Genomic DNA, 57,671 nt, shown 5'->3' with positions numbered 1-57,671 from the left:
TCCAAATGCAGACAACAAGGGTTGGAGCATTGAAGTGGCCATGCCTTGGAGCGCGCTGAAGGAATGTGCGCCAGAGGGACGCTTGCCGCGTCATGAGGAGTATTGGCGAATTAACTTCTCCCGTGTCGAGTGGCGTGCTGAAGTGCAGAACGGAAAGTACGTAAAGACAATCAATCCGGATACGAACGCCCCTTATCCAGAGTATAACTGGGTATGGAGCCCGCAAGGCATTATTAATATGCATTATCCAGAGCTATGGGGCTTCGTCGTCTTCGCCGAGGCGAATCAGCCAGAACCCTCCTTTAAACTTACGCAAGATGAGCTGATTAAGTGGGAACTGCGCAAGCTCTATTACCGGCAGCGCCAGCATTATGCAGCGCATGGACATTATGCACCAACCTTGTCTGCGTTAATGAACGAAGAGGTGTGCAGCATTGAACCTGTCATTGAGACAACAAGCGGAACCTTCCTCATGTCTGCCAAGTCACAGGACGGACTGCAGTGGATTCGCATTCAAGAGGATGGGAAGGTGTGGCGCGAATAGGTTTGCTGCGCAGCATGCATGCTCCAAGCCTTCGGCACATCCGTTCTCTGCATTTCTTGTGGTTATCGATAACATAACCAGTAACCAGTAACCAGTAACCAGTAACCAGTAACCAGTAACCAGTAACCAGTAGCAGTAACCGATGTTCCAATGACCAAGTTCGACCGGACTAACAATCATACATGAACCATCACTGCATCACAGACATTCCACACACGGAGTTGATGAACAAGATGACGAGTACAACTGGCTACGCAGATAGCACATTCCTTCAACAGATCGAAGATAAGTTTCATTATAAACAAGAATTAGCCAAGCACCGTTCAACAGAGCTGTTCGGTGTATTCAGTCAAGAGCTGACCGGGGAAGAACGCTTACTCTTGAAATACTTGTACGCCTACATGCCAATTCACGACTTGGCTGACTATAACGGGGATTTCTTCCTAGCTCATGTGCGCCGCACTCTAGCAACACGTCAGGCGCTTCCTTGGGGAAAAGACATTCCAGATTACATCTTCATGAACTTTGTCCTCCCCTACCGGGTCAACAATGAGAATATCGACGACAATCGCGAAGTGATTTATCACGAGCTCGTTAATCGTGTGAAGGATAAATCCATGATCGATGCGATTTTGGAAACGAACTATTGGTGTCATGAGAAAGCAACCTATGTCGGCACGAATCAGCGTACCGTATCTCCACTGACCCTGATGCGTACGGCTCTAGGCCGCTGCGGGGAACAATCGACACTAGCCGTCGCCGCACTGCGCAGTGTCGGCATTCCGGCGCGCCAATGCTACACGCCGCGCTGGGCGCATTGTGATTCGAACCACGCATGGGTGGAAGCTTGGGCGGATGGCACATGGTACTTCCTCGGTGCATGTGAGCCGGAGGGACGCCTGAACGAAGGCTGGTTCAAGGCTCCTTCACGCCGAGCCATGCTTGTGCATACGCGCGTTCCTGCTGATTATAACGGGCCCGAGGAAACGTGTTCCAGCCACCCTTGGTATACCGAGATCAACCTGCTCGGCAATTATGCGCCGCGCAAGACCATTACAATACAAGTCGTGAATGAGCAAGGAGAAGCAACGCCGGCCGAAGTTCATTTCCAAATGTACAATTTCGCTGAATTCTACTCTGTTACGACATTGCCAACCGACGCGGATGGACAAGTAGCATTCACAACGGGATATGGCGACCTCCTTATCCACGTACGCAACGAGCAAGGCTACGGCTTCCGCGATATTTCGGTCGGAGATGCGGATATTTTCACCGTAACGCTCCAGTCTGAGCCACCGGAGCACGAAGTATTAGAATTCAATATGGTGCCGCCGCCAGAGATTCCAGACAAGAGTGAAGATCGGATGACAGACGAGGAACGTCAGGCGAACGATAACCGTGTCCAGCACGGTACAGCAACACGTGCCGCATACGAAGCTACATTTATGAATGAAGAACAGGCTGGGGAATTGGCGCGCAAGCTCTCCCTGCCTGCAGATCGTGTATGGACGGTACTACGTCATGCACGTGGGAACAGTCATGAAATAGCGTCTTTCCTCGAATCCTGCACACCGGAACATGGCGAATGGCCGCTCCGACTGCTCGAATCGCTGCACGAGAAAGATACACAAGACACGATGATTGAGACACTGCGCGATCATTTGGAGGGTGCCCTTCCCTATCTGCAGCAGGTGAAGGATGAGGAGCTATTCGCAACCTATGTGCTCTGTCCGCGTGCCTATTATGAAATGATCAAGCCTTATCGCGCATTCTTCCAAGCCAATCTAACGGCTGAGGAGAAGGCGGCCTATACAGCCAATCCGCAGCAGCTGGTTGAGCGCTTGGCCAATGACATAACACTTGAAGGCCGTATCGATCGCTACAATGGCATGATTACGCCAGTCGGCGCATTCCAATTGAAGCTGGCTGATCGCGTAAGCCGGGATGTATGCTTCGTGGCAATCGCGCGCAGCATCGGAATCCCAGCGCGACTTGAGCCGCTGAATACACGTCCGCAATTCTGGATGGATGGCGCGTGGCAAGATGCCCTGTTCCATCAGGATGCCGTCGAGGCGCCTGTGGAAGCTGCCGCTACTGGTTCCGTCGTATTTACACGAGGAGAAGGAGATCAAGAAGCTGCCTATTACTTGAATTTCACCATTTCTCGATTCGAGAAGGGTAGTTACCGTACCTTGACCTTCCCATATGGTGAAAAAGATATGTACGACAAGCCTTACGAGGTGCTGAGCGGCGACTATCGAATGACAACGGGAACTCGCCTTAGCGACGGAACGGTGCTAGTTCGCCAAACCTTCTTCTCGGTGCAAGACGGGACAACAACATCGGTGCCTATCGTGTTCCGTAAGGAAGAGATTCATGTTCCGGTACTCGGTACAGTGACGGCCAATCAGTGGGAACTCATGACCGCGCAGGCGGATCTCAATATTCCCGAGCAAGGAATCGTCCTTGCATGGCTCGATCCAGAACGGGAGCCTTCCAAGCACCTCGCGCGAGAATTGCGCGAGCTCAAGGCAGAGCTCGATCAATGGGGAGGCCAGATTGCGCTTATGGTAGAAACGCAGCGCAATCGCGGCGAATTCAAGCTTGAGGGCATGCCGGAGCATACAACATACAGCGTGGATGAAGATGGAGGGGCTCTGCAAGCTCTGCTTCCTTCCTTGCCGGAATGGAACGGGCAAGAATACCCGCTCGTTGTTGTCGTGGATCATCAGCACCGCATCCGTTACCAGCTCCAAGGCTACAAGCTTGGCACGGGATCGGATATCGTGAAGACCGTAAACAATATGCAGTAATGTTACAGCGTTAGACCAAGTGACGGAGGCGCTATCACGTACATGGTTAGCTAGCGTTAGCTCTGTTACTTTGATAGCCTCCCTTGTAGAAATCGTAGATGGTATGATGTCAGATCGAGTTCGAGCAATGAAGCTGCTGAACTCGATCTGTTTGCTTTTATCGAAAAGGATAGCAAGGTTCGAGATTGAATCGATAATTGAATTGCAGCCAGTTCTTACAGTCAATCCTTACATTCTCGATCCTTACAGCCAGTCGTTGAAGCGGCGGATATACCATTTCTTGACGGACTGCGTCAAAATGCAGTAACCGAGCAGAATAGCAGCCAACCAAGGGAAATACGACAATGGTAGCGGCACTAGGCCAATCCCTTCTCCGAATTCGGAGAACGGAATCATAATGCCTGCCAGCATAATGAGCCCCGTCAGCAGCATGACAGGAAGGCTCGCCCGACTCTGGATAAACGGCACCTTCTCCGTACGGATCATATGCACGATCAAGGTCTGCGACAGCAGCCCCTCAATGAACCAACCGGAATGGAATAGGGCTTGATCTGCAGGTGAATTCGCAGCGAAGACGAACATCATCAATCCATAAGTGAGGAAGTCGAAGATTGAACTTGTTGGCCCAATGAACAGCATGAAGCGGCCAATCGACTTCGCGTCCCACGTACGCGGCTTCTTCAAGAACTCTTTATCCATGTTGTCCCACGGAATCGACAGCTGCGACACATCATAGAACAGGTTCTGCACGAGCAGATGCAGCGGCAGCATCGGCAGAAACGGCAGGAACAAGCTCGCGCCGAGTACACTGAACACGTTGCCGAAGTTCGAGCTGGCCGTCATCTTGATGTACTTGATCATGTTGCCGAACGTGCGGCGACCTTCGATGATCCCCTTCTCCAGCACCATAAGAGACTTTTCGAGCAGAATAATATCTGCCGACTCCTTCGCAATATCCACCGCAGTATCAACCGATATGCCAATATCCGCTTCCTTCAAAGAGATTGCATCGTTAATGCCGTCACCCATAAATCCGACCGTATGCCCCTTCGCCTGCAGGGCACGAACGATCCGCGCCTTCTGCATCGGATTCAGCTTCGCGAATACCGTCGTCTTGTCAGCCAGCTCCGCAAGCGCCGTATCGCTCAACTCATCAATTTCCTTGCCTAGCACAATACGACCTGTGTCGATGCCCACATCGCGGCACACCTTGCGCGTCACCGCATCGTTATCTCCAGTCAGCACCTTCACAGCTACCCCATGCTCAAGCAGCGCTGCAATTGCAGGGGCCGTACTATCCTTCGGCGGATCCAGGAAGCCGATATAGCCAGCGAATACAAGCCCTTGCTCATCAGCAGCACTGTAGGATTCACGGGAACTTCCATCATGCAGAACTTTCATCGCTACACCAATGACGCGAAGCCCATCTTCGTTCATTTCATTCGCTTTGCGCAGCAACTGCTGCTTCATATCCTGCTCCAAGCCAACGACCTGTTTGCCATCTAGCATGGAATCACTGATTGAGAGCATTTCCTCCATTGCGCCTTTGCAGATCAGAACATGTTCCCCTTGCTTTCTAGACAAGACCACAGACATCCGTCTGCGATTGAAGTCGAATGGAATCTCGTCAACCTTCGTATAATCCAGATCCAGACCTGCAAGGCCTTGCTCTTCTGCCCGCTCTACGACCGCATGGTCGAGCAGATTGCGGAGCCCTGTCTGATATCGGCTGTTCAAGTACGCGTACCGAAGCACTTGTTCACTTTCTTCCCCATGGATGTTCAAATGCTTCTCCAGTATAATTTTGTCCTGCGTCAAGGTTCCTGTCTTATCCGTGCACAGCACATTCATCGCGCCCAAATTCTGAATCGCATTGAGCCGCTTCACGACTACCTTCTGGCGCGACATCGCCATCGCACCCTTCGCCAGATTTGACGTCACAATGACGGGCAGCATTTCCGGCGTTAACCCTACTGCGACTGACAATCCGAAGAACAGCGCATCCCACCAGTCGCCCTTCGAGAATCCGTTGATGAAAAAGATAATCGGCACCATCACCAGCATAAAGCGAATAAGCACGAAGCTGACACTATTGATGCCGCGCTCGAAGCTCGTCATGGGCCGTGCTCCGACCAAGCTATGCGCCATAGCGCCAAAGTACGTTTGCGAGCCTGTCGCAATGACAACTGCTGTCGCGGATCCGCTGACAACCGTCGTCCCCATGTACGCCATATTATCTAGCTCCAACGCCTGCTTAGCTGTCTTAATCGCCTTAATGCGGCGCTGTTCAGGCAGGACCCCAATATCCCGCTTCTCTACCGGCATCGCTTCTCCCGTCAGCGCCGACTCCATAACAAGCAAGTCCTTGGCAGACAGAAGGCGGATATCTGCAGGAATGAGATCGCCTGCCGCGAGCCTTATCATATCCCCAGGAACGAGCTGCTCCATATCAATCTCACGGCTCTGCCCGCCGCGAATAACTGCGGCTGTCGTCTTCACCATCGCCTTCAGCTTCTCCGCTGTGCGCAAAGAGCGGAATTCCTGCGTGAACGTAATGATAATGCTGATCGTGACCATTGTCGAAATAATAATAACGGCCTCTGTATCATCCGTAAGCACCGAGAATACGTCCAGACCGAGCAGAACAAGAATGAATGGATTCTTGAAGCATCGTAGCAGCTGAATGTACCAAGCAGGCGGCTTCTCATACGCAACCTGATTAGGGCCGTACTCCTCCAAGCGGCGCATTGCCTCCATCTCGTCCAAGCCGTACGGCTTCGTCTTCAACTCTTCCAGCACATCATCGACATGAGACTCCGATGCCTCGATGAGACGCTGTTCCAGCCTCGCATTTTCCTTATCTGCATCTCTGCGCGACACATATTTAGGCCATTTACGTTTAGTTTGATTAACCTTCATTTCCATAGTGAATTCCTCCTTCTCATGCACCAAAGTACGCGCAAAAAGACCTCCCTGCCTACAGGGAGGTCTGCATGACCCGAACCTTCATTTCCTTGCTGTCTGCATGCGCATACTTCTTCCGCACAAGAGGGGAAATTCCTCATCTTTTCACGGATGTCACTCGCTTGTGGATATGGTTCATACCAGCAGACCTCGACTATCCAAAGTCTGAATACTCCATGTACAAACGCACATACGAGTACCCTGCTGCCGATATGACATGATCTTCGATCACCAATCAAAGCTGTCATTCTCCACAAGTATATAGCCGGTTACGGTCGGGCTGAACGAATTTCATCGCGGAGCAACGGAAGTGCAGTACTTCTGAACGACACTTCCATTTCCTTACATGACGAAATAAGCCATCCCATGTATCGGTGTCGGCAAGTGAATAACGCATAGGAAAGCAAGGAGAATCAAGGTTCTCCCGTTCCAAGGTTTCACAAAGCTATGCAATTGTGTCTTCGGACTCGGGCTTCCGTCCATGCGTAATCACCGCCTTTTCCTGTCTAATTGATTCATCATACGAAAAAAACCCTTCGGCTCGCCGAAGGGTTACGCATGCGCAAATAAAGAACTGGGATATTGCCTATCCCGTTCCAGCCCTCCTCGTCGAGCTTCAGCACTATACAACGTAAAGGGATTCATTCCCTTAGCCACCTTAAGAAGAGCCTTAATCCGACAATTCCTGTTCTACCCATGGGCATCTCTCGATATTTCTGGGCAGTGGCCTCTGTTCGTATAGGAGCCTCACCTAACAAAGCTTGTTTGTTTTTCCTCATACAATGTATTACGGCACTTCTCGTTTGTCAACCGCATAACTCAAAAATTTTTTTTACACCCAGGCTGTAGGATTCCGTCATTTTCAGTTGTTTTTCCATTACGCTGTGTGCTATACCGCATCCGAATCCATAGATCGGCGAAAGGAGGAGGCCCATGATACATTTCCATCAAATCAATAAGCATTACGGCAGCTTTCATGTGCTTAAGGACATTAATTTATCGATCAAGCAAGGGGAAGTCGTTGTCGTCATCGGCCCAAGCGGTTCGGGGAAAAGCACGATGGTTCGCTGCATTAACCGGCTCGAAACGATTACCGACGGCGAGCTCATTGTCGACGGGATACGCGTAAACGACAAGTCTACTGACATTAATCGACTGCGGCGCAATATCGGCATGGTCTTCCAGCACTTCAACCTGTATCCGCATAAAACGGTGCTGCAAAATATTACACTCGCCCCGATAAAGGTAGCAGGCATGTCTAAGCAAGAAGCAGAGGAAGCAGCAAGACTGTATTTGGACAAAGTTGGCATTGCTGATAAGGCGAACTCCTATCCTTCTCAGCTGTCTGGTGGTCAGCAGCAGCGTGTTGCCATTGCGCGAGGACTCGCGATGAAGCCCAAAATTATGCTGTTCGATGAGCCTACATCGGCACTCGATCCTGAGACTATCGGAGAAGTGCTCGACGTTATGAGGACGCTTGCGAAGGAAGGCATGACGATGGTCGTCGTTACCCATGAGATGGGCTTCGCCAAGGAAGTAGCAGATCGCATCGTGTTCATGGATCAGGGAAGGATTGTCGAAGAAGCAGAGCCTGTTTCCTTTTTTACAAAACCGCGCGAAGAGCGTGCCCAGCTATTCCTTAGCCGGATACTGAATCACTAAATGATAAGCGATGAAAAGGAGTGTATATCCCATGAAACGTTGGATGAAATTGATGAGCATGACAATTGTAGCCGCCTTTATTGTAAGCGCTTTATCCGCTTGCGGAAATCAAGCCTCTGAAGGAGAAAACGCCCTTGCAAAAATCAAAAATCGGGGCAAAATTATTGCCGGCGTGAAGTATGACCTGAACCTATTTGGACTGAAAGACCCTGCCACCGGAAAGGTGCAAGGCTTGGACATTGATATTGCGAAACAAATTGCCAAAAAAGTGCTGGGCAATGAGGATGCGATCGAGTTCATGGAGGTGACATCGAAGACACGGATTCCAATGCTCAAAAATGGCGACATAGACTTCATTATCGCAACCATGACGATAACCGACGAGCGCAAAAAAGAGATTGATTTCTCAGATGTATATTTTACAGCCGGCCAGTCCCTGCTTGTCCCTGCTGACAGCCCTATTAACTCCATTAAGGATTTGACCAATGATTCCAAGGTACTCACAGCCAAAGGCTCTACATCCGCCAAAAACATTCGCGAATCTGCACCTGACGCGCAAATTCTGGAGTTTGAAAATTATGCAGAAGCATTTACAGCCTTGAAGGCTAAGCAGGGCAATGCGTTGACGACTGACAACGCCCTGCTGTATGGAATGGCTCAGCAGGACAACAACTTCCGTGTCTTGGATGAGACATTTACAGAAGAGCCTTATGGCATCGGCATTCGCAAGGGAGAAGCAGAACTAGTTAAAGCCGTGAACGACACCTTGAAAGAGCTGAAGGAGAACGGTGAATACGACAAAATATACGAGAAATGGATCGGCAAAAAGCCAAACTAACAGACCGTCATGTCCGTACGGATTCCGGTGAGGGGATAAGCGCTGGCCGCTCATCCCCTCTTTCGGGTTCATCCAGCCTACCAACGAGGGAGGAACATTGATGTTTATCAACTTTTCGATTCTGAGCGAGCATCTGGATCGCTACTTGATCGGGCTGGGAGGCACGCTGGCTGCCAGCCTGATTTCACTCGTGGCAAGCTTTATTCTAGGTGCAATCATCGCGGTATTTCGCATCACACCCGTCAAGCCGCTTCAATGGCTTGGTACGATCTATGTTGAATTTATTCGCAACATCCCACTGATGCTCATTGCCTTTTTTACGCTGGTCGGGCTTCCGCTCGTAATTGGCACCGTCCTTATCCCATTTGTGGCGGGTCTTACTGCCTTGACCGTATATACTTCTGCTTTCATTGCGGAAGTGATCCGTGCTGGAATTCAGGCGATCCCTAAGGGACAGATGGAGGCTGCTCGCTCTTCCGGACTGACCTATACACAAGCGATGTGGCATATCATCCTGCCACAGGCCGTCAAGTTGGTTATTCCGCCGCTCGGCAACCAATTTTTGAACTTGGTCAAAAACTCATCCATCTTCACTGTTCTGTCCGCTACAGACATCATGTATCAAGCTGACTTAATCAATTCCGATACATTCGACACGTTTAGCACCTATATTTTTGCCGCGATGTTTTATTTGGTGCTGACGATTCCGCTCAGCTTCGGTATTCGTTATTTGGAACATAAATATCAAGGTGTGAAGGGAGTCGAAGCATAATGGATTTCATTGGAGCGTTGTCCCCCGTTAATATGCAGTTTTTGCTACAAGGCGCCCTCATCACCTTACAAGTCGCCATAGTGTCCATCATCATTAGCTTTATCATCAGCGTCATAGTCGGAACCGTTCGGTATGCCCAAGTCCCCATTCTAGGCAAGCTATTTGCCATCGTGGTGGAGATCATTCGTAACCTGCCCCTATTGTTGATCATCTTCTTTACGTATTTCGCCCTGCCGCAGATCGGGATTAAGCTGGATAAATTCACAGCGGCCATAGTCGCGCTTGTTATTTTTGAATCGGCCATGATTTCTGAAATCGTACGGGGTGGATTGAACTCAGTTGAAAAAGGACTCCTCGAAGCAGGACGCTCATCCGGGCTAACTATGACTCAGACGCTAAGACATATTGTTCTTCCCATCGCGCTTCGGCGAATGGTTCCGCCCATCGTCAGCCAATTTATCTCGCTATTGAAGGATACCTCACTCGCCGTCGTCATTGCCTTGCCGGAATTGATGAACCATGTGCAGATCATTAATGGGCAAAATATCAATTACGTCATTCCAACATTCTTGTTTGCCGCCCTGCTCTATTGCATAGTCAATTACTTGTTATCCCTCGCCTCACGCAGGCTGGAGCACAAACATTCCTGAATATGGATAATTCTACAAGACAACATACCCTCTTTTCCGGTACGATAAGAAGAGGCATCAGCATACACGTGCAGTATCGGAGCTTGCGGAAAGGAGTGTTCATATTCGATTGCGTGACCAGAGGCTGCTTATTTGGAGCATCATATTATTGTCCACAGGGCTGCTCGGTGAGATGAAAATCACCCCATTCGGCGGTGATTTTCGCTTTTCGCTCGGCATCATGGCCTTCTTTTTCGGGCTGCTGTGGTTCTCGGTTCCTGTGCTTGCCACGGGTATCTCAGTAGGGGCATTCGTTGTAGTATTCCGGATCGCGCTTGGATTGCTGCTCTATGATATCCCCATTCCTCTTGGATTTGCACAGCACATGCCTGTATTTTTTTACTACGTCACCTTCGCCGCCATCATCTCCCTGCTCAAATTGAAAGCGAATGTGGAATATCATGTGAAGGTCGCGATATACGGCGCACTTGCCGATATGGCATCCAATGGTGTGGAGCTGCTCGTTCGCATTGCCTCGGGCACTCCGTCCAACATTAGCTATCAGGAATACCTGCTCATCATTCTCGTTGGCCTGCTGCGCAGCTTCTTCGCCGTAGGTCTGTGCAATATGCTGGCCATTCGACAAGTTCGGGCACAGGCAGAACAGCGTCGTCTGGAATTGGAACGTCTCATGATGATCAATTCCGATCTGTTCGAAGAAGCGTTCTATTTACGCAAGTCCATGTCCCATATTGAAGAAATTACGCGCGAAAGCTATCGGCTGTATCAATCGCTCAAGCAGCGGCTCTATGCAGATGCAGCACAAGCATTGCAGATTGCCAAGCATGTACATGAGCTGAAGAAAGACTCCGAGCGCATTCTATCTGGCCTATTCAAAATCATTCATCAGGAACGCATGCTCTCCAAACGCATTCAGATTGCTGAATTATGCGCCATGGTCGTAAGGGCAAATACCAACTACGGCCTGCTGCTCGGAAAGCAGATCCATTTACATTCCAGCTGCAACATGAATCTCTCTACCACCGAGATCTATCCGCTTCTCTCTGTGTTGAACAACATTGCATCCAATGCTGTTGAAGCGATACCACAGGAAGGTCGAATCGATTTGCAGGTTGATTTGCATGACGGGCTCCTCTTGTTCTCTATCATCGATGACGGGCCTGGCATCTCGGCAGACGATCTTGAACTGATCTTCCATCCCGGATATACAACTAAATTCGATGCTGAGGGTAACTCTTCAACAGGCATTGGCTTATCGCATGCCACTGACATCGTCCAGCTATTCAAGGGCGACATTGACGTAACCAGCACTCCCGGACATACATGTTTTCAAATTCGGATTCCTGTAGAGCATTTAACTTGAGAGGAGGGTGTTCACTTGTTAAAATTCTATCTTGTCGAGGACGACCCTGCTATTCGTAAAATGCTTATGCGGATCGTTAGCGAAAGTGGCCTTGGCGAAGTCGTTGGCGAAGCCGGTGATGGCTCCTATGTATCGGCAGAGGTTGTCAGCCATGCAGACATTGTCATCATTGACTTGCTTATGCCGGGCCGCGATGGAATTGAGACGGTAAAGTCACTGCGGGAGCATGATTATAACGGCCGCTTTATCATGATCTCCCAAGTCGAAAACAAGGAAATGATCGGCGAGGCCTACCAACAAGGGGTGGACACATTCATCCAAAAGCCTATCAATCGCTTGGAGGTGTTGTCTGTTCTTCGGCGTGTATCCGACCATTTGCGATTGGAGAAATCCATGCAATCTATCCGAAATTCACTTCGCGTCTTCGAAGTATCTGGAACGGAAGCCCTGCATGCATGGCAGGGGCAAGCACCTGTGCAACAGGAGAAGAATATAGAACAGCAAGCCAGATCACTGCTCCTGCAACTAGGGGTTGTCGGGGAAGCTGGTGCCCCTGATATGATTCGGATTGTAAAATGGCTGAAGGGACAAGAACAGGAACAACGACTGCTTCAAGATTTGCCGCCACTTAAAACGATCTACGAACAAGTAACATCGCACGGTCAAGCTGCAGGAGATCATCTCAAGCGCGATGTGCGTGCAACAGAACAGCGAATTAGACGATTAACTTTGCAAGCGCTTACTAACTTGTCCTCTATCGGATTGAGCGATTACGGCAACCCCACCTTTGAATACTTCGCGGCGCGTTTGTTCGATTTTCAAGAAGTACGCCTGCGAATGCGAGAGCTGGAGGAATCCCGCAAGTCCACTTCCTGCAAACTAAATCTAAGAAAATTTCTATATGTATTTTATATCGAATGTGCCTCTACTCCGTGATCGATTCAGCGGGAAAAAGAGAGTACAGTTCAACCCTCTTCCCATACATACGTGCAGCCAGTACATCGATAATGCATTCAAATGAAATGTCGCACAAACTCTGGCTGCCGTCCTTTTTCCTCTTTATTCGACATCAACTGGAATCTATTATGTCCACTGTACGTGGACAAACAGGGTTTTCACCATATGCGTTCACAACATCTCCCTCCATCCTTCCCTCAGCAAGGAATCGCAGTAAAAAAATATTTTTTGCCCCCCGCTTACATCCCTCGGACAAGCCTGCTGGCAAGGAATTTTGCCAATGTAACACTCCAAAACCAGTGACATTTATCACCTTGCGCCTATTTACTTACCCTATATGTTGTAGTATATTTACAAAAGAATATCTACATGTTGTGATTGTTAAGGAATTACTACTACCAATACGCATAAAGTGCAAATGGCCTCGAGAACAGCAACAACGGATAACCCTTACGCTGTATTCGAGGTTCGTTTTTGGAGCTTGGTAACAATCGCTAGGTAGATGACAACTTGTATAAGCCATATCGGAATGTCGAGAATGATGAAGGTGTGCGTCCATGCATGGCGCACGCGCTGTTCTTATGCGCTTAGACAGAAGAGTGCTTCATTCAGGCCTATTATCAGCCCTTTATCTTGGATACATAACCAGCACTCAACTTGAAGTTTTATTTCTTCTGAACGACTCCGACATAGATAGCTAAGCTCCATCTCAATTCGATATTCGAGGAGGAATACTCACGAATGCAGACGACTACACCTATCGTCCACACCGTTCACAAACCTAACAATCGCTCCCTTGCGTTCGATGCGGATCGCATTAAGCGCTACGGAGAGCGAATGATGGCTCCCTACCCTCAGCTTGATCGTGAGCGCTGGTACCGCAGTTTGCTGTCGAAGCTGCGCAGCAGCAGCGTACAGGCTGCAGATATTACCCAAGCCAGCATGATGACTGCGTTGGAATTAGTGACGAAGGAAGAACCGGATTGGAAGTTCGTTGCCGCACATTCCTTATTAACGAAGCTATATAAGGAGGCCGCCCTCCATCGCAACTATAAGGCATATCCGGATAAGCCTTACGGAGATTTCTACAAGCTTATCTCTCGTCTATGCGATCTTGGGATTTACCGTCAAGAATTGCTGGAAGCTTACACACCTGAACAAATTCGAGAACTTGGACAATCCATTCAAGCGGAGCACGATCTTATCTTCGACTACATTGGACTTCTGACATTAGCAGAGCGGTATCTCGCCACTGACTTCGAAGGCCGCACGATGGAACTGCCGCAGGAACGTTATATGATCATTGCTATGTACTTGATGCACAAGGAGCCGGCAGAGCGCCGAGTAGAGCTGGCTAAAGAAGCATACTGGGCAATGGCTAATCTATACATGACCGCTGCTACACCGACGATGGCGAATGCAGGCAAGAAGGTGGCCGGACAATTATCCAGCTGCTTCATCGACACAGTAGATGACTCGCTGGAGGGTATCTTCGAGTCCAACACCGATGTAGCCCGCCTCAGCAAGATGGGCGGCGGTATCGGCGTATACCTCGGCAAGATCAGGGCACGCGGCTCCGATATTCGCGGACATAAAAATACAAGCTCAGGTGTTATCCCTTGGATTCGCCAGCTTAACAATACAGCCGTCAGCGTCGACCAATTGGGCACACGCAAAGGCGCGATCGCAGTGTACTTGGACGTGTTCCACAAGGATATTCTGTCCTTCCTCGATTTGAAGCTGAACAACGGGGATGAGCGCATGCGGGCGCATGATATTTTCCACGGGGTGAGCTTGCCGGATCTGTTCATGGAGGCGGTGGAGAACCGGGAGGATTGGCATCTGTTCTGCCCTCACGAAGTGAAGAAGATCATGGGCTGGAAGGATAACCATGGACGCCCACTTGGACTTGAGGATTTCTACGACGAGCAGCGTGGTCAAGGCCAGTTCCGCGATAAATACGCCGAGGCAGTTGCGAATTCAAACCTGCCGCGCATTACACTGCCTGCGATCGACATTATGAAGCGTATCTTGAAGTCGCAGCTAGAGACAGGAACACCGTACATGTTCTATAAGGATGCCGCGAACCGCGCGAATCCGAACAAGGCGCATGGCATGATCTACAGTTCCAACCTGTGTACGGAAATCATGCAGAATATGTCGCCTACCCTCGTTGAGCAAGAGGAGCTGACCACTCAGGATGGACAGTCTCGCATTATTATTAGCAAGATCCCTGGTGATTTTGTCGTATGCAATCTGAACTCAGTCCATCTAGCACGTGCTGTGCGTGCCGATATTCTGGAGCGACTTATTCCAATTCAGGTACGCATGCTCGACAATGTTATCGACATTAATCGCATTGAGGTGCTTCAGGCGCAGCATACGAACCGCCGCTATCGCGCAATTGGACTTGGAACCTTCGGCCTGCACCACCTGCTTGCCCTAGAAGGCATCGCGTGGGAGTCCGAAGAAGCCGTGCAATATAATGACGCGCTCTATGAGAAGATCAACTACCTAGCGATTCAGGCCAGCATGGAGCTTGCTAAGGAAAAAGGAGCATATCCGCTCTTCGCTCAATCGGAATGGGAGAACGGCCGCTATTTCTCCGATCGAGAATATACAACAGGCACCCACCAAGGCAAATTCGTGACGACCGAACAGTGGCAAGAACTTGCGGATAAGGTACAGGCGAACGGCATGCGCAATGCATGGCTGATGGCGGTAGCTCCGAACGGTTCTACTTCCATTATTGCGGGCTCAACGGCAAGCATTGATCCAGTCTATGACCTGCTTAGCTATGAGGAGAAGACGACGTACAAGATTGCCAATCCTGCTCCGGATCTATCGGAGAAGACAATGTGGTATTACAAGACAGCCTTCCGTCTCGACCAGAACTGGTCCATTCGTATGGCAGCGGCACGTCAGCGCCATATCGATCAAGCACAGAGCTTCAACTTATATGTACGTCCGGATATTCGCGCTGTAGACTTTCTTTCTCTCCATCTCCATGCATGGAAGGCTGGGCTGAAGTCAACGTATTACGTGCGCAGTCAAGCATTAACCGTGGAAGAATGCGAAGCGTGCAGCTCGTAACGCACCCATTGTCCAGCGACGGACTCGAATCACTGTTAGAGGTTGTTCAAAAAGTCCGCTTTTGATCACGAAGTAAATCATGAAGTGGCCTTTTTGAACACGCACTGTTACGGAAATCCGTTCATAAGATCGGGAAGGGCTACTGAACGTTACATACAGCAGCACAGCCCTTTCCTACTGGTTGACTTTGACAGCAACCAATTTGTGCATGATTGTGCACGGGGAATAAGGTGTATAGAGAGGAAGAGTTCTATGACATTGTTAGATCGTGAGCTGAATCGGCAGCTCATCTTCAATACAGAAGCACCGAATCAATCGACACGAATTATTCTAGGCGAATGCTCCGGCATATTGAATTGGAACGACATTCGTATGCCGCATATGTATAAATTGTACAAAGTACTCCTTCAAAATCATTGGATTGCGGATGAAATTCCGATGGCGAAGGATGCGCAGCAATTCCCGCTGTTAGACGAAGAAGAGAAGCATGCATTTAAAATCAATATCTCGCTGCTTGCTGTGCTCGATTCCATGCAGACGATGTTTGTCGGTGATGTGAAGAACTACTTCACTGACTCATCGCTAGAAGCCATATCGGCTATCATTGCGCAGCAGGAAGTCGTGCATAACCAATCGTATTCCTATGTACTGTCCTCTCTCGTATCCGAGCAAGAGCAGAAGGATATCTTCGAATATTGGAAACATGATCGTGTGCTGCTTGAACGGAACCGATTCATTGCGGACATTTATCAGACATTCCGCGATAATTCAACACCTCAGACGTTCTTTGAAGCACTCGTAGCGGATCTGATATTGGAAGGGATCTTCTTCTATAGTACGTTCGCTTTCTTCTACAATTTAGCCCGGGATCAGAAGATGATGGCGACGAGCCAAATGATCTCCTACATTCAGCGTGATGAGAACCAGCATTGCTACTTCTTCGGTGAGGTGTTCAAGCAGCTGCTTGTGGACTTCCCAGAGTTGAATACCGAGACTAACCGCCAATTTGTGTACGATACGATTGACCGTGCTGTACAATTGGAAACCAACTGGGCCCATTATACGCTCAAGCAGGTACGCGGCATTGATCTGCATGAATTGTCGGATTACATTAAGCACATTGCCAATCGCCGGTTAAGCCTTATCGGTATGGAGAAGCTGTATGAAGGCGTTGACGTAAACTGCATGCCGTGGATTAAGCCTTTCTCGGACGAAGCCTTGAATGCAACGAAGACCGACTTCTTCGAAGCGAAGTCCCGCACTTACGGCAAGGTCGGCGATGACAACGGCTTCGATGAGCTGTAGGTTTTTGAAGGTTCAATGGCCTATGCCTTTGAGTTCTATGACAAACCACCCCTATCTGTCATGAGATGGGGGCGGTTTTTTCGTGAACGAATATCCTGCTTCCCCTCTGCGGCTACTTTCCTAAACACGATAGCAGTACCAAGTGCCGAAGCAGCTGGTATGAAGAGGTCACCCGAAGCCATCTCGACTACCGGCACACCATTCCTTTCAAGATAGTATCGGGTGTGGGAGATATCACGTACTGCTACTACATACCCGACAAATCCCGGAACTGGGGGTGCCGTCTCTCCCGGCAGAAGCTCTGATAGCCTCGATTCGGGGACAATCGTGATACGAGCCTTTTCCAAATTAAAAAAATGTGCCACTCCATCTGTCTGAGCCTCACATTCCAAGTACCGGCCATATCGCCGAGTTAATTCGTCTAGTTCGGAATCGTCTACGCATAGGATTGATTCGACCAGATCCGTGGCTCCATTCGGATGGCTGGGGTGCACTTGCTTTTCCATGATGGTTGAGGGTGGATTTTCCGCTACGGCCAGACGCCCTTCAAGTACATTGTCCCCGTCGATTTCCAAATAACGAACGGGAACCAATTGAATCACCTCTCCCTTGGATACCTCAAGAGGCCGCTGCACGGTGTTAACGCCGCTATGCCCGATTCCTCTCATTTTGAAACGATGCGCTGTCTTGTCAGCGTCCTCGGTACCGAAACTAAGAATATGCGCTCCTTCATAACGAGACAGACATCTAGAGATGGTATCGACAGTCCGTCTGATTTTCTCGACTATTGCTTGCAGCACGTCCGGCGATGCCTGCAGCGGGATGAGCTGGGCATTGTCAGGAATCCTCGCGCCTTGTTGGGCAACGGTTACGATTTCGATGAAACTGCCTGCAAAATCGGCATGCGCATTAGCCGCTCCGAACGGCTTCGACGGTTCTCCTTCATTTTCGGACATCACCGGATAGGACGGCGGCGAACACACAAATCCCAGTTTTCTGTACAGCTCAAGCGCAGCTTCCATATCGGAGACTACATGGCCGACGTGATGAATGAATTTGATTTCAGCATGCATCTATCTACATCCACTCCTCGAACGAAATGAATTCTATTCAAGCATATCCAATCATTTGTTTTGATTTGGGGGAAATTAAGCCCATCGGGCTGCCCAGCGTGCAACATAACAACGCCAAAGTCCCCCTACATCGACGAAGTTGAAATTTACAATTTCTTAGGTTCTAGTTAACAATCTCCCAACCCCCGTGTCCTACGATACATATATCACTCATATCTATTACATATACATTTCAAATATGAAGCAAGCATGGAGGTCCGTTTATGAATAAGAAAAAGCTAGGTACTGCCGCAGTTCTGACAACATTGATTAGTACTCTATTCGCTGGATCATTATTTGCAGCACCTGTGAACCCAATTAACCACCTGGAATGGATGCAATCGAAAAGCTACATAACCGGATCCAATGATGGCCTGGCGCTTGATCGCCCAGTCACACTTGCTGAAGCAGTGGCGATGATTGCCCGCGTACAAGACAAGGAAAAAGAAGTGAAAGCCATTGATCCATCCATCCAAGGATGGGCAGCCAAAGCGCTCACTTGGGCGAAGCAGAACAACATCGTGGATGCAGCGCAATGGAAGGAACTCCATCGTCCGGTTCCTGCTGCGACACTGCAAGCTGTAGCCAAGAAGGCAGGGCTTGATGTAGCAGTAACAGGAGATACAGTGACACGCGAGCAGTTCTTCACAGCACTCGGCGATGCCATTACGACACATATTACGCTCGGACATACGAACGATACGCATGGACATATGTTAGAAGACGAGAAAGCGAAGGAAATGGGCTACGCTAAGCTCGCTACGTTGATGAAGGAGCTTCGTGCAGAGAACCCGAATTCCATGGTGCTGGATGCAGGCGACATGATTCAAGGTACGATTTATGTGAACCTGTCCAAAGGGGAAACCGCAACAAAGCTGGCTAACGCGCTTGGTTATGACTTCATGGCGTCCGGCAACCATGAGTATGACTTCGGCTACGAGCAGCTTACGAAACTGACGAAGATGTTCAAATTCCCTGTACTCGCTGCGAACGTATTCGATGCACAAGGGAAGAACCTCCTGCAGCCGTACGTCATGAAAGAGGTCGGCGGTAAGAAATTCGCGATTCTTGGATTGGTCACTGCAGATACACCAATCGTTACGCATCCTGACAACGTCAAGGGCTTGACGTTCAAGGATCCGATCGAAGTCGCGAAGGAATGGGTACCGAAGCTGCGCGAGGAAGCTGACCATGTCATCGTCCTCTGCCATACAGGAATATCCTATGACCGTGAAATGGCCAAGCAGGTTCCAGGCATCGACATCATTGTAGGCGGACATACGCATACACCAGTGGATCAGCCTGAACTCGTCAACGGTACTTATATTGTGCAGGACTGGGAATATGCGAAATCGCTTGGCCGTGTTGATCTATACTACCACGGCAAGGATTTGGTTCATTTCTCCGGTGGACTGATCAAGTACGATGAAGCGACGAAGCCAGATCCAGAAGTAGCTGCCATTGTTGAATCTCTGAAGAAAGAAACCGACTCCCTATTGAACGAGAAAATTGCTACTGCAAGCGTAGATCTGGACGGCGATCGTGCCAGAGTGCGGAAGCAGGAGACGATTATGGGCAACTTAGTAGCAGATGCCATGCTGGCGCGCACGCGTACAATGCCTGGATTCGAAGCCGATCTGGCCATAACGAACTCAGGCGGTATTCGCACAACCATCATGAAGGGCGATATTACGAAGCGCAACTTGTATGATGTGCTTCCATTCCCGAATACACTTGCTGTTGTTGAGGCGAAGGGCAGTGATTTGACAGCAGCCTTGGAAAATGGCGTTAGCGAGATCGAAGCTGGTTCCGGCCGCTTCCCTCAAGTTGCTGGTATCACATTCTCCTTCGACATCAAAAAGCCAAAAGGAAGCCGTGTATCGGATGTGAAGGTTGGCGGTAAAGCGGTGGAAGCCGACAAAACGTACCGCGTAGCTGTAAATGACTTCTTAATCGCCGGTGGCGACGGTTATGCCATGTTTAAGGATAAGAAGTCACTTGATACAGGCGTGACCCTCTACGAAGTCGTGGAGCAGTACATGAAAGAGAAGAAAGACATTACAGCGAAGATCGAACAACGTATCAAGCAATAACGAAATTACGGATTTCTTATGGCATGAGGAATCCCCCCTTCTGAACATAGACACGTATTGGCGCATCCCTCTTTCCGCCTCGCGTGTCTACTTTTTTTATGCAACGAACCGGCCTGGAAAATTAGACACCAATCCGCATACTCTCCCTACTTCAGTCAACTAGCATTCAATCTACCAACAATAGCAATCAGATTCTATGGGAAGCAGTATGATTCTTTCCTATACTGATTGGGGTAAGTATTAATTGGAAAATATTGCGAAGGAGCTGATCGAGTGTCACCCTCACCGAATATGGAGAAGAACGCCGAGCTCGTTATTATTGGTGGAAGTGTAGGAGGCTGTGCAGCTGCTCTCTCCGCTTGTCGATTAGGTAAGACAGTGGTACTGACGGAGGAGACCGCCCGTATCGGCGGCCAATTGACAAGCCAACTGGTTCCGCCAGACGAGCATCCGTGGATCGAACAATTCGGCTGCACGCAGACATACAGGCAATTCCGCAATGAAATACGCCGCTACTATCGCGAACATCTCCCATTGGCCATGAATGCTCGCTCGAACCCAGAGCTGAACCCTGGAAGCGGCCTTGTAAGCCGCCTCTGCCATGATCCACGCGTAGCTCTGTCTGTGCTGGAGTCGATGTTATTCCCTTATGTGAACAACGGACAGCTTACCATTCTGACGCAATGCCGCGCTACCAATACCGAGGTTGATGGCGACCGCATCCGTGCGGTGACCGCTCAGGATGCAGCTGGCAACGAATATGTCCTAACTGGGGCGTATTTCCTCGACGCAACCGAATGCGGAGACTTGCTTGCCCTCTCGGGTACAGAGTATGTCACAGGTGCAGAATCGCAGCGTGATACTGGCGAACCGCACGCCGTGCCGGGCGACCCTGAACCGCAGAATATGCAGGGCTTCACTTATTGCTACGCCGTTGATTATGACAAGGAAGGCGATCATACAATTCCGAAGCCTGCACGCTATGACTTCTGGAGCCAATATCAGCCTTCGTTCTGGCCAGATCGCCTGCTAAGCTGGACGGCAGTTAAGCCAACGACGCTGGAGCCCATCACCTACTCCCTCTTCTGGGAGACAGGGAAGTTCCCGCTGTTCCATTATCGGCAAATTACGAACCCTTCTCTGTATGATCAAACGTCTGGAGTACTCCCTACTCCGGTGTCGGTCGTCAATTGGCCGCAGAATGACTACTGGCTTGGTTCGATTATCGATGTAAGCGAAGAGGAGAAGCAGCGGAGCCTATTCGATGCCAAGCAGCTCAGCCTATCGCTTCTGTACTGGCTGCAGACAGAAGCACCGCGTCCCGACGGAGGCGTCGGCTATCCGGGCCTGCGATTGCGGCCGGATGTCGCCGGCACAGCAGACGGATTCGCCATGTATCCTTATGTACGGGAATCAAGACGGATTCAAGCAGAATTCACTGTGCTTGAGCAGCACATAGCCACCGACTGTCGTCCTGGTCAGCCTGCTGAGACATTTGCTGATTCCGTTGGCATCGGATGCTATCGGATTGACCTTCATCCGTCGACCGGAGGCAAAAACTATATCGATATCTCCTCCTTGCCGTTCCAAATTCCGTTAGGGAGCTTGCTTCCGATTCGCATGGACAATCTGATTCCCGCCTGTAAAAATATCGGAACAACGCATATTACCAATGGCTGTTACCGCGTGCATCCAGCAGAATGGAACATTGGCGAATCAGCTGGCGCACTGGCTGCATATGCACTGAATCAAGGTATTGTGCCGCGTGCTGTGCGCAGTGACGAGAAGCATCTTAGCGCCTTTCAGAAGCAGCTGCAGCAGCTCGGCATTGTACTGCAATGGCCTTCTACAAGGCCTGTATAAGCAGCCAAGGAAGCATCGCATCGATTCTTCCCGCAGCATAGGAACCAGGACTTAATCAACCTAATGACATAAATAAAAGAACCCTCCAGAATTCTAGTTTTGGAGGGTTCTTTTATTGGCCGGTTTGCAGGTTTTCATACTTTTCTTTATTAGCATCTACTTTGGCTGGAATTGAAATAGATGTAGAGAGCAGAACTCCTGCAAGAAATGTTTTGAAAATTTTTGATTCTATCATTTTTTCCTCCATTCATTCTTTTTCATTCTTTCTTTTTTTGAAGAAATCGAACAAATCGAACTTGATGACATAATCAAAGAGGAAGGTAATTACAACAGCTCCAAGTGGAATCATTGAGTATACCCATAGCGGATTATTTGGAGCTTCACCAGGGGGTGCATCAGTTAAAATCACAAAAAGGACAATACAATAAATTATGGCCAATACAATACCTGTAACATTTCTATTTTTCATAGCTGTATTTCACCTCGGATTCACTTAAGAAATTCAAAGTATAGTAAATAAAGTGTAACACTGCCCAACAAAAAAATGGAAGAGTTTCTATCTTTTTTAGTGGCGGTATTTGTTCTTATATGTACCAAAGCTAGGATTTTGTTCAACAGTCCAGCCCCTAGGCCGCCATATTCGGCCAAATTCAGCCTTGAGCGGCGATTTCACTTCCGTGGAACATCAAAAAAAACGGGCGAATCGCAACATTTACGATCTCCCGTTTTCTTTGTATTTCTTTGATTCATGTATTAATCCATTTTCCTTCAATGAATGAAATAACTTCTTCGGTCGATGAACTTCCTTCCTCATCGATTTCTCGTTCACATCGTGAGGACGCAGTAATAAGCTTCCCCATCATCCATAAAAGGGGATGGCCCTTGAATCTCGGGCCATCCCCTTTGCTTGTGTACACAGGTCTCAGTTTTCATGCTTAACGCTTCGCATACCAATCATTCGCTGCCTTCACCATATCCGCCCCACCCTGTGCATGCCATTCCGCGAGGAACTGGTCATAATTGTCGAGCGGTTCCGTTCCGCTAATATAGTTAATGAACGTGTCCTCTTGATACTTGTTCAACCGCTGCACGTTCTTCGAGATATCCGGCATTGGAGGCGCTGAACCGAGTGGATCAGCGATTAACAGGCCCTCCGCATTTTTCTGGAATGTGTTGAAGTAGTTTTCAACGATTGGGTTTTTCTTTAATCTCGCCTGCCAGTAGATCGGATAGTTCTTCTCGTCCACACCCGTCAAGAATGAGCTTGCATTTGTACGCTCATCTGCGAACTTCGGCAGAATCGGCGAGTAGGCTCCATTTTCAAACTTGTGATGTACACCTTCTTCACCGATAGCGATCCCCTTGAAAATATCCTTATCGAACTTCATGTCGAGCCACTTCACCGCTTCTTCCTTGTTCTTCGCGAACTTCGGAATTGCAATGTAATAATTAATCGTATTGCCCGGCGTGCCTACACGCGCTTTCCCCGATTTGTCCTTCAATACCGGCACAATCGCAAGCTTCGCATCTGGGAAATTCTTCGCAAGTGCATTTTCCAAGTTCGGAGCAATCCACCACCCTGGACTATACATGGCAGCCTTGCCGCTTGCCATCTTCTCAATCGATTTATCCGCCGTATTAATGCCCCACTCGGAGTCGATTAGTCCCTCTTTGTACAGCGTATTCATGAACTTCAAGTATTCCTTCATCTCTGGAGCTTCAACCGCGTGAATGATCTTTCCGTCCCGCTCCAACCAAGCTGTCGTTAAGCCGAACACACTGGCGATATCCGGATGTACAGGGATCTTGCCTCCCGTCAGCGGAATTACATTCTTCTTCTCCTTGAATGTCTTCAGCACCGTCACCAGCTCATCCAGATTCGTCGGCATCTTCAAGCCCAACTCATCGAGCCAATCTTGGCGGACGACGAGCGCATTCGATGAGGTTCCGCCTCCGCCCGTTTCTGGTATAGCGTAAATTTTGCCGTCATAACGGGCGCCATTCCAAGAATCTGGGCCGATAACCTGTTTCATATTCGTTCCATACTTCTCAATCAGATCATCCAGCGGCTCCAGCGCACCAGACGATACAAGCTGATAGTATTGGGCCGAAGCGAGCTTCATAATATCATAAGACTCCTTGTTCGCCATGAGCAGGTTCAGCTTCTCGTCGGCATTTTCCGCAGGAAGCATCTCATACTTCACGGAATATCCCGTCTTCTCCTTCAAGTACACGGCTACCGGATCGCTATTCGGCTCGAAGCGATCGAACTGCATCAGCTGACGGAGCTGCTTGCCGCCTTCTCCTCCTGACGCACCCTGCCCTGAACCGGCGCTGTTGCAACCGAGAAGTGACAAGACCATCACAATCGAAATCAATGATATCCATACCTGTTTACGTTGCATGAACATACCTCCGCTCTTTTGGATGTCCCCCGAAATATCTTCACCGCATTACCCTTTTACGGAACCAATCAGCACCCCTTTCACGAAGTATTTTTGCAGGAACGGATATACCAGCAATATGGGCAAGGTTGCAACAAGAATCGAAGCGGCCTGTATAGCCTGAGGCGTCGTGTTCATGACCGCATCAATATTCGTTACATGCCCGCCATCCTGATATGTGATATTGGAATGCGCAAGCAGTTCCTTCAAGTACAATTGCAGCGGCTTCAACTCTGCCGTATTGATATAGATCATCGAGGCAAAGTAATCATTCCAGAAGCCTACCGCAAAGAAGAGTGCAATGGTAGCGAACACCGGCAGCGACAATGGAACCGTAATGCGGAACAAGATTGTCAGATTCGATGCTCCGTCCATCTTGGCCGATTCCTCCAGCTCATCGGGCAGAGACTCGAAGTAGTTTTTAATAATCAGCATATTAAACACGCTAACCATGCTCGGCAGAAAGAGCACCCACAGTGTATCGATCAGATTCAATCGGTGCATGAGCAAATACGTAGGAATAAGACCACCGCTGAACAGCATGGTGAACACATACATCAAGATGAATATTTTGCGTCCGCGCAGACGCGGCTTGGATAAGGGATATGCGGCTAATGCGGTCATGAACAGACCGAGAGCCGTTCCCGCCACGGTAATTGTGACCGATACGAGGAAAGCATTCATGAATTGAGAGTCGCGCAGCACATATAAGTACGTTCCGAACTGAATATCAACCGGGAACAAGGACACGCTCCCTGACATAACCGCTTCCTCACTGCTGAGCGACTTCGCAATCAAATTGAGAAATGGGAACAATGTCGTCCACGACACAAGGGCAAAAAACAGATAGTTCAACACATGGAAGATGCGCTCCCCTACCGACATTCGAATGGCCGTTCTTGTTCTCCGCGAAGCAGTCAATTGGTGTCTCATGTTATGCCAGACCTCCTTCCTTCTTACGTTCAGGTTCCAAATAAGCGGCGACTTGCAACATCAAGAGAGCTGTATGCTGAACTTCTCTCATTACCAGATCCCCCGATTCAAATAGCGCCGGCTGAGAGCGTTTCCACCAATAATGAGCACGAAGCCTACGATGGATTCGAACAGCCCCACAGCAGCTGAGAAACTGTAATTCTGCTCGCCTAGACCCGTACGATATACATACGTGCCGATAACATCCGACACATTGTAGACGACGGGATTGTACATGACGAGAATTTGCTCCGTCCCAGCCTCCAGCATATTCCCGAGCCGCAGGATGAACATAAGGAGAATGACGGGAACAAGCCCTGGTAGTGTAATATGCAGAATTTGTCTGAACTTATTTGCCCCATCGATCTTGGCTGCTTCATACAGCTGTGGATCGATAGAGCTTAAGGCGGCCAAGTATACGATGGTTCCCCAGCCTGCTTCCTTCCAGCCCGCCGTGCCGACGAGCAGCCAGCGAAAGACACTGTTGTCGAGGAAGAATTTGATCGGCTCTCCGCCGAACCACTCAATGATTCGATTCACAAGCCCCCCATTGATGGAGAGCAGATCCATAAAGAGTCCGCTAACGATAACCCATGACAGAAAATGAGGCATGTAAATGATCGTTTGTACCGGACGCTTGAACCACATTTTCGTAAGCTCATTCAACAGAATAGCCAGCAGAATTGGCAGTGGGAAGAGAAGTACAATTTTCAGAACCGAAATGATAATCGTATTCCAAAACACTTGAACGAACTTCGGTGATTGAAATAGTCGTTCGAAGTGCGAGAACCCTACCCAAGGACTGTCCTCTATTCCGCTAAAAATGTTGAAATCTTGAAACGCAATTACGACCCCATACATCGGCGTATACTTGAACAGGAGAAGAAAGGCGATCCCTGGCAAAAGTGCAATGTATAAGTCCCAGTCCTTCCGAATGTCGCTCCACAACTTTCGCCCGTATGATCGTGAAGACAAACGTGGAGCATTGTCCAATTCCAGCTTATCCATAGCTCCCATCCTTTCCGTGGCATGAGCACTTGGCATTCATTGTTTGCTGCATCTGCTACTAGCCTACGGCATCTGGCTGCAATCGAACACGGGAGAGCCATGACTTCTTCTGGTAAAATGATTTCCATCGTGAGGTCAGGTTCAACTGAGCCTATGCAGCCCGTTAACCCCGCTTCCAGTCACTCGGCGTAACCCCCCAATATTTGCGGAATACCTTCGTGAAGTAGCTGACATCGCGGAATCCCGCCGCCTGTGCTGCCTCATATACCCGCTCCCCTTGAAAGAGTGCCTCCTTGGCTCGCTCCATGCGGCGCATAAGGAGATAAGACGAGAAGGGCTGATCCATCTCCTGCTTGAACAGCCTGCTCAAGTACGAGGCATTAATAAACAGCCGATCCGCCACCTCCTGCAGGGTTAGCTCTGTATGAAGTTCATTCTCGATTAACTCCTTCACTTCCGATACCAAGCGATTGCCGCCGCGACGACGCACCATGCCTGCTTCCGCGCCAATGCGCCGCATGACACTTCGCATCCACTCACTCCACTCCTGCTTCGTTCGCAGTTCGGCGGTGTGACGGAACCATCTTGCATCCTCTCCCATTACCTCCGCCATCGACCACCCCTGCCTGCGCAGCCACATAATAATCCACGATTGCAGGAACATCATCTGCTCCTTAAATGCCTCTGCCTCTGGAATCGCACATACTGCGCGAATCCAAGCTTCGGCCAGTTCCGCTGCCTGCTGCTCTTCGGCAGTGTTCCAGGCAATGTCCAGTTCCCGTTCCCACTGCTCCGTATGTATCGTTACGGCCGAAGCATCTTCAGCCGCTCTCAGTCCGTGATTGCGGTACGGAATGACAATATCGCCACCGTGAACGAGCCGCTGACGGAGCGCGAAGTCCGCTTCCTTATACAACCGCGGCACGTCAGCCAGCCGCCCGCACGCCGAGCAGATGCCCGCACTCGCCGTAAGCTTCAATGAAGTCTTAATATACTCCAGCATCTTGCCTGCCAGTGCATGAATGCCAATCATCAGTTCTCCATCCGATCTCTCACAATGACTTTCTGCTGCTTGAGATGCCTCTACCCTTCCATTCTCCTCAGCCATGCCCCTAGAGAACGCAGCTGGCGGATAGCGAAATAGGATGGCGAGCGGACCGTCTGCTTCGCGGCATATTAGCATAGAGCCGTATTCCATCCCTGTCATCGTTTCCTCCACGACTTGGCCGACCGCGAAGTGCATTAGACCCTGATCGCCTCCAAATGCCTGCACCCGCTCCTGCGGGTAAGGATCAGGATCGATTACCATCACGGCGTAGCGCTCGTCTTCCTGCAAGTCGATACCGAGTTCTGCCATTCTCCTTAGCAGCGAGACCGTCGACAAGCTGCCATCCAGCCCTTGGCGCAAGATGCGCTGACGCAGTATCGGCAAGTAGTTGTGCCATTGCTGACGCAGCATATCGGCATCATGCCGCCGCTGAATGTCTTGGCGACGCTCCGAGACTGCTGCTGCAACTGCTTGCAGGATGGCATCCTGTCCCGCCGGCTTCAATAGATACTGCTTCACCCCCATGGATAGCGCCTCTTGAGCATAAGGGAAGTGATCATGACCGCTGAGCACCACCACCTTCACCTCAACATTCCACTCCGACGCTTGCCTCACGAGGGATAAGCCATCTCCGTCCGGCAGCTGAATGTCTACAAGCAGAATGTCCGGACGCTTCAACTGCAGCCACCGCTTCCCTTCTTCTAGGGTAGCGGCTGCCGTTACTTCCGTAATCCCTGCCCTCTCCCAAGGCATAAGCTCAGTTAAGCTTTGACGGAGCCGCAGCTCATCCTCCACAATCAATAGGTTCATCTAATCTCCTCCTCGGTGACGATTCGAAATGAAGGCATTCTTTACTTCATCAACTGGCGGGGCAGCTGAAGGCTGCCTAGCATTAAGCATTAAGCATTAATTATTAAGCATTAATTATTAAGCATTAATTATTAAGCATTAACCTGCTGTCTTCGACCGATCTTCAATTTGTCTCCCCACGTATGGCTCGGACAAGGGAAGCACGAGCGTTACCGTTGTCCCCCCACCCCATACACTATCAATATGAATGTTCGCGTTCTGACCATAATTCAAGCGGATTCGTGCCGCGACATTTCGAAGTCCATAACCAGCACCTGTGTGGCTGCTCGCCACCACACCATGCTCTGTCGGCTGCCGCAATACAGCAGACAATTCAGCTTGCAATTGAGCGCGCATGTCCTCCGTCATACCCGTTCCAGAATCGATAACCCTAATTATAAGTCTTCTCCCTTCTGTGTCCTCCTCTACTCGGACTACAATGCGCAGCAACATCTCTGCTTGCTGGGAGGACTTCTCCAAGCCATGTATGATGGCATTCTCGACAATGGGCTGCACCAGCAGCTTCACGAGCGGAAGTTCCTCTGCGCACGATTCAATATCGTACTCCATATGGAATAGGTCTAAGAACCGGATTTGCTGGATTCGTATGTAAGCGTGCAAATGCTCCAGACAGTCCTTCACGGTAATTACATCCTTGCCCTTACTTAGACTTAGCCTGAAGAATCGGGATAAGTGAAGTACCATCTCGGAAATATCCTCAGCTTCAGCATGCTGTGCCATCCAATAGATCGAATCTAGGGTGTTATATAAGAAATGGGGATGGATCTGGGATTGGAGCAGCTTCAGCTCTGTATTGGCAAGCCGCAAGCTCTGTTCATAGTGATCGTGAATGAGGTGCTGCTGCTGCGATGCCATGTGGTTAAATAGGTGGGTCACGATACCGAATTCGTCCTGCCGCGTCGAAGTCAGCCTCACATCCAAGTTGCCGCTCGTCATCGCCCTCATGCCCCGAGCTAACTTCCGCATAGGAGCAGCAATGCTCGTGTAGATGCTATAAGCCATAACGAGAGCAATGACAATGCTCAGCGCAATCATAAACACCGCGTAATACTCCAGCTGGTAGGACTGGGCGAACAGCTCCCTCTTCGGCTGAGCCAGTGTCAGTGTCCAGCCGTAATAAGGCGAGGCTGCTTGAATTAACACCTGATCATTCGCTTCTGCACGTGTCAAGTAATCCTGATACGATTCAGGCTGCTTAGCCGTGCCTGTGACCCATTTCCCATCTGCCGTATATAGATGCAGCTCTGCCTGTGGCGATGGTGTAACAGAACGGATATATTGCTGCAAGCGCCCCATGTTCAGGCTAATAATAAGCGCATGACGTTCTCGATTCGGGTTGTAAATATCCATCGCTCGAACGACTGCCAGACTATCCGCTCCAAACGCTTGGCCGAACGGCTTCCCCGCCCCTATTCGTTCGTCCGGCTGAATGAATACAATGCCTGTCCCCAGTCCATTAAGCAGCTGTCGAAGCCAAATGCGTTCATCCGCACGATCAACCGGAAGCACGCCATGGAGCGTAGAAATCACGGAGTTGGAATGATCGTGATATACAGCAATTTGCGAGAACATTGGATGAATCGATAGAAAGTTGGCCAGCTTATGCTTCAGATCGGCGAATGCCATGACATTCTTCGGCTCCAGCTTCCGCTTCGCATGTGCAAGCGCATCGTTCATCTCCGTATCGGTTGATAGCACCGCGGACAGCTCTTCCACGTTCTGAAGCACGAGCTCAATATTGTCCATGAGGGCATGCATTGCACTTTCGGTACGAGCGGTCGTCTCTGACAGAAGCAGCTCCTGAGAGCGCTTGTTGGAGAACCAGCCGGTCAATAACAGAGGGATCAGAATAAGTACAAAATAGATGGTTAATCGCCACTGAATCCGTTGGCGAATTTGGTCACGTATCATTTTCAGCATATTAGCACTCATCCTCCGTGCTTCGAACTGCGTTCAGACTGAATGAATGGCGGCTCACTTCCAATCTGGTTGCGACTGAAGTGATACCAGTCATTGGCCTCCTTCGTCATATCACGCCCGCCTTCATTCATCCATTCCGACACGTATCTGTCGAAGTCCTCAAGTGGTCGATTGCCAAGAATAATGTCGATGAGCATATCATTCTTCTTCAACAATAACGGTGCATATCTTGTCATCGCTGGTGTCGGCAGAGAACGGAAAGCGCTCGGACGTGCATGCATGGATGTAAATCGAAGATTATCGTACAACTGGTATTGAATTCCTAACGAATCCAGCCGAGATCGAGTGTAATCCTCATCAGGCATATCTGCCAAATTAGCATAAAGTCCGCGATAATGATCCTGATTATGGCGCTCCATATTGGTCACCCTCTTCCCCTCCTTCCAAGCCCACACGTCTCCCTCGAATCCAAGCTTGAGGGTATCCCTCCCCTCCTCGCCGATATAGTTAAGCAGCTTCAGCACCTCCACCGCGTGAGAGCTGGTAGCAGGGATTACTTGATAGCTTCGTACTTGAGGCAGCGCAAAGGTTCCACTTCCTCCAGGCCCCTTCGGGAAAGGTAGGGGGATCCATTCTGCACGCGGATCCCGCGCCTTGCTCCTCTCCAGCACACCACGGGTATCGTACCATGTTCCCGTGAACAGACCCAGCTTCCCATCCACAACCTGCCTCTCCAGTCCACGCTGTGTTTGAATCGGGAACAATGGATCTACGAGCCCCTCCTGAACCATCATGCGCATGAAGGCAAGGGCCTCCTTCATCTCTGGCTGCACATTGGAATATACGAGCTGGCCATCCCGTTCCATCCATTGATTGAGCTGCACACCATATGCACCGAACCACGGCGAGGTGCGGCCCAACTCTTCAATGAAGCTGGTACCATAAATATCGTGCAACCCATTTTCGTCCGAACGGAGCGAAGTAAAGGCACGCATCACATTTACCATCTCCGCAAGAGTAGTTGGTGGTTCAAGTCCGAGCTGTTCCAGCCAATCCTTGCGAATATACATCATCTCCTGCCCCCTTCCCTCATGCAGGCTCGGAATCGCATATATTTGGCCGTTAAAGGACACCTGCTCCCACACTTCAGGAGGAATCCGTTCCTTCAGCTTTGGCGCGTATCGGGCAAGCAAGTGGTCGAGCGGTGTCAGCATCTGCTTCCGTGCGTAGAAGGAGACCCAATTCGCATCCGTAATGCTGATCAGGTCTGGTATATGGTTCGACATCATCATGACACCGACGCGATCCTCATACCGATGTGATGGGGGGATGATCACTTCTACTTGAAGACCCGTCTTCACCTCGATGTCGGTTACATACGGATTGTCATTCTCCGTCAACGGTTCTGGGAACCCTATGCCAAGACTATTCAATACAACCGTAACCTTAGGCAGCAAGGAACGCTGTTCCGCCACCTTCGACTGCCCTACCTGCCCACTGCATCCAATCAGCAGCAATAAGCATACAGCTCCTGCCATCATCCCGCCTTTCTTGTACCCAAGAATCGGTCGCAGCACAACAGCGAACCCACTAGTTGTAAGCGCATACATTTTGAGCAGCATGACTCTAATCCTGCTCGCCTCTCCCCGATGCTTCATCCACATACTTGCATTCCCCTCTCCATACCTGACCTCCATCAATCTGGGCGGAAGATTATACCTACCTGCTTTCCCTTAATCATACAGAAAGGGCCTATCAGATTGTACTCTCTGATAGACCCTTTTTTTTATCTATTTATTCTTCTTCGGACAGACGCTTCAAATCACTGACATGCTTGTCTAATCGGCTGTATCCATCAACAAGCACCTGAATATCCATATGCTGCTGCTCCATATTCGCCAATACTTCTTCTACAGAAGCCATATGCTCCTCCGTGCTGTTCGTAATCGTCACAACACCGTGTGCCATATTGGAGTACTGTGTCTGAAGGTCGCGAACGGCTTCATGCATCGCTTCCGACTGACGGTTCACCTGGTCGGTGTTATCTGTAATCGTACGCATAATCCGCTCCACTTGCCCAGTAGCCTCTACACTGGATACGACGGCAGATTGTCCACGCTGTACCTGCTCAGCTGCGGCACTGATCTGAGTTCGTATCGTTTCCAATATAGTTGCAATATCCTCAGTCGCTTTCTTCGCATGGTCAGCCAGCTTGCGAACCTCTCCCGACACCACTGCGAAGCCCTTGCCATGCTCGCCTGCTCGCGCAGCTTCAATCGCCGCATTCAAGGACAGCAAGTTCGTCTGTGCGGAAATATCACTAATGGTACTGACAATATCGCCGACCTGCTCCGTCTGCGCATTCAGTGCGTCCATCACTTGCACAGTCTGTTCCACTGTACGTTTCACACGGTCAATCTCACCGACAAGGGTGTCAATCTGACCACTGCCCTGTTCGGCCAATTGCAGTGTAGTTGATGCAACCTGCTCCAATTGATTCGTCCCGTTCGCAACGTGACTAACGGAGCGCTCCACGGATTCCACAGAGCTTCCGATATGCTGCAGGCTAATCGTCTGCTGTTCGAAGCCTGTAGATATTTGCGCGAATGTCTCTGTAACTTCACGCGAGATCGTTCCTGTCGATTCTGCACGCAGCTTCTGCTCATGACTGAATTCATTAAGCATCGTAACCGAAGATTGAATTTGTCCAAGCAATGCTATCGCCTGCTCCTTCGATTTCAGCGCTTCCGTTCCCCGTTCCGCCACTTGCCGCTGCAAGTTCTGACTGAACACCGCAGAAGCACTAAGTGCAATCGTCACGAAGAGCAGATACATAAGCAAATAGAGGAGCGGCTCTCGCGTGAACAGCTTCTCATTGAGGAATGGATCATAGAATACGTACACCGTCATTATCATACTGACAACGCCGGTAAAGACGATAGGACGATAATTCTGATATAAAGTCATCAAGCTGATTACGACATAGAATAACAAATACGTGCTGAAGATCGGATTCGGATCCGACTTCATCAGCAGCAGGACAAGCGAACACAGAAACACCGGAATTAAGTACATCACATACTTTACGCCAATGCGCTTATAGGTTAAGAACGTTGCTAATCCACAAGCTACCGCGCCAAAACCAATCAGCACATACAGCATGGTCCCGACAATACCTGCAGCCAAATCCCCGATGATTCCAATCGCAAGCATTGTCCATATGATCTTGACAAACAGGCGGTTGCGCCTGTCAAGAATCGTTAGTTCATTCACGTCATCTACCAACTTTCTATGTATCGAGTGATCGTCGTTAACAGCTTGTCTAGTCAGTTCGTTAACCATTCCTTAACATTTCTGCATTTCCGTTAACTTCAACACCTTATTATATCGGCTAACAGGTGATAGGAATTGAGTGAACTTCCACTTGTTCCTGTTCTGGGATTAACCAGTCGAACTTGGCTGGATTCTGCCAGATTGCACCGACATGAATAAGAGTAGGAATGACATCGTCTCCCTTATAGAACATCTTCTTCCCAACCTTGCGCATTGGTACATGGAATGATACGCGCAGCGCACGCGCGAATACCGGTTCCAGCAGACAAGCGCATTGCAAGATCCCATGCTTGCGCGAGTAATGAACGATTGAAGATAGCAGCCGATCGATATTATGACCGCGATGTTCCTTCAGCAAAGCTACCTTGTCCACTTCAGCCACTTGCTCCGGGGCGTTCATCACCTCCGGCTGCTCCGCGAATGGCGCGACCTCGTTCAACATACACGCACTCTCACTGTACAGTTTCAGTTCGAATGTTCCTACAGCAACCCCTTCCTCGTTAAATACGATGACCTGTTCCAACGGATGTGCAGCGGATTCCAGTTCAAAGCCCATCTCCTTCCAGACGGTTGTCCAAATGGATCGATACAGCTGCACCTGTTGTTCGCTTTTCACCGAAATATGCATTTCCCTGTAACTCCTTTATGTAAATATTTATATAATTTGTTATCGGTCACAGGTAAAGGAATGATTACACAAATCTTTTTTCAAAAAACCTTGAAAACAGAGAGTTATTTTCTGAAATCACACTTCTCTGTCTCATTGTAAAAACGATCGCATGTAATGCCAACTCCCCATTTCAAAATTCGTTCCAACGACCCAATTATATATGAATATATACTCATATTCTGTCGGTTTGGTTGCAGTCTATGCCGCTATCCAACCATCCTCACAGCTGCAACTTTACATTTGTCATAAATGTAAACCTCCTATATACTTGTAACAACGTTAATTTAGACACAATCCATTCGTAATCGGAGCGATTTATAGATGTCACAATCCAAAGTAACTCAACAACATATTGCCGACGCGCTGAACTTGTCCCGCAATACCATATCGAAGGCGTTGAACAACGATCCTGACATGCGCGATGACACGAAACGCCGCATCATGAAGAAGGCCGTCGAGCTCGGCTATACCAAATTCCATCAACTCGAAGCTGCGGAAGGAATCATCTCGGCCAATCGTATCGTGTCCCTGCTTACTCATTCTGACTATATGGGCAACCACTATTGGTCTAGCTTCATCAAAGGGCTGAATACAACCTTGAAGGAAGCTGGCTACTCCCTGGCGATGACGATTGTTGACATGGAAGAAGAGCGCGAACAGAAGCTGCCTTCTCTATTCGTGCAGCAGCGGCCTGCTGGCGTTATTATGATCGGCCCCTTCTTGAGGGAGTACTATGAGCTAATCGAACGTTCAGGCATTGCCTCGATGTTCATCGATACGTATGCGGACTTCAACTTCGGCATGCTAGGCAGCGATATTATGCTCGTAGACAATGCCCATAGCGTATATGCCCTAACGCAACAACTAATTGCACGTGGACATAAGAAGATCGGCTTTGTAGGCGATATCGGCTCCTGCCTCAGCTACCGCGAACGGTGGGAAGGCTTCAATCGTGCGCTGTCTGAAGCAAGGCTCAGTGTCAATGAATCTTGGTGCATCATCAACTCCATGAAGCGTCATTATTTTAATGAAGAGGAACTGTCTGCAGCCTATTCCCGGATGGAGGATAAGCCAACGGCCTTCGTATGTGTGAATGACAATATTGCTGTCGACTTCATGCAAATTGTGAAGGCAAGCGGCATGCGCGTACCTGAGGATATCTCCATTACCGGATTCGACAACATCGCCGAATCGGTGCTTGTTCATCCCGCCATCACGACCGTGCATGTACCGAAGGAAGAGCTCGGCATGCGCGCCGGAGAACAGATCGTATGGCGTATTGACCACCCGCATCGTCCGAAGGAGCTTATTCGCATCGGCGTGGAGGTAGAATGGCGCGATTCAGTACACAGTCTGATATAGTTTACATTTGCACATCTACATTCGATATGTAACACGTTTTTGCACATTATTTGCACGGTAAATGCACAATATTTACTTGACATTGTAACCTTAGTGTTTTACTCTTTAGTTATTCGGAAACGCTGTCATTGCGTTTCGAGAGACAATTGACACATGCTGTGTTACAAGTTCAGTTGACATTGCACACGACATCAATAAAGAACAAGGCTCTCACCTATTCTTTTGGTCTCAACATCTGTCACCTGCACTTGAACAGCACAGGTTTCATACTTACTACGCAAAGCGAGGTTTGCATCATGAGCCAAATTAAGATCATCGGTCCAGATATTCCGAACATGCCTTGGGAAGAACGTCCTGAAGGACATCGCGACGTATTGTGGCGCTACAGCCAGAACCCAGTAATTCCACGCGATTTGCTGCCTAACTCGAACAGTATCTTCAATAGTGCTGTTGTTCCGTTCGAAGGCGGATTCGCTGGCGTATTCCGCTGCGACGATCGCAATCGCTACATGCGCTTGCATGCTGGCTTCAGTAAAGACGGCATTAACTGGGACATCAACCATGAGCCGCTCACATTTGAATGTGACGATCCGGAAATCGGCAATTTCATCGAAGGCTACGACCCACGCGTATGCTGGATCGAAGACCGCTACTATGTAACTTGGTGCAACATCTACCACGGCCCAACAATCGGCGTGGCATACACATATGACTTCAAGACATTCCATCAGCTCGAAAATGCATTCTTGCCTTACAACCGCAACGGAGTTATGTTCCCGCGCAAAATTAACGGCAACTATGCAATGGTGAGCCGTCCGTCCGATACAGGCCATACACCATTCGGCGATATCTTCTACAGTGAGAGCCCTGATATGGAATTCTGGGGTCGTCACCGTCACGTAATGGCTCCAATGGGCGGCTGGCAGAGCAAGAAAGTTGGCGCAGGTCCAATTCCAATCGAAACAAGCGAAGGCTGGCTCATGATCTATCATGGCGTCCTGAACTCCTGTAACGGATTCGTATACGCATTCGGCGCAGCGATCCTCGACCTGGATGAGCCTTGGAAAGTAAAATACCGCAGCGAACCATACTTGCTGCAGCCTTCCACATTGTACGAGTGCGTAGGTGACGTGCCTAACGTTGCATTCCCTTGTGCATCGCTTGTGGACGCAGCAACAGGACGCATCGCGATTTACTATGGCGCAGCTGACACGGTTACTGCTCTTGCATTCGGTTATGTTGATGAGATTATTGAATTCGTGAAGAATAATTCTCGCGTGAAGTAAGATATACTGTAAGCAAAGACTGCTGGGGAGCAGCACCGACTTACAGGGCTCTTCCTTTCTTTGCAACCCCTATACCTATGATCAAAACCCCCTTGCATCTGATCGCAATAGCGGCCAGCGCAAGGGGGTTTTGTGCAATAAATGTGCAATAAGGAAGTCTACGATTATTTAGAATGTACAGTCTTACACCATCGCATTGTGCAATTGCTGCACGTAGCGCCATCGAATGACGAAGAAGTAAATAATTTGAACTACTGTGAAGCTAACGAGCACTTTAATTGTACTTTCCCCCACAGAGAAGTGAACCAACTGCTGCAGCGCTGCAAATGCAACCCCACTATGCAAAATTGCGATGAGAAGCGGCAAAAAGAACATAACCAGCAGCTGTCGTGTCACGACGCGATTCAGTTCCTTGCGAGTCAACCCCATCTTGGACAGCATCTCGGTCTGCTGCTGGTCCCGACTGCGATCCGTATATAATCGGAAGTATAAGAAGCTTGCGGCAAAGGTGAAGAACACCACACCAATGAGTACGCTCACGAGCAGCAGTAATCCATTTGCCTGCTTGGCCGCTACCCACTGCGGGTACAGCGCTCTGAACTGAAACTTCATGGATTCGCTCTGTTCTCCTTCTTGATCTGTGTTCAGTTGCTTCATTAGCTGTTGTGTTGTATCCCCAAGCTTACTCCAATGCTCTACCGCAAATCCATATACCGTATAGGATCCCTGGCCTGACTCATCCCGATCAGGTATCTGCTCATAAGCATCATCCGTTACCACAACAAGCCGAATGATCCCATAATCCTGCGGCAGCACTTGATGGGGTACAGCTTTCATAACTTGAAAGGCAAATCGAGTAGTGTCTTCTATCAGTTGGACAACTTCTTCGAAGCCTTCTTTACTATATACTCGCTCCCCCATGACTGAAGTCGGCACAAGGAATGCTTCATTATCAGCAGTAATCGCTTCTTGCTCATATCCAAGGGCTATCGCCAGCTTGTTATAATCGGACAACTTCATGACCGTGACATCATTACCTGCAAATTTCAAGGTAGCTGCGCCAACTCGATAAGGCAATTGTGATTGTTCCAGTTTTTGTTTAATCAAACTTACATCGGCCTGTTCCTGCTTATTTCCTTGATACGAATAATACGTAAATGCAAACGGGTTCGTCATCTCCGCTAACCCTTGATTGCCGATTGCCGTACACGTGCCAATCGCAGTAAATGCAACCGCCGAGATTACAGCAACGATAAAGAACAAGCGTGAATTATCCTTCAACCGATATCCCAGTTCAGAGAGCGTCAAGAGATTCGTCTTCTTGAAATACAGCCGCTCGCTCCGCTTCAACATTCGCAGTGCAAATACCGCGAATTGCGTGAACAGAAAATACGTCCCGACTACAGTCAGCACCACCCCTGACAGGAGTACAAGGAACGAATACGTGATGCCTGTTGCAAAGGAAAACACCGTCGCATAGCCCGCTCCGACGAGCAAGACGGCTAGCACCGACAGTCCTATCGACGCCTTAGGTTCAGGCTTCGGCTTGTCCGATCCCTTGAGCAGATTAATGAGTTGATGCACCCTTACCATCCGAGTAGTCACGATCGATATCAGCAGGAAGAGGATCAAGAATGCGATAAACGTTGTCCCTATCGCCTTCAATGGTACATAAAACGTTAAACCTTTATCAATCGCCAGAAGTTCAGATATCCCGGAGAGGATCAATTTCGAGAAAATGACACCCAGCATTACGCCTGCCACAATGGAGGCGCAGCCAATCAGCATATTTTCCATGAACACCAGCTTGCGGAATTGCTTAGGCGACATTCCATGTATGATGAGAATGCCGAATTCCTTGTTCCGTGTCTTCAAAAACGAGCCTACCGAATATAAGATGAAGAAGAAAGAAAACACGATCAACAGCACCTGCGACACCCGCAGTCCCATCATCCCGAGTTCGCTAAGTGTCTCACTGGAAGATTGGATCTTTCCATTCAAGTCGGGATGGAACAAGAGCAAGGAATAGGTAAAGAACATCAGCACCGAGAAGGTACTGCTCCAGAAATGAGCGGCGTACATGCGCTTGTTGCGAGTGATATTATGAATAGCTAGTTGTGAGAACGTCATTCGGATTGCCTCCCATCACGGACAGCACGTCCATTATGCTGCGCATAAACATGGACTGACTGCCTCTGCGAGTAATTTCATGATGCAGCTGACCATCCTTAATGAAGACAACGCGATCACAATAGCTTGCGGCCATCGCATCATGCGTAACAAGCAGCATCGTCGTCCCCTCCTCCTTGTTCAGCTGATACATCGTATCCATCACAGCTCGCGATGACTTCGAATCCAGGTTTCCAGTCGGCTCATCCGCCAGCAGCAGCTTCGGCTGATGAATAATGGCGCGAGCGATAGCTGCGCGCTGTGCTTGCCCTCCAGAAATCTCGTAAATTCGCTTGTTCAGCAATGCAGTAATGCCAAGCCTCTCTGCCAGCGCATTCGCCTTGCGGTGCAATTTCTCCACTTCTACCCCGTCCAGTGTTAAGGGAAGTACGATATTTTCCTTAACGGTCAACGTATTTAATAGATTAAAGGATTGGAAAACAAATCCGAGCTCACGCCGGCGGAATAGAGCCAGCTTCTCCTGTGATAATTGGAAGGGATTATTGCCATGAATCAACACTTGGCCAGACGAAGGCGCGTCAATGGTTGCAATCATATTCATCAAAGTTGTTTTCCCACTTCCGGATGGCCCCATGATGCCTACGAATTCCCCCTGCTCAATGCCTAGATTTATATTGGATAATGCCTGATAGGCTACCTTCCCTTCATAGGTCTTACTTAAGTTCCTCACTTCTACCATTGTCATCTTCAATTCCACTCCTATTCACAAGATTCCTATATTCATCCTGCATATTGTCCAAAGCCATAATCGAGCAGTTCCCTCGCATCTGTCCAGACGCTATTCGAACCGGAATGCAGTACAACTGTAATCATTCGGTGATCATTGCGCTCTGCAGCGGAGACTAGACAGTATCCGGCTTGATCGGTGAATCCTGTCTTAATGCCTGTTGATCCTTCATAATAATATTCGCTCTCCTGCTGCAGCAGTCGGTTCCGATTCGTATACGACTTCATGATCTTCTCCATGTTCTCGGACACGAGCTTCACATCTGCAGTGGATTGGCCTACAATGGCACGGAAGAGTTTGCTCTTCATCGCTTCCTTCGCAATAACAGCCAAGTCATGTGCTGAACTATAATGGTTCGCATCGTGCAATCCATGCGGATTCATAAAGTGCGTGTTGCGAAGGCCGAGCTGCTCTGCCCGATCATTCATGCATTGAACGAACACGCGGATCGCTTCTTCCGCATCCAAGGATGCATCGGCGCGTACCTGACGTCCCAATTGAACGGCAACCGTTCTCGCCGCGTCGTTCCCGGACGGCAGCATCATCGCTTCCAGCAAGTCTTTCCACGACAATTGCTGCCCGAAGCGCAGCCCTGCCAAGCTCTCCCCCGGATTGGCAAGCAGCACCTCCTGCCCTACGGTCACCTGTTCCTTCATGTCTGCCATCTCGATGGCGAGGAGCGCGGTCATCACTTTGGTCGTGCTGGCCGGTGCGAGCCGATCATCTGCATTCATCCCGTATAGAACTTCACCTGAATCTTGATTGATGACGATCGCTGCCTGGGCATCCAGGCTTCCTGAAGCAAATACATTCTGCCCAGTTACAGTGTGCACGCTATTAGACACTACTTTATATATCTTTTGTTTGATTTGTCCTGAGTAAGGCTGCAGTATGAACCAAATACCGGCAGCGGCGATGCAGCCTGCGAACAGCCATCTTTTCCTATTCAATCTCACGATTATCCACCCTTATCCTGTTATCATGCATTCGCATGTCTTCCCCTGGTAGGTATCAGGATAACCGAATGGACTTAATAATGTGCTAAGCAGAAATGAAGAAAAGTGAATGAAAGATGAAGAAAATATGAAGAAGACGGTATAAAGGTTATGTGGAATTTATACCCTATGTACAAATCTTATTAATTCTAGACCTTAGTAGGGGGGATTAATTCGCTCAAACAGGTATAATAGAACATATGATTGTGAAATATGTAACATATCGAGGAGGTATACCTTATGAAACGCAACATCTTAGCCGCTGTTCTCATCTTGGGAGGAAGCCTCTTGCTTGGCAATACCGTATACGAGGGACTCGCAGGTGCGGGAGAGACAGAATCCGGTACAGCATCAGCTAATGACATGCACAATTTAAACGATTCCCGCATGCCGCATTCGCATATGCAACGTACACACATGCAGGATTCCATGGATGGTTCGCATATGAATATGCGGGCATTTACAAAATCGGACAATTGCCAGTAATATATGGTCTTTGAAGAAGGGGCTGTCCCATAAGTCATTACACTTATGAGACAGCCCCTTCCTATTCCACCAAACCGATATGTGCTAGGAAAGTGATAGGTCTCGGTTTTCTCCCTTTTGGAGAACCCGATATATTTATTTTTAGGCATGAAATTGTTGCGAAATAAACCAGAAATGGGTCGAATTTACCAACTCCATCTATAATCAAAATTAATATAAAATTTATGGATGAGGTGTGAAATGATTCGAAGGCACTTAGGCACTGCTACTCTTGAGCCTTTTTATTTTGCCTACGAGAAGTCTACCTGTTTAATTGAACAAATTGAGATTACTCGACAGAAAATGATAGAAGCTGCAAATGAAAATGTAGCCTTTTTGCTGTGATATTTTTGTGTTTTATTGGATAATCAACAGGCCTAATTTAGAGAATAAAATTACTAGATTATTAAAAATATGTATTCCATATATATTGGTTAATAATGGTATAATTATAAACGAAATCAATATTTAAGGAGGTAGTCCCAGTGAAGAAAGTATTGTCGTTATTTTTCTCTTTGCTTTTGATGTTTACTGTAGCAATTCCTGTTTCAGCAGAGGCTAATTCATCAGGTTACGAGGAACTGTACATACAAGACTTTCAATTGATGCAGCTTGATGAGAATGGGAATTTCCAAACAAGACGGTGGAGCACAAACGATTTTGTGTAATTGGGACGTAACATTATTAAAAGACTATATACAAGCTGTCTACATTGAATTCGAGATTCATGATGAAGATGATTTACAATGGGGATCAGATCAGTTTTATAAAAATCCAATTGGCGGAAATCAAAAAAACATATAGGGATCAATTCGAACATAAACTCTATAGTTCCGGAAAATTCAAAGTAACCAAATACGGTTCTGTAGCAGGAAGAGAAGCAATATATGCAATTGCACCTGTAATTTCAGCAACAGTTGCTATTAAATAATTTATAAAAGTATAAAAATAGAAGTAAGAGTGAGTCACTCTTCCTTCTATTCTATGACTGAGGTGAGTGAAGTGGATTGGCTTAAACCAATTGTGAAAGATAATAGTATTAAAGAATTCAGACCTGAAAAAGAAGAAATTTACAGAATTGAAAAAATAGAATGCAATAATAGCACACCTTTTCAATTTGATACTAGTTTACTTAGCCAATGGATAGTGGTTCCATTTGTAATTAATAATTCATCTGAAAGATCATTTGAATTAAAAATATCTTCTTCTGAAGATTACAAATACTTCAAACAACATGTCAGCATTCATTTCAACCAGATAACGATCATATACAAAAACAATGTTGTGGATTCCATCCGATACAGTGATATGAAATCAGCATCGATCAAACATTATAATAGATTAATTTTCGAAGAGCAAAAACTACATCCCATGATAAAAGATTTCTACCAAACTAGTCATAAGGTTAAAACAGAAGAACATTTTAAAATGGCTCCATTCAAATTTAATATTAAAATTTTTGAAATTGATCCAACTGTGATAGAACAATATATGTCGAAGATTGAGATTGAGGATCATTCATTGTGGAACTATTTGTATAATAATTATTTGCTTGAAAATGGCGAGATTAATCTGACCCCTATCAACTGGAAACTGGAAACCGGAGTGAAATATTCGGCGACACTACATTACTTTTTAAGATTTTCAAGGAGAATCCACTTATATGTGAACATGGATAATAGCGAAATAAGGGGATTGGTCATTTTGTGAAGTATGTAGTGGATCTTAGCCAATACTTTTGTGCAGTGTCAGGTGTCACATTAAATATACACTGTTACGACTTCAGTACTATGAAGTAACAGCCAACCGTAACAAACCGTACTAAAATTATCTATAATTAAGGTAACATTTTTTTTGCAGTGATCCCTTTGTTCAACAATTGGTTGCCGTTTCTAAGTGTTACTATGCTACTCCTATTTTACGCGCTTATTGCTGTAGGAGTTATTCTACTGATTTTTAAACGCTCAAAAAGACCTAATTTGCTTAGTGCATTATTTATACTTGCATTAGCTGTTGTTTCAACGGGATACTTGATTATTTCAAATAAGAATCGCCCATTTGATATTACAATAATAGGAAATCTTATCTTGATGGCTATTATTGCTTTTACTGTTTTTAAGAATAAAAAATAGAATTACTCTACTTTATGGTAATTATCCTGTCGCCACTCACTTCTGTTGACGAAAATGAGTGGCGATTTTCGTATGTTTAGTACATAATGGCGCTGAAATTCGAGTAAGTTAATGTTACACACAACTCGCGCAGCGCTTTAATTGCTCATAATTAATCTTGAAGTTGTTAAGAAAGAAACATCTGTAACAGCAAGAGCAACTAGTAAAGATGTAATTACGAAAATATTGGAACATACTACAAGAAAAGGAAATTAAGAATGGGATTACTAGTTTCATTTTTGCAGCAGTCAAATCGAAATTGCATCGTTTAAACTAAGTATGTTATGTAACATACAGAATTTGGGATACATAGGGCGTAATACTGCACATTACCGGTTCGTGCTGCGTAATGTGCAGTATTCGTTCCAGCTAGGCCTATCTCGTCAGCACATATCAATATCAGGTCATCCTATCAGACGGCCCCTCTAGGGGTACCGAACAACTTGGAATCTCAACGACAAAGTAAGTGCCTTCCTGATTGCTTATCGCTTCAATTGTTCCCCCATGCAGCTCTACAATCGTCTTGGATATCGCGAGACCTAGCCCAGAACCGCCCGAATGCTCGGATCTTGATTTCTCCACACGGTAAAAGCGATCAAAAATATGCGGAAGATCATGAGCTGGTATAGGCTCGCCGCTATTGTGCACAGAGATCATAATTCGAGTCCCCCGTTTGCGAAGGAATATCCCCACTGCAGATCCACGCGGCGCATAGCGCATCGCATTGGTAAGCAGGTTGTCGAATACACGCACCAGCTTATCTGGATCCGCCTCGACCCAATACTGATCCTCATCGCTGTGCATCGAGATGGCCAGACCCTCCTGCTCCATCGGGTAACGATAGTGTACACACAGCTGACCTGCCATTTCCACAATATTGAGCGGCTTCGTATGCAGCGTCATCCCGCCATTCATGCGGGTATATTCGAACAAGTCGTTAATCATGACGTTCAGGCGCTGAGCCTTCTCATAAGCAATATTCGTATAATGCCGCAGCTCTACTTCATCCCTATATCGATCCTGCTCAACCAACCCTAAATAGCCCATGATGGAGGTAAGCGGTGTGCGAAGATCATGTGATACGCTTGTAACCAGTTCATTTTTGGTACGTTCGGCAAGGCGCTCCTCTTCCAGCGACAGCTTAATCTGTTCGGCCATACGATTAATGTTATCCGCAAGCTTGCCAATTTCATCATCCGTGGAGACGGTGCAGCGGGCATCCAGATTGCCATCCGCCATACGCTGAACCGTTGCTGTAATTTGCTCCATACTTTTGATTAATTTGCGATTCAGTAAAAAATAGATACCGACGAACAGCGCCAACCCAACGACAATGAGCGGTACAACAACTCCAAACATTCGCTCCAATGCCCGAAACAAGACATTAAGCAGATCAATTTGCAAGTAACTGTACATAAACAGAGCAAGACCGAGCATGAGGTAGGCTGTTATTAATGCCAATATAATGCTCAGCACGAAGGTGAACAGCATCTTCCATCGAAGGCTGCTATACCATGGTGTCTTCAATCTTATACCCTACTCCCCATACGGTCTGAATGAGTTTGCCACCGCTTGATTCCAGCTTGTCCCGCAGCTTGCTGATATGAACCGCCACCGTATTGTGCGATCCATTGAAGTTCTCTTTCCATACTCGTTCGTACAGCTCTTCCGCACTGAATACTCTTCCTGGGTTGCTCGCCATTAAGTAGAGAATATCGAATTCCACACTCGTTAAATGTACTGCTTGTCCATCCACCTTCACCGAATGGGTCGACTTATTAATATCCATCGTTTGAATGCGAATGACATCCACAGGCTGCGCTTGAGACTGAAGCTGCGAGTTCAATAAGTAAGCACGGCGGAGCAGTGATTTCACACGTGCTACCAGCTCCAATGGATTGAACGGCTTCGTCATATAATCATCCGCACCTGTCATAAGGCCCATGATCTTATCCATATCTTCCGACTTTGCGCTCAGCATCATAACTGGCGTCGCTTGGTTCTCCCGAATTTTGCGGCATACCGCAAGCCCATCCAGTCTCGGCATCATCACATCGAGAATGACCAGTTCGATAGGTTCATGCTGAAGGATGTCCAATGCTTCCACACCATCGTATGCCTTATGCGTGCAATATCCTTCATTTTTCAAGTAAATATCGATTAAGCCAGCGATCTCTTTATCATCGTCGACAATTAATATATTTGTCACACCCATTACCCTCCTGCTTCCACTATCAACATTGTTGGCACTAGCATACCGTTAAATACCGTCCCGGTTCAACGGCAATCACTAGCAGCCTGCTCTCCTGTTTACATGAATCCACGGAAAAATTCCAGAAAACGCTGCCCTTCAGTAACATTGTGCTTCATAACCGCATACGTTCTTGCGGTAGGCAGCATCAATTCCGAGCAATCCACCTGAAGCAATCTTCCTTCCGTACGTTCACGGCGAATCGTAATCTCAGGCAAGAACGAAATGCCAAGCCCTTCTTCAATGAACCGCTTCGTTACATGAACTTGGGTAACAAGCATTGTGCGAATGTATCGATACCTCGTCTGCAGCTCCTGCACAAGCGGCTCCCAATATTCAGGATGATTATAAGTGAGCAGCATATGATTCGCCAGCAAATCTCCGAGCTGGAGCGGAGAAGCAGTCTCTGCATCATGCCCATCATGCGGCGCAACAAGCACCACCTCGTCCTCCCCCAATATATCACAGGTGAGCCGCGCATCACTTGCCCACATTCGAGATAACCCTAGATCCACCTGATCCTGCAGCACCGCATCGGCAATTTGCTTCGATTCCAACACCTGAACTTGAACCTCTACATCAGGATTAGCATGCACATAGCGATTCAAGACATGTGGGATGAGATATGCCGCTACAAGCGGCGATACCGCCAGATTCAATCTTCGGGTATAGCCCTGCTTGAAGCGATGCAGCTCCTGCAGGCCTTCCTCGTGGACGGACAACAGATGTTTCGCGTGCGGAAGGAATCGCCGTCCTTCCTCGGTCAATTCTACTCTTCGTCCTACTCGTTTAAATAAAGGCGAGCCCAAGTATTGCTCCAACTGCTTGATCTGGATCGTTACCGTCGGCTGCGAAATGAACAATTCCTCCGAAGTGCGACGGAAATTCTCATGCGCAGCAGCGTGCACAAATGTTTGTATCCATTTCAAATCCATCGTCATCGGCTCCTTATTGATTATGATTCCCTATTAAATCAATAAAAACGTTTCAATATTTTTAATCAAACACCATGTATATAATAATACATATTAAAGGAGGAGGGAAATGATGGTTGACAAGGGGTTAAAAGGTGTTGTTGCAGCAGAAACCGAATTGAGCTTCATTGACGGCAATGCCGGTATATTGCTTTATCGCGGATATGATGCTAAAGAACTTGCCATTCGGCATTCCTTCGAGGAAGTTGCTTACCTACTCTGGTACGGCACGTTGCCGAGCTCAGCAGAATTGCAATCCTTCAAAGCGGCCTGGGTGCGCTGCAGACAGCTGCCTGAGCCTGTCATCCATTGCTTGAACCAGCTTCCTTCAGACATGAACTTGATGAGCCAGCTGCGCACCGCAGTCTCTGTACTAGGAACGACCGTATACGAAGGGGCTCCACACATCGAACAAGCGATGGCGTTAACGGCGATGATGCCTGCTATCATCGCGAACTTGTATCGCAAGCAGCAAGGGCTGCCTATATGGGACTCGATACCGAGTAACGAATCTCTAGGCCATGCAGCCCATTATCTATATTTGCTGACAGGTGAGGTTCCGACCGATATCCATGCCAGCGCGTTGGAAACGTACATGATCCTTACCATGGAGCATGGACTGAACGCTTCCACCTTCACCGCTCGCGTTATCACATCCACAGAGTCGGATATGGTTTCCGCTTTGACGGGGGCGCTTGGGGCGATGAAGGGGCAGCTTCATGGCGGTGCTCCTTCAGGTGTAACGGAAATGCTGGAGGCGATCGGTACGGCTGATCGAGCGGAAGACTGGCTGCGTGAACAGTTGGAGAATCGGAATTTGTTAATGGGCTTCGGGCACCGTATATATCGAACACGCGATCCAAGAGCAGAAGCATTGAAAATGCGCATTGCGCAGATGGAGGAAAGTGACCATTGGCTCGATTTGGCTCAGTTTGTCGAGGATACTGCTGTACGACTACTCGCTGAATATAAGCCTGGGCGCAAGCTGTATGCGAACGTCGAATTTTATGCAGCTGCCATTATGCGTGCAATTGGATTGCCTAGTGAGTTGTTCACACCAACCTTCTCGGCAAGCCGTACCGTCGGCTGGACCTCCCATATGATCGAACAGGCAAAAGACAATGTCATCTACCGTCCCGATGCCAAGTACATTGGCTCGTTTCCCACTACTGAACATGTATCGTAATGCGTAAACCTTAGGTCTCTATCCTCTTTTTTTATACATTTATGGGGTGTCTCTTCGTCGGATCGGAAATAATCAGACGAGCAGGCACCTCCTTTTTTATCCGGAACCACGTAATTTATCCAAAAGACGAACAATCACAAATTTGTACCATTTCCATTATCCAATCCCATTTTGGCAGATCGAACCCATCAGAATATGGTTTAATTAACCAACGTAACTTTTAAGCACCTTATAGCTTGTCCTCTTCATATAGACATTTTCCGATGACACCCCAAGCACAATTCCCTAGTTATTATCATATTTATTTGAAATACGCCCGTATAGAGCACGAAAAATGTCCTCTCTTGAAATACATACCATCCACTTCAAATTGTTAAAATTTTTCTATAAAAAGGTTTTATGGCCATAAAAGATTATATTAATGTAATAAAATTTATCACCCTGTGTAAAATCTTCTTTTACGGATGTGGGCGTTTTTGCGACAAATCGTATTTCAAAAAGCGCACATTGTCAGTATAATGTGTGAAAAGTGTTCCTATATTGCAGAGAGGTTAGGTGTAATCCCATGGAAACCATACAACGCGAACAAACAGAAGTACTTAACCCATACGAAATCGTTAAGAAGCAAATTGATGCAGCTGCAGCTAAATTGCAATTGCCCGAGCATGTCACCGAATTACTGAAGAGACCAAAGCGTGTTCTTTCCGTAAACTTCCCAGTTCGAATGGACGACGGCTCTATTCGTATCTTCGAAGGCTATCGCTCACAGCATAACGATGCAGTAGGACCAACAAAGGGCGGCATTCGCTTCCATCCGGATGTAACACTTGACGAAGTTAAAGCACTCTCCATGTGGATGACATTCAAGTGCGGTGTTGTTGGCTTGCCATACGGCGGCGGCAAGGGCGGCGTTATCGTTGACCCACGCACACTCAGCAAAGGCGAGCTTGAGCGTCTCAGCCGCGCATTCATGGAGGCAATTGCCGACATCGTAGGACCAGAGCGCGATATTCCAGCTCCAGACGTATATACAACACCTCAAATTATGGGTTGGATGATGGACACATACAGCCGCTTGCGTGGACACAACTCGCCAGGCGTTATTACAGGCAAGCCAATCATCATCGGTGGTTCCCTTGGACGGAACGCGGCGACTGCTCAAGGTTGCGTATATGCAATCCAATCTGCATTGGAAGACATTAAACTTCCGATGGAGAACGCAAAGGTAGCCGTTCAAGGCTTCGGTAATGCTGGACGTATTGCAGCTCGCCTGCTCACAGACCTCGGTGCAACAGTAGTGGCAGTCAGCGATTCCCGTGGCGGTATCTATGATGCAAACGGTCTTGATCTGGATCGTGTAGAGCAGTTGAAGGACGAAGCAACGATCCTCGATTACGGCGCAAGCTACCATATCAGTAACGAGCAGCTGCTTGAGCTGGATGTAGATATCTTGATCCCGGCAGCATTGGAAAATGTCATTACACAGGAGAACGCTCCACGCGTCAAAGCACGCATCGTTGCGGAAGCAGCAAACGGACCAACAACTCCTGAAGCGGACGCAATCCTGAACAAGAACGGAACGATTGTTATTCCTGACATTTTGGCAAATGCCGGCGGTGTTACCGTATCCTACTTCGAGTGGGTACAAAACCTGATGAACTACTACTGGAGCGAAGAAGAAGTTCTGGAGAAGCTCCAAGTGAACATGGTGAAATCGTATAATGCCGTTCGTGATCTGGCAAAAGAATACGCTACAGATCTTCGTACAGCAGCCTTTATGATTTCACTTCAACGCGTTACTGAAGCTATGCGTGCAAGAGGCTGGGTATAAGCCATTCCAAGCGCTAAAGGTCAAATATATCCTCACCCTTCAACATAAGTTCAGCCCTCTCCACTTCCAGCCGGAAGCACGGGAGGGCTGATTCTGTATATTGGACACATAAAAACTCCATTTTCATGAATTGTGTATATTCATTACACATACACTATCAACTATATTTTCTAACTGTCAGCACTCCCCATCTAGCCGTATTGTTGGTAAGAACGGGATCATGGTCTATAATGTAACGTGTATCACGATACTGACATAAAAGGAAAACATAAATCATGAATGCTAAGCGTACCAATAAGCGCCGTTCTCGATTCATTCCTTTTCGAATGACAAGGGATATTATAGGGGTGTGGAAATATGCTCACCGTCCTTTTCTTCTATTTGAATTGGTTTACAAACTACTGACGATTGGCGTATTCATCCCGCTTCTATCGATACTTTTCAACAAAATACTAGATGTCGGGGGCTTCAATGCGGCCGCGAATCACGATCTGCTCCGCTTCGTGTTCAGCAGATACGGCCTGATCAGCCTGCTGCTCATGGCCCCCATTGCCATGATGCTCATTTACACGGAATTTGCTGCTCTCGTCTATATTGCCTATTACGGTATTCAAAAGAAGCGCGCACGAATTAGGCCTGTGTTGTTCAAAGCCATCTCTCGCTTGCCAGGCTTATGGCGCATCGGGATATTCGGTCTGGCTCTTTATTTGCTGCTGTTGTTCCCACTTCTTGATGCTGGTATTGGAGGATCACTGCTGCCAAGTGTTGCGATACCGAACTTTATTACCGGTGAGTTAATGAAGACAAGTATCGGAACCATCGTCCTAGTCATTGTCGCGCTGGTCGTTCTCATTCTCAATTTGATTTGCATTTATGCCCTGCCGATTATGGTATTGGAAGGCAAGAATCATTTCTGGAATGCTGTCCGCGAGAGCGGCCGATTGTTCTGGCGCAGCAAGTGGTCATTAGTTAGAGCCGTGATTGAATGGGTCATTATCTTCTTACTCCTATTCATTCTCCTGATCTGTATTCTCATCCTAGTGGGGCTTCTGCTTCCTGATGTAGATAGCGAGGGGGCTGCCATAGCTATTACGCTCGGCATCACACTCAGCCTAGGCCTGTATATTGCAACGCTAGTTATGACACCATTGTTCATTACCGTCATTACACTGCTCTATGTGCGTTATCAAGGCCAAGACCAGGTGAACCTGGATACAGACGGAGTCGATGCCACTGTCTGGGAAGGTCGCGATATGCAGCGTTCACTTGTGCGGCGTTACCGCCCTGCACTGGCGACATTCGGACTTCTTATTCTTATCGCCATCGGCTGGGGGGCAACGACCTTATTGACCGATTGGGGAGAGGCTAATGATAAATTCATCATCATGGCTCATCGCGGCGATGTGACTGCCGGTGTGGAAAATACAATGGGCGCTTTCGAAGGCGCCATTCGAACAGGGGCTGACTATATCGAGCTTGACATTCTTCAGACGAAGGATGGCAAGCTGGCAGTTATCCATGATGAGAACTTGAAGCGGTTATCCGGAAAAAATGTGAATGTGTTCGATCTTACACTCGCTCAGTTGCAGCAAATTCCGCTGCGCGCAGGGGAGTTCCGTGACTTCGTGCCTTCCCTCGACGAGGTACTCGAGCGAACGAAAGGGAAAATCAAGCTCAACGTGGAACTCAAGACACATGGTCATGAGACGAACTTGGTCTCTACCTTTGTCAACACGATACGCAAACATAAGGCAGAACAACAAATTATTGTGCAAAGCCTAGATTACGAACTGGTTCAGAAGGTGAAGAAGGCAGCACCGGATCTGACGGTCGGGTATGTCATATTCGCCACCTTTGCTCCGCTTAATCGCTTCGAAGCAGATTTCTTCGTTGTCGAAGAATCATTTGCCCGACCAAGACTCATTCGCTCAGCGAAAATGAGCGGCAAGCCCATTTACGTCTGGACGGTCAATGATACAGAGAGTGTAGAGCGATTCTATACCCTTGGAGCTGACGGTATCATTACAGACATTGCTACTGATGCAAAAGAGACCGTTAATGTACTGCACATGGTAGAGAGCGAGGAGCAATAACAAGAACAAGAAAGCTCCATTCCCATCTACACACAAACACCCGGTATAGAAGCGAAATCCGCTTACCTACCGGGTGTTGTTCTTATCTCTATTTGAACGATTTGCCTATCAGACCTGCAGCTTCTCTCGTACGGACTGCAGTTTCTGAGCAACCGAGGATGGCTTGTCTCTGCGGTCATCGATTTTTAACACAGTTGACACACGCTGTGCTCCTGCCTCGAATGGACTTTCATGAAGTGCCTGCACCGCTGCGAGCAATCGATCCAATGGCCCCTCAATAATGGTTCCCATCGCAGTTAGCTCATAGGTTATGCCCTCAACACTCTCCAGCGCCTTCTGCATTCCCGCCACGTAACTGCTCAAGCTTGTAGAGCCTGTGCCGACTGGAATTACAGTAATCTCAGCTATCGCCATATACGTTCATCCCTTTCTTGAACCTATCCCCATCATATCCCTTCACGAAAGGGAGCTCAATACGATTCCTACAATAATTATCTCCAACTACCTTCTCCTATGGATAGAGGAGAACATTCGAAGGTTCGTTCCCATCCAACCTAGCTCAATCCCGAAATAGACCCATTTGCGTCCACATGGATGCGCTCAGCAGCAGGCCGTGCCGGCATTCCCGGCATCGTAAGCACTTGCCCCGTGTGCACCACGACAAATCCAGCTCCAGCAGATAAGCGAACATCCTTCACTTCAACAGTGAACGCCTCTGGTGCACCAAGCAGGCCTGCTCGATCGGAGAAGGAATAAGGCGTCTTCGCCATGCATACAGGCAGGCGGCTTGCTCCAAGCTGCTCCAGCTTGCGCAGAGCACGCTTCGCCGCAGGCTGATAATACACACCCGCACCGCGATATATACGCGTAACGACGGCTTCTATCTTCTCCTCAATGGTATACTCATCCGGGTACAGCAGCTGGAATTGCGATTCAGCATCAGAGGAATCGGCCAATTCGGCAACATACTGCGCCAATGCGCGGCATCCTTCGCCACCATTCTCCCATGCCTCAGACAGGATCGCGCGCACTCCCGATTGTGTACACAATTCGATAACCGCATCCAGCTCGGCAGGCGAATCTGTCGCAAATCGATTCACAGCGACAACCAGAGGCACGCCGAACTGCTTTATATTTTCAATATGACGCTGTACGTTCACGAAGCCAGCACGAACCGCTTCCACATTTTCAGCGGCCAGCTCCTGCTTGGATACGCCACCGTTATATTTCATTGCCTTCACCGTAACAACAAGCACGGCTGCCGACGGGAACAAGCCTGTCTGGCGGCACTTAATATCCATGAATTTCTCCGCACCAAGATCAGCGCCGAAACCCGCTTCCGTCACTACATAATCCGCTAGCTTCAACGCAAGGCGAGTAGCACGAACACTGCTGCAGCCGTGCGCAATATTCGCAAATGGGCCGCCATGAACCAACACTGGATCCCCTTCGCCTGTCTGCACCAGATTCGGATGAATGGCATCCTTCAGCAATGCACACATCGCTTCAACTGCATTCAAGTCCGCAGCGGTAACTGGCTCATCCTCTTCGTTGAATGCCACTACAATGCGTCCTAGGCGACTGCGAAGATCATCCATATCTTCCGCCAGGCATAGAACCGCCATAACTTCTGAGGCAGTCGTAATCATGAATCCATCCTCACGAACAACTCCATTGCCATCTCCAAGACCAACGACAATACTTCTAAGGGCACGATCATTCATATCGACCGCCCGCTTCCATATGATTCGGGAAGGGTGTATTCGCAGAGCATTCCCTTGATGGATATGGTTGTCTAATAATGCCGCAAGCACACTATGTGCAGATGACACCGCGTGAATGTCACCGGTAAAATGCAAGTTAATATCCTCAGCCGGCACGAGCTGCGCCTTGCCGCTTCCCGTGGCGCCACCCTTCATTCCCATACAAGGGCCAAGTGAAGGCTCCCGCAATGCCGCAACTGCCTTATGTCCAACTCGATTCAGACCTTGGGTCAATCCAATCGTCGTCAATGTCTTCCCTTCACCAGCCGGTGTCGGATTCATTGCTGTTACGAGAATGAGCTTCCCGTTCGGCCGATCGGCTACGCGATTCCATACATCCTGTCCAAGCTTGGCCTTATACTTCCCGTACTGCTCTACATCTTCTTGCGGAATGCCCAATTGCGCTGCAACATCTACGATTCGCTTCATCGTCATGCCCTCTCCCCCTGTATCCGGTCGTGTTCCACCTTGAGAATAGTTAGTGTCCATTCCTGGTAAACATATCATCTTTATTATACACGTCCAGCCTGTTGCGTACATGTACGTTCCTCACAACGGAAATAAAGGCAGCAAAAGTACATGACAAAAGTGCATCGCAAAAGCACATCGCAAAAAGGCCTGCTTGCGCAGCCCCCGCAATATGCGTGAGCTTCACAAGCAGACCCTATAAATTCCAATATGAATTACCTACGAATCATGACTCTGCTGAAGCGGTGCCGCCTCGGCCAGCACACCTTCGAAGGCAGACAGGTACACACGACGAATATCATCTTCTGTTAGCAGCAGCGGACTGCGTGCAAGAAGCCGCCTCTGTTGTATGCCATCCTGCACAAGTGACTCCAGTGCGTCACGAGGAATCTCGAAGGCATCCAACGTCTGCGGGATTCCCGTTTCTTCGATCAACTGCTTCATCCGCTCAATGGCAAGGCAGGACGCCTCTGCATCGGACAATTCACGAACATCCGCGCCCATTGCCTCTGCGATATGGCGAAGCCGCGTCATACAGGCACCACGAATATAATTCATCACATACGGCAGCAGAACTGCATTGGACTCGCCATGCGATAAATGGAATTGTCCGCCGAGCGGATAAGCAAGCGCATGAACACCACCCACGCCCGCGTTGAAGAAGGCGAGGCCAGCCAAATAGCTGCCATAGCTCATTTCAGTCCGTGCTTCCTTGTTCGTTCCATCCTTCACTGCCCGAACGAGCGAACGGCTAATTAAGCGAATTGCATGCAGCGCCACCCCATCCGTTGTCGGACTTGCATGTACAGATACATAAGCCTCTATTGCATGGGTTAATGCATCCATGCCCGACGCTGCAGTGACTCTCGGTGGTACACTCACGGTCAGTTCTGGATCAATAATCGCCGCATCAGCCAGCAAGTAATCATGAGCAACAACGTCCTTGGTTGTCTCCAATGACAGCACGGATATATCCGTTACTTCCGAGCCTGTGCCTGATGTCGTCGGGATTAGAATCTTCGGCAGGCCGCGTACAGATAATGGACGAGTCCCGCTCAAATTCAAGTAATCCGCAACTGCTCCCTCATGCTGCGATAGAACTGCCGCAAGCTTAGCCAAATCCAGCGCACTTCCCCCACCTAAGCCAATGACAAGATCGAACTTGCCTTCACGTGTATAGCGAACGAGTGCCTCTCCTGCCGCAAGCGGCGGCTCCGGCATCGTATCCGTATAGATATCAATATCATAGCCTGCCTCACGAAGCGGCTGAAGTACACGCTCCACCGTACCGTTGCGAAATACCGACTTGCTCGTCACGCACAATATCCGCTTCGGTGCGTGACGCTCCACTTCGGACAGCAGTTGGGCTGCTGATCCCCACCCTGTATATTGATAGGGTGCAAATCTATGTGTAAACATACCTTTCTCACCTCTTCTTTATCTTGAACCTTGCTCATTATGCACACCTCGCATGGATTCGGAAGTATGATCGTATCATCCTTAGAGCCCTCGATCAACCTGCTACCGAAGATAGGCGAATCGATTTTCCATATATATGTACACAAATAAGAGCCTCCTGGATGGATCAGGAAGCCCTCCCAAATGATTAAGCTATCTTGACTATCTGTACTGTATTTACTAAACCTTCTATTATAATTCACTTTAGTTTCCATTTTATGTCACCCATTCGATATTACGGGCATCAGGATACTTCTTGAATAAGGGGGTTCATATACAATCGATAGTAGAACCCTTCCCGCTTCAGCAATTCTGCATGGGTTCCACGCTCAATAATACGACCTTGCTCGATAACGAGAATTTGATCTGCCTCTCGAATCGTGCTTAACCGATGAGCGATAACGAAGCTCGTACGTCCCTTCATCAAGGTCTGAAGCGCCTTCTGAATATGCATCTCTGTTCTCGTATCAATACTGCTCGTCGCTTCATCCAATATGAGAATAGCTGGGTTCGCCAAGATAGCCCGTGCAATCGTCAGCAGCTGACGCTGCCCTTGACTCAGGTTGCTTCCGTCCTCCGTCAGCACAGCGTCATATCCATCAGGTAGGCGCACGATAAATGAATGTGCATTGGCAAGTTTGGCGGCCTGCTCCACCTCTTCATCCGTTGCCTCTAATCTTCCATAACGAATATTGTCCCTAACCGTTCCGGCAAACAAATAGGTATCCTGCAGCACCATGCCAATCGAGGTACGCAGCTCCTCCTTGTCCATGTCTCTAATATCTTGCCCATCAATAAGGATTGAGCCTTGATCAACATCATAGAAGCGCATGAGCAAGTTTACGACCGTTGTCTTCCCAGACCCGGTTGGACCAACAAGTGCAATTGTCTGACCGGGTCGTGCAGTTAGCACAACCTCCTTCAACACCGGCACATCCTGCTTATATCCGAAGGATACATCTTGGAAGACGACTTCCCCCTTCATGCCTTCTAATGGCAATATCGTCTGCTGATCAGCATACTCCGGCTGTTCATCCATGATCTCAAAAATACGCTCTGCGCCAGCAATCGCCGCCTGCAGCATGTTATACTGATTCGCCAATTCGTTAATCGGGCGGGCAAACTGCTTCGAATAATTGAGAAATGCTGTAATAATTCCAATCGTAATGACGCCTTGAACTGCCATATAGCCACCAACCGCCGCAACTAATGCGAAGCTAATATTGTTAATTGCATTCATAAGGGGAGGAACGAAGCCAGAGAAGGCTTGTGCGTGGATACCCACATGTCTCAGCTGAATATTCTTCTTCTCAAACGCTGCAATTGCTTCTTCCTCGCGGCCAAATGCCTTGATGACCCGCTGACCTGAAATCATCTCTTCAATATATCCATTCAATTCTCCCAGTTCACGCTGTTGATCCGTAAAAAATCGACGCGTTCGCTTCGCTATGCTGCGGGTCACAAACAGCCCCAGCGGTACGACAATTAAGCTAATCAATGTCAGTACAGGACTTAGTGCGATCATCATGCCGATAGCACCAGTTACCGTTATGACACTGGTGAAAATCTGAATCGTACTCTGTGACAGAGAGTTGTTGATATTCTCGACATCATTGGTCAGGCGACTCATCACATCTCCGCGCGGCCGCTCATCAAAGAACTTGAGCGGAAGTGTCTGCACCTTGACGAACACATCCTTGCGAATCGCCTGAACGGTTCGCTGCGAGATGCTTGCCATCATATATGTGTGCATCCATGAGGCTAATGCACCTAGGGCATACACAATAAGCAGCCAAGACACAAGTGATCCGAGCAAGGCGAAGTCGGTTGTCCCTAAGTCGATGCCTAGACTGTCAATAGACTTGCCGATCAAATAAGGACCAATCAGTGCACACACGGAGCTGGCGACGACAAGCAGGAAGACTCCCAGCAGCGGTATGCGTTCCGCACGCAAATACTGCCACAGTCGAATGATAGTCGCCTTGGATTGCTTAGCCTTCTTAGGAGGGCCCATAAGGTGCATGCCCCCTGATCCAGGCCCTTTGTGACCCATCATTTTGACAGAATGGTCAGCGGAACTGCGTTCTTGCTCCCGTC

General features: G+C 48.5%; 44 protein-coding genes and 1 riboswitch (1 of these 45 cut by a window edge). Of the genes, 22 read left to right on the top strand and 22 right to left on the bottom strand.

Going from position 1 to position 57,671, the window contains the following annotated elements:
• Both BLS15_RS12885 and BLS15_RS12880 read left to right on the top strand, forming a co-directional pair.
• Positions 1–544, top strand: the 3' portion of a protein-coding gene (locus BLS15_RS12885) for a carbohydrate-binding family 9-like protein (protein ID WP_021256285.1). Its footprint begins 482 nt before the window's first position; only the last 544 of its 1,026 coding nucleotides appear in the window; its start codon lies beyond the left edge, outside the window; the stop codon is at positions 542–544.
• Between the two features lie 233 nt (positions 545–777).
• Positions 778–3,357, top strand: coding sequence for a transglutaminase-like domain-containing protein (locus BLS15_RS12880; RefSeq protein WP_254777337.1), 2,580 nt, complete (start codon positions 778–780; stop codon positions 3,355–3,357).
• 243 nt (positions 3,358–3,600) lie between these two features.
• Here BLS15_RS12880 and mgtA read toward each other — a convergent pair whose 3' ends face one another.
• Complete coding sequence (gene mgtA, locus BLS15_RS12875; protein ID WP_090511851.1) at positions 3,601–6,282, bottom strand: magnesium-translocating P-type ATPase; 2,682 nt, start codon at positions 6,280–6,282, stop codon at positions 3,601–3,603.
• Between the two features lie 68 nt (positions 6,283–6,350).
• On the opposite strand from mgtA, the gene BLS15_RS12870 reads away from it, so the two are divergent.
• From BLS15_RS12870 to BLS15_RS12830, 9 genes are all read left to right on the top strand, one after another.
• Positions 6,351–6,542 carry a hypothetical protein gene (locus BLS15_RS12870; RefSeq protein WP_028533527.1) on the top strand — a complete coding sequence of 64 codons (192 nt, stop codon included), beginning with the start codon at positions 6,351–6,353 and terminating at the stop codon, positions 6,540–6,542.
• Positions 6,543–6,915: 373 nt separating this feature from the next.
• Positions 6,916–7,087, bottom strand: a riboswitch (M-box (ykoK) riboswitch).
• 167 nt (positions 7,088–7,254) lie between these two features.
• Positions 7,255–7,983, top strand: coding sequence for an amino acid ABC transporter ATP-binding protein (locus tag BLS15_RS12865; RefSeq protein ID WP_021256288.1), 729 nt, complete (start codon positions 7,255–7,257; stop codon positions 7,981–7,983).
• Between the two features lie 58 nt (positions 7,984–8,041).
• On the top strand, positions 8,042–8,821 hold the full coding sequence (locus BLS15_RS12860; RefSeq protein ID WP_231515211.1) for a transporter substrate-binding domain-containing protein: 780 nt from the start codon (positions 8,042–8,044) through the stop codon (positions 8,819–8,821).
• 100 nt (positions 8,822–8,921) lie between these two features.
• Positions 8,922–9,593 carry an amino acid ABC transporter permease gene (locus BLS15_RS12855; RefSeq protein ID WP_028533526.1) on the top strand — a complete coding sequence of 224 codons (672 nt, stop codon included), beginning with the start codon at positions 8,922–8,924 and terminating at the stop codon, positions 9,591–9,593.
• Positions 9,593–10,243 carry an amino acid ABC transporter permease gene (locus tag BLS15_RS12850; protein ID WP_021256292.1) on the top strand — a complete coding sequence of 217 codons (651 nt, stop codon included), beginning with the start codon at positions 9,593–9,595 and terminating at the stop codon, positions 10,241–10,243. The genes BLS15_RS12855 and BLS15_RS12850 overlap by 1 nt, the downstream gene beginning before the upstream one ends.
• 109 nt (positions 10,244–10,352) lie before the next feature.
• The gene (locus tag BLS15_RS12845; RefSeq protein WP_021256293.1) at positions 10,353–11,606 is read left to right on the top strand and encodes a sensor histidine kinase; all 1,254 of its coding nucleotides are present in this window, start codon (positions 10,353–10,355) and stop codon (positions 11,604–11,606) included.
• Positions 11,607–11,621: 15 nt separating this feature from the next.
• Positions 11,622–12,542: a response regulator gene (locus BLS15_RS12840; protein ID WP_021256294.1), complete on the top strand. Its 921-nt coding sequence runs from the start codon at positions 11,622–11,624 to the stop codon at positions 12,540–12,542.
• A gap of 780 nt (positions 12,543–13,322) precedes the next feature.
• Complete coding sequence (locus tag BLS15_RS12835) at positions 13,323–15,656, top strand: ribonucleoside-diphosphate reductase subunit alpha (protein ID WP_090512147.1); 2,334 nt, start codon at positions 13,323–13,325, stop codon at positions 15,654–15,656.
• Between the two features lie 273 nt (positions 15,657–15,929).
• Positions 15,930–16,961 carry a ribonucleotide-diphosphate reductase subunit beta gene (locus BLS15_RS12830; RefSeq protein ID WP_175460769.1) on the top strand — a complete coding sequence of 344 codons (1,032 nt, stop codon included), beginning with the start codon at positions 15,930–15,932 and terminating at the stop codon, positions 16,959–16,961.
• 35 nt (positions 16,962–16,996) lie between these two features.
• Here the strand turns inward: BLS15_RS12830 and BLS15_RS12825 are convergent, their stop codons facing one another.
• Positions 16,997–18,034, bottom strand: a complete 1,038-nt coding sequence (locus BLS15_RS12825) for a VOC family protein (protein WP_021256297.1) — start codon at positions 18,032–18,034, stop codon at positions 16,997–16,999.
• A gap of 263 nt (positions 18,035–18,297) precedes the next feature.
• On the opposite strand from BLS15_RS12825, the gene BLS15_RS12820 reads away from it, so the two are divergent.
• Both BLS15_RS12820 and BLS15_RS12815 read left to right on the top strand, forming a co-directional pair.
• Complete coding sequence (locus BLS15_RS12820) at positions 18,298–20,166, top strand: bifunctional metallophosphatase/5'-nucleotidase (RefSeq protein ID WP_021256298.1); 1,869 nt, start codon at positions 18,298–18,300, stop codon at positions 20,164–20,166.
• A gap of 291 nt (positions 20,167–20,457) precedes the next feature.
• Entirely contained in the window at positions 20,458–22,029 is a 1,572-nt protein-coding gene (locus BLS15_RS12815) for an FAD-dependent oxidoreductase (protein WP_036667609.1), read from the top strand.
• 112 nt (positions 22,030–22,141) lie between these two features.
• Here the strand turns inward: BLS15_RS12815 and BLS15_RS29815 are convergent, their stop codons facing one another.
• The 10 genes from BLS15_RS29815 to BLS15_RS12770 form a co-directional block, all read right to left on the bottom strand.
• Positions 22,142–22,264: a hypothetical protein gene (locus BLS15_RS29815; protein WP_265332113.1), complete on the bottom strand. Its 123-nt coding sequence runs from the start codon at positions 22,262–22,264 to the stop codon at positions 22,142–22,144.
• Between the two features lie 12 nt (positions 22,265–22,276).
• A complete protein-coding gene (locus BLS15_RS12810; protein ID WP_028533523.1) occupies positions 22,277–22,498 on the bottom strand; it encodes a hypothetical protein in 222 nt (73 codons plus the stop codon).
• A gap of 466 nt (positions 22,499–22,964) precedes the next feature.
• Positions 22,965–24,434, bottom strand: a complete 1,470-nt coding sequence (locus tag BLS15_RS12805; protein ID WP_028533522.1) for an extracellular solute-binding protein — start codon at positions 24,432–24,434, stop codon at positions 22,965–22,967.
• Positions 24,435–24,482: 48 nt separating this feature from the next.
• Entirely contained in the window at positions 24,483–25,406 is a 924-nt protein-coding gene (locus BLS15_RS12800; protein WP_021256303.1) for a carbohydrate ABC transporter permease, read from the bottom strand.
• Between the two features lie 90 nt (positions 25,407–25,496).
• The gene (locus BLS15_RS12795; RefSeq protein WP_021256304.1) at positions 25,497–26,453 is read right to left on the bottom strand and encodes an ABC transporter permease; all 957 of its coding nucleotides are present in this window, start codon (positions 26,451–26,453) and stop codon (positions 25,497–25,499) included.
• A 163-nt stretch (positions 26,454–26,616) separates the two neighbouring features.
• Entirely contained in the window at positions 26,617–28,311 is a 1,695-nt protein-coding gene (locus BLS15_RS12790; protein ID WP_021256305.1) for a response regulator transcription factor, read from the bottom strand.
• A 138-nt stretch (positions 28,312–28,449) separates the two neighbouring features.
• Entirely contained in the window at positions 28,450–30,291 is a 1,842-nt protein-coding gene (locus BLS15_RS12785) for a cache domain-containing sensor histidine kinase (RefSeq protein WP_090511847.1), read from the bottom strand.
• Between the two features lie 8 nt (positions 30,292–30,299).
• Positions 30,300–31,955, bottom strand: a complete 1,656-nt coding sequence (locus BLS15_RS12780; RefSeq protein ID WP_254777336.1) for an extracellular solute-binding protein — start codon at positions 31,953–31,955, stop codon at positions 30,300–30,302.
• Between the two features lie 130 nt (positions 31,956–32,085).
• Positions 32,086–33,633: a methyl-accepting chemotaxis protein gene (locus BLS15_RS12775; RefSeq protein WP_231515195.1), complete on the bottom strand. Its 1,548-nt coding sequence runs from the start codon at positions 33,631–33,633 to the stop codon at positions 32,086–32,088.
• 49 nt (positions 33,634–33,682) lie between these two features.
• Positions 33,683–34,252: a hypothetical protein gene (locus tag BLS15_RS12770; protein WP_021256309.1), complete on the bottom strand. Its 570-nt coding sequence runs from the start codon at positions 34,250–34,252 to the stop codon at positions 33,683–33,685.
• A gap of 363 nt (positions 34,253–34,615) precedes the next feature.
• Between BLS15_RS12770 and BLS15_RS12765 the strand changes: the two genes are divergently transcribed.
• Together BLS15_RS12765 and BLS15_RS12760 are read left to right on the top strand one after the other, a co-directional pair.
• A complete protein-coding gene (locus tag BLS15_RS12765; RefSeq protein WP_090511843.1) occupies positions 34,616–35,656 on the top strand; it encodes a LacI family DNA-binding transcriptional regulator in 1,041 nt (346 codons plus the stop codon).
• Between the two features lie 296 nt (positions 35,657–35,952).
• Entirely contained in the window at positions 35,953–36,942 is a 990-nt protein-coding gene (locus tag BLS15_RS12760) for a glycoside hydrolase family 130 protein (protein WP_021256311.1), read from the top strand.
• Positions 36,943–37,125: 183 nt separating this feature from the next.
• On the opposite strand, the gene BLS15_RS12755 is transcribed toward BLS15_RS12760, so the two are convergent.
• The 3 genes from BLS15_RS12755 to BLS15_RS12745 are packed head-to-tail and all read right to left on the bottom strand — an operon-like array spanning position 37,126 to position 40,815.
• A complete protein-coding gene (locus tag BLS15_RS12755; RefSeq protein WP_090511838.1) occupies positions 37,126–39,072 on the bottom strand; it encodes an ABC transporter permease in 1,947 nt (648 codons plus the stop codon).
• Positions 39,044–39,817 carry an ABC transporter ATP-binding protein gene (locus BLS15_RS12750; protein ID WP_044354417.1) on the bottom strand — a complete coding sequence of 258 codons (774 nt, stop codon included), beginning with the start codon at positions 39,815–39,817 and terminating at the stop codon, positions 39,044–39,046. The genes BLS15_RS12755 and BLS15_RS12750 overlap by 29 nt, the downstream gene beginning before the upstream one ends.
• 35 nt (positions 39,818–39,852) lie before the next feature.
• Positions 39,853–40,815 carry a D-alanyl-D-alanine carboxypeptidase family protein gene (locus tag BLS15_RS12745; RefSeq protein ID WP_090511834.1) on the bottom strand — a complete coding sequence of 321 codons (963 nt, stop codon included), beginning with the start codon at positions 40,813–40,815 and terminating at the stop codon, positions 39,853–39,855.
• Positions 40,816–41,094: 279 nt separating this feature from the next.
• Between BLS15_RS12745 and BLS15_RS12740 the strand changes: the two genes are divergently transcribed.
• The 4 genes from BLS15_RS12740 (at position 41,095) to BLS15_RS12725 (ending at position 43,089) form a co-directional block, all read left to right on the top strand.
• Positions 41,095–41,340 carry a hypothetical protein gene (locus BLS15_RS12740; protein ID WP_028533515.1) on the top strand — a complete coding sequence of 82 codons (246 nt, stop codon included), beginning with the start codon at positions 41,095–41,097 and terminating at the stop codon, positions 41,338–41,340.
• Between the two features lie 524 nt (positions 41,341–41,864).
• A complete protein-coding gene (locus BLS15_RS12735) occupies positions 41,865–42,047 on the top strand; it encodes a hypothetical protein (RefSeq protein WP_028533514.1) in 183 nt (60 codons plus the stop codon).
• Between the two features lie 59 nt (positions 42,048–42,106).
• A complete protein-coding gene (locus BLS15_RS12730) occupies positions 42,107–42,310 on the top strand; it encodes a hypothetical protein (RefSeq protein WP_139170662.1) in 204 nt (67 codons plus the stop codon).
• Between the two features lie 71 nt (positions 42,311–42,381).
• A complete protein-coding gene (locus BLS15_RS12725; RefSeq protein WP_139170661.1) occupies positions 42,382–43,089 on the top strand; it encodes a hypothetical protein in 708 nt (235 codons plus the stop codon).
• Between the two features lie 860 nt (positions 43,090–43,949).
• Here the strand turns inward: BLS15_RS12725 and BLS15_RS12720 are convergent.
• From BLS15_RS12720 to BLS15_RS12710, 3 genes are all read right to left on the bottom strand, one after another.
• Positions 43,950–45,077: a sensor histidine kinase gene (locus BLS15_RS12720; RefSeq protein WP_090511822.1), complete on the bottom strand. Its 1,128-nt coding sequence runs from the start codon at positions 45,075–45,077 to the stop codon at positions 43,950–43,952.
• Positions 45,058–45,765 carry a response regulator transcription factor gene (locus tag BLS15_RS12715; protein ID WP_036667607.1) on the bottom strand — a complete coding sequence of 236 codons (708 nt, stop codon included), beginning with the start codon at positions 45,763–45,765 and terminating at the stop codon, positions 45,058–45,060. The genes BLS15_RS12720 and BLS15_RS12715 overlap by 20 nt, the downstream gene beginning before the upstream one ends.
• Positions 45,766–45,860: 95 nt before the next feature.
• Positions 45,861–46,736, bottom strand: a complete 876-nt coding sequence (locus tag BLS15_RS12710) for a LysR family transcriptional regulator (RefSeq protein WP_021255734.1) — start codon at positions 46,734–46,736, stop codon at positions 45,861–45,863.
• Positions 46,737–46,848: 112 nt separating this feature from the next.
• Here BLS15_RS12710 and BLS15_RS12705 point away from each other — a divergent pair, with 112 nt between their 5' ends.
• The 3 genes from BLS15_RS12705 (at position 46,849) to BLS15_RS12695 (ending at position 51,885) form a co-directional block, all read left to right on the top strand.
• Positions 46,849–47,961, top strand: coding sequence for a citrate synthase/methylcitrate synthase (locus tag BLS15_RS12705; RefSeq protein WP_090511818.1), 1,113 nt, complete (start codon positions 46,849–46,851; stop codon positions 47,959–47,961).
• A gap of 565 nt (positions 47,962–48,526) precedes the next feature.
• Complete coding sequence (locus BLS15_RS12700) at positions 48,527–49,792, top strand: Glu/Leu/Phe/Val family dehydrogenase (protein WP_044356511.1); 1,266 nt, start codon at positions 48,527–48,529, stop codon at positions 49,790–49,792.
• Between the two features lie 275 nt (positions 49,793–50,067).
• Complete coding sequence (locus BLS15_RS12695; RefSeq protein WP_021255731.1) at positions 50,068–51,885, top strand: glycerophosphodiester phosphodiesterase; 1,818 nt, start codon at positions 50,068–50,070, stop codon at positions 51,883–51,885.
• A gap of 108 nt (positions 51,886–51,993) precedes the next feature.
• On the opposite strand, the gene BLS15_RS12690 is transcribed toward BLS15_RS12695, so the two are convergent.
• The 4 genes from BLS15_RS12690 to BLS15_RS12675 form a co-directional block, all read right to left on the bottom strand.
• The gene (locus tag BLS15_RS12690) at positions 51,994–52,299 is read right to left on the bottom strand and encodes an MTH1187 family thiamine-binding protein (protein ID WP_090511814.1); all 306 of its coding nucleotides are present in this window, start codon (positions 52,297–52,299) and stop codon (positions 51,994–51,996) included.
• A gap of 140 nt (positions 52,300–52,439) precedes the next feature.
• A complete protein-coding gene (locus BLS15_RS12685) occupies positions 52,440–54,077 on the bottom strand; it encodes a formate--tetrahydrofolate ligase (protein WP_090512140.1) in 1,638 nt (545 codons plus the stop codon).
• A 258-nt stretch (positions 54,078–54,335) separates the two neighbouring features.
• Entirely contained in the window at positions 54,336–55,535 is a 1,200-nt protein-coding gene (locus BLS15_RS12680) for an iron-containing alcohol dehydrogenase (protein ID WP_021255728.1), read from the bottom strand.
• A gap of 283 nt (positions 55,536–55,818) precedes the next feature.
• Positions 55,819–57,597, bottom strand: coding sequence for an ABC transporter ATP-binding protein (locus BLS15_RS12675; protein WP_051249985.1), 1,779 nt, complete (start codon positions 57,595–57,597; stop codon positions 55,819–55,821).
• Positions 57,598–57,671 lie beyond the last annotated feature (74 nt).

The sequence above is a fragment of the Paenibacillus sp. cl6col genome, assembly GCF_900102125.1.
Lineage (GTDB): Bacteria > Bacillota > Bacilli > Paenibacillales > Paenibacillaceae > Paenibacillus_B > Paenibacillus_B suaedae.
This window is presented reverse-complemented; position numbering and strand designations above follow the sequence as displayed.

What these genes read in the sequence shown, in the direction of transcription:
- BLS15_RS12705 (WP_090511818.1), top strand. Translation starts at nt 46,849, where the DNA reads ATGGTTGACAAGGGGTTAAAAGGTGTTGTTGCAGCAGAAACCGAATTG.
- BLS15_RS12710 (WP_021255734.1), bottom strand. Translation starts at nt 46,736, where the DNA reads ATGGATTTGAAATGGATACAAACATTTGTGCACGCTGCTGCGCATGAG.
- BLS15_RS12825 (WP_021256297.1), bottom strand. Translation starts at nt 18,034, where the DNA reads ATGCATGCTGAAATCAAATTCATTCATCACGTCGGCCATGTAGTCTCC.
- BLS15_RS12785 (WP_090511847.1), bottom strand. Translation starts at nt 30,291, where the DNA reads ATGCTGAAAATGATACGTGACCAAATTCGCCAACGGATTCAGTGGCGA.
- BLS15_RS12795 (WP_021256304.1), bottom strand. Translation starts at nt 26,453, where the DNA reads ATGGATAAGCTGGAATTGGACAATGCTCCACGTTTGTCTTCACGATCA.
- BLS15_RS12780 (WP_254777336.1), bottom strand. Translation starts at nt 31,955, where the DNA reads ATGTGGATGAAGCATCGGGGAGAGGCGAGCAGGATTAGAGTCATGCTG.
- BLS15_RS12810 (WP_028533523.1), bottom strand. Translation starts at nt 22,498, where the DNA reads ATGAAAAATAGAAATGTTACAGGTATTGTATTGGCCATAATTTATTGT.
- BLS15_RS12775 (WP_231515195.1), bottom strand. Translation starts at nt 33,633, where the DNA reads ATGGTTAACGAACTGACTAGACAAGCTGTTAACGACGATCACTCGATA.
- BLS15_RS12855 (WP_028533526.1), top strand. Translation starts at nt 8,922, where the DNA reads ATGTTTATCAACTTTTCGATTCTGAGCGAGCATCTGGATCGCTACTTG.
- BLS15_RS12755 (WP_090511838.1), bottom strand. Translation starts at nt 39,072, where the DNA reads ATGACGTTCTCACAACTAGCTATTCATAATATCACTCGCAACAAGCGC.
- BLS15_RS12730 (WP_139170662.1), top strand. Translation starts at nt 42,107, where the DNA reads ATGATGAAGATGATTTACAATGGGGATCAGATCAGTTTTATAAAAATC.
- BLS15_RS12685 (WP_090512140.1), bottom strand. Translation starts at nt 54,077, where the DNA reads ATGAAGCGAATCGTAGATGTTGCAGCGCAATTGGGCATTCCGCAAGAA.
- BLS15_RS12740 (WP_028533515.1), top strand. Translation starts at nt 41,095, where the DNA reads ATGAAACGCAACATCTTAGCCGCTGTTCTCATCTTGGGAGGAAGCCTC.
- BLS15_RS12870 (WP_028533527.1), top strand. Translation starts at nt 6,351, where the DNA reads ATGACCCGAACCTTCATTTCCTTGCTGTCTGCATGCGCATACTTCTTC.
- BLS15_RS12880 (WP_254777337.1), top strand. Translation starts at nt 778, where the DNA reads ATGACGAGTACAACTGGCTACGCAGATAGCACATTCCTTCAACAGATC.
- BLS15_RS12800 (WP_021256303.1), bottom strand. Translation starts at nt 25,406, where the DNA reads ATGAGACACCAATTGACTGCTTCGCGGAGAACAAGAACGGCCATTCGA.
- BLS15_RS12690 (WP_090511814.1), bottom strand. Translation starts at nt 52,299, where the DNA reads ATGGCGATAGCTGAGATTACTGTAATTCCAGTCGGCACAGGCTCTACA.
- BLS15_RS12680 (WP_021255728.1), bottom strand. Translation starts at nt 55,535, where the DNA reads ATGTTTACACATAGATTTGCACCCTATCAATATACAGGGTGGGGATCA.
- BLS15_RS12820 (WP_021256298.1), top strand. Translation starts at nt 18,298, where the DNA reads ATGAATAAGAAAAAGCTAGGTACTGCCGCAGTTCTGACAACATTGATT.
- BLS15_RS12765 (WP_090511843.1), top strand. Translation starts at nt 34,616, where the DNA reads ATGTCACAATCCAAAGTAACTCAACAACATATTGCCGACGCGCTGAAC.
- BLS15_RS12750 (WP_044354417.1), bottom strand. Translation starts at nt 39,817, where the DNA reads ATGACAATGGTAGAAGTGAGGAACTTAAGTAAGACCTATGAAGGGAAG.
- BLS15_RS29815 (WP_265332113.1), bottom strand. Translation starts at nt 22,264, where the DNA reads ATGATAGAATCAAAAATTTTCAAAACATTTCTTGCAGGAGTTCTGCTC.
- BLS15_RS12760 (WP_021256311.1), top strand. Translation starts at nt 35,953, where the DNA reads ATGAGCCAAATTAAGATCATCGGTCCAGATATTCCGAACATGCCTTGG.
- mgtA (WP_090511851.1), bottom strand. Translation starts at nt 6,282, where the DNA reads ATGGAAATGAAGGTTAATCAAACTAAACGTAAATGGCCTAAATATGTG.
- BLS15_RS12865 (WP_021256288.1), top strand. Translation starts at nt 7,255, where the DNA reads ATGATACATTTCCATCAAATCAATAAGCATTACGGCAGCTTTCATGTG.
- BLS15_RS12805 (WP_028533522.1), bottom strand. Translation starts at nt 24,434, where the DNA reads ATGCAACGTAAACAGGTATGGATATCATTGATTTCGATTGTGATGGTC.
- BLS15_RS12815 (WP_036667609.1), top strand. Translation starts at nt 20,458, where the DNA reads ATGGAGAAGAACGCCGAGCTCGTTATTATTGGTGGAAGTGTAGGAGGC.
- BLS15_RS12860 (WP_231515211.1), top strand. Translation starts at nt 8,042, where the DNA reads ATGACAATTGTAGCCGCCTTTATTGTAAGCGCTTTATCCGCTTGCGGA.
- BLS15_RS12695 (WP_021255731.1), top strand. Translation starts at nt 50,068, where the DNA reads ATGAATGCTAAGCGTACCAATAAGCGCCGTTCTCGATTCATTCCTTTT.
- BLS15_RS12715 (WP_036667607.1), bottom strand. Translation starts at nt 45,765, where the DNA reads ATGGGTGTGACAAATATATTAATTGTCGACGATGATAAAGAGATCGCT.
- BLS15_RS12790 (WP_021256305.1), bottom strand. Translation starts at nt 28,311, where the DNA reads ATGAACCTATTGATTGTGGAGGATGAGCTGCGGCTCCGTCAAAGCTTA.
- BLS15_RS12675 (WP_051249985.1), bottom strand. Translation starts at nt 57,597, where the DNA reads ATGCACCTTATGGGCCCTCCTAAGAAGGCTAAGCAATCCAAGGCGACT.
- BLS15_RS12700 (WP_044356511.1), top strand. Translation starts at nt 48,527, where the DNA reads ATGGAAACCATACAACGCGAACAAACAGAAGTACTTAACCCATACGAA.
- BLS15_RS12850 (WP_021256292.1), top strand. Translation starts at nt 9,593, where the DNA reads ATGGATTTCATTGGAGCGTTGTCCCCCGTTAATATGCAGTTTTTGCTA.
- BLS15_RS12770 (WP_021256309.1), bottom strand. Translation starts at nt 34,252, where the DNA reads ATGCATATTTCGGTGAAAAGCGAACAACAGGTGCAGCTGTATCGATCC.